This is a genomic window from Halorubrum sp. Hd13, assembly GCF_002252755.1.
GTDB lineage: Archaea > Halobacteriota > Halobacteria > Halobacteriales > Haloferacaceae > Halorubrum.
In genome coordinates this window covers 53,110-110,780 of record NZ_NHOY01000116.1, presented here as the reverse complement: position 1 = coordinate 110,780, position 57,671 = coordinate 53,110, and the positions used below count along the sequence as shown (strand labels likewise).

Below are 57,671 nucleotides of genomic sequence, written 5' to 3'. Positions count from 1 at the left end.
CGCTTCGCTCCGGACCACCGACTCCCTCGCGCGGTGCCGTTCGCGGCCTGCCGGCCGCTCACGGGCACGCGCCACCGCATCCGATTTTATAAGCTATCTTCGCTGCGGCTCGTCGATTTTTAAATACCGCATCGACCTCCGTTTCGAGCGACCTCACGTTCGAAGAGTCGGGTCCCAACGGAGCTACTGAACCGGATCCCACGACGAAACCGTCACACTCGGCGTGGGGTATATACGCGCGAACGGCCTACGTGAACCCGTGACAACCCGGACCATCCGCGCCCGCGACCGGCCGGTGTTCGGCGTCGACGTACACAGCGGCGACGTCCGCGGCGACGATCCCTCCTACGCCCTCGTCATCCTGGACCCCGTCGACGAAGACGACCCGGAGGCGCCCGACGCCGACGGGCCGATGGCGCGGGTGACCCGCGACGTGGTGTCGTTCCGGAAGCTCTGCCGGCTGATAGACGACCGCGAGCCGCTGTACGTCGCCACCGACAACGCCTACGAGCTGGCGGCGAACAAGAACGAGCTGGTGGGCTTCCTCCGGTCGCTGCCCGACGGCACCAGGCTCGTGCAGGTGACCGGCGCGGAGCGCCCGGAGCCGCTCTCGCGAGTCGCCTCTCGCCACGGGATCCCGTACGGGAAAAAGCCGATGAAGGAGGCGGAGGCGTCGGCCCGGCTGGCCGCCGCCAACGTCGGCCACGAGGTGACCGCGTTCACCGACGAGACGCGGGTGAAGGTGTCCCGCGGTCGATCGACCGGGAAGGGCGGCTGGAGCCAGGACCGCTACACCCGGCGGATCCACGGCAACGTCCGGAAGCGGACGCGACAGGTCCAGTCGAAGCTGAAGGAGGCGAACCTCGACTTCGAGCGCGACGTGACCGAGAAGTACGGCGGCTACGCGAACGCGACGTTCGCGGTCGAGGCGCGCCCGGAGGACATCCCCGTGTCGAACTCGCGGGCCGGCGACGTGCGCGTCGAGGTCGAGCGCGAGCGCCGCGACGGGATCGAGTACGAGCCGCTCGTGCGGCGGCGCGACCGGGTGATCGTCGGCATCGATCCGGGGACGACGACCGCGGCGGCCGTCGTCGGGCTCGACGGCACCGTCCACGCGCTGTACTCCTCGCGGACCGCCGACACCGCGGAGGTGACCGAGTGGATCATCGAACAGGGCCGCCCGATCATCGTCGCCGCCGACGTGGAGCCGATGCCCGAGACCGTCGAGAAGTTTCGGCGCTCGTTCGACGCCGCCGGGTGGCGGCCGACGACGGACCTCCCCGTCGACGAGAAGCTCCACCGGACCCGGGAGGCGGGCTACGACAACGACCACGAGCGCGACGCGCTGGCGGCCGCGCTGTACGCCTACGACGACCACGAGGACCAGTTCGACCGGATCGCGGCGAAGACCCCGCCGCGGCTCGACCGCGAGGCGGTGATCGCGGGCGTCGTCGCCGGCGGCGCCTCGGTGGAGTCGGTCATCGCGGACCTCAGCGAGGACGACGGGGGCAGCGGCGGAGACGGCGGGGACGACGCGGACGAGTCGGACCCCACCGAGCCCGAGCGCACCGAGGAAGAGGAGACGATCCGGCGGCTCCGCGAACGCGTCGACCGGCTGGAGTCCCACGCGGAGTCGCTGGAGGACGACCTCAGCGAGCGCGACGAGCGGATCGCTGAACTGGAGGGGGAGCTGGAGGAGGCGAAACGCGAGGAGCGGATCGAGGCGCGCTCCCGGCGCGCCGTCTCCCGGCTCGAACGCGAGACGGACCGGTTGGAACGCGAGCGCGACGAGGCGCGCGAGGCCGTCGAGGAGCTGGAGGGGAAAGTGGAGACGCTGAAGGAGCTGTGGCGGCTCGACCACTCCAACTTCGACGACGTGGCCGCGGACCGGGGGCTCGTCAGCGTGAAGGCGGTCGAGCAGTTCACGCTCGACGCGCTGGAGGCCGCCGACGAGGCGTACGGGCTGGTCGCCGGCGACGTCGTCTACCTCCGCGACGCCTCCGGCGCGGGCCGCCGGACCGCCGAGCGGCTGGCCGAGACGGACCCGCGAGCGGTGATCCGCGACGGGAACCTCTCCGACGTCGCCGATCAGGTCCTCTTCGACCACGGCGTGCCGGTCGTCCCGGCCGACGCGGTGCCCGTCCGCGAGGTCGACGAGCTCGCGGTCGCTGACGAGGCGAAGCTGGAGGCCACGGTCGACGACTGGGAGCGGCGGGCCGAGCGACGGCGGAAGGCGGAGAAACAGGAGCACCTCGACCGGATCATCTCGGAGCACCGAGCGGGGCGGACGCTGCCGGAGACCGAGGAGTAGCACCGGCGAAGACAAGAGGGCCGTTCCGCGGGAATTTTGCCCGTCACGCGCCGGCGCGCTTCCAGAAGTCATATGTCCGACAACCGCACAGTCGTTCGTATGGACGCCTACGAGCGGATCACCCGGAACGCGGCCGAGGTGGTCACCGAGGAGGAGATCGAGGCGCTGGCCGACGACCCCGACGGGAAGCGGGCGTACGTCGGCTACGAGCCCTCGGGCGTCCTCCACATCGGGCACATGCTCACCGCGAACAAGCTCATCGACCTCCAGGAGGCCGGGTTCGAGGTGACGGTGCTGCTCGCGGACGTGCACGCCTACCTCAACGACAAGGGGTCGTTCGAGGAGATCCGCCACACCGCAGAGCGCATGCGCGACCAGTTCATCGCGTACGGGCTCGACGAGTCGAACACGCAGTTCGTGCTCGGCTCCGACTTCCAGCTCGACGACGACTACACGCTCGACCTGCACGCGCTGGAGCTGGAGACGACGCTCGCGCGGGCCGAGCGCGCGATGGCCGAGATCACCTCCGGCGACTCGGTGAAGGTGTCGCAGGCGGTGTACCCCCTGATGCAGGCGCTCGACATCCCGTACCTCGGCGTCGACCTCGCGGTCGGCGGGATGGAGCAGCGCAAGGTCCACATGCTCGCGCGCGACGTGCTCCCGAGCATCGACCGCGAGCCGCCGACGAGCCTCCACACGCCGCTCATCGCCGACCTGGGCACCGGCCGCGGGAAGATGTCCTCCAGCGAGGGCGTCACCATCTCGATGGAGGACTCCCGCGAGGACATCGAGTCGAAGGTGAACGACGCGTACTGCCCGCCGACCGCCGACCCCGAGCCGACCGACGACGGCGAGTCGCGGGAGAACCCCGTCCTGCAGGTGTTCGAGTACCACGTGTTCCCGCGGTTCGAGACGGTCCGCGTCGAGCGACCGGAGGAGTACGGCGGCGACTTGGCGTACGACGCGTACGACGCGCTGGAGGCCGACCTGGAGTCCGGCGAGCTCCACCCCGCCGACGCGAAGGGCGCGCTCTCCGAGTACCTCGACCGGCTCATCGCGCCGGGCCGCGAGCAGCTCGCGGAGTAGCCGGGGTCGCTTCGGCCCGTCTCGCTATTTCTCGCCCGCCGCGTGCCCCGCGTACTCACAGGGCCCGTCGAGGCAGTCGCGACCGGTCGCCGTCTCGAAGACGGGGAGCCCGCAGTCGCACTCGTCGACGACGACGCCAGAGGGGATCGAGAACGTCGTCTCGCAGTCCGGGTAGCTCTCGCAGCCGAGGTAGACGCGGCCCGGCGCGGAGTTGACGGTCAGTTCGCCGTCGCAGTCCGGGCAGTCCCAGACGCGGTCGAACCGGTCGCTGACGGCCGCCTCCATCGGGTCGCACGAGGGATCGAGACAGAGGTGAAACGGCTCGCCACGTTCGACCCGGATCTTCGGGAGCCCGCAGTCGTCGCAGACCCCGTCGGTGACGCTCGCGCCCGCGGGGAGCCCCCACCGCTCCTCGCAGTCGAGACAGACCACGTCGCCGCGCGAGCGCACGAGCGGCCCGCCGTCCGCCGGGCAGGTGCCGACGGGAACGCCGGCCTCCGTGACCGGGAGCGCGCGGCCCGCGGTCGCCTCCTCGGCGACGACCCGGAGCCGTCGAGTCCCGTCGCGAGCCGTGACGGAGAAGCCGTCGCCGTCGCCCTCGACGACGACCGAGTCGGGGCGGGTGAGCCACGCGACCGGCTGGTAGCCGTCGGCGTCGTGGACGAGCGTGGTGTCGTCGGGCTTGATCAGGACGACGACGCGCCCGCGGTGGGTGCGGGAGCGGTCGCCGCGTTCGGTCACGCGACAGTCGCCGGCGAACACGCGGAGTCGTTCGGGCATGCCGCGGGGTTGCCTCGCTTTCCGATTTAAGCGGCGGGCGACGAGGTCGGGCCGGGAGCGACCGGCCCGCGTTCCTCGGACGGGAGAATCGTGTGTTTGACTTAACAAGATCGTTTCTGTAAGGCTACATATGAGCGAGGTCCCTGGAGCGGACTCGTCGGGAACAGCGGAGTCGGCTTCACCGGTCCGGGTCGGCGTGTTGAGCTTCCACAACAGCAAGGAGACCAAAGCGATCCTCAACGCCGTTCGCGCGTTGGGGCACGAGCCGGTCTGGCTCCGCGAGGAGAACACCAGGTCGTGGATCGAGGCCGGAGACCTCCGGTTCGACCCCGACGTGGACGTCGTCGCGAACCGACTACTGATGACGAAGGCCGCTCAGCCGCTCGACGACGTCGGGATCGCGACGGCTACGCCGCTTCGCGTCCCGTGTTGAACCCGCCGGCCGTCGTCGTCCGAGCCCTGCACAAGTACGGCGCCGCGGCGACCCTCACCGCCGCCGGCATCCGAGTTCCGGACGCGTACATCGCGTTCAGCAACCGGACGATCAACGAGGGCAACCGCCTCACGAGCGAGAAGGCGGTCCACAAGTCCGCGATCGGGACGAACGGGGACCGGATGGCGGTCATCGACGCGGGCGACCTCGTCGCGCCGCACATCGCCCGCCGCCGGGCGTTCATCCAGGAGTTCATCGACACCGGCGCCGAGCGGCCGTTCGACGTCCGCGCGTACGTCGTCGGCGACCGCGTCGTCGGCGCCATGAAACGGTACGCGCCGTCGGACGAGTGGCGAACGAACGTCGCCGTCGGCGGCGAGGTCGAAGACTTCACCGGCGACCTCCCGGAGGAGGCGGCGCGGTTCGCGCGCGAGGCGGCCGACGCGCTCGACCTCGACTACGCCGGCGTGGACCTGCTGTGCCGCGACGGCGAGTGGTACGTTCTCGAGGTGAACACGACGGCGGGGTTCAAGGGGCTCTTCGAGGCGACGGGGGTCAGCCCCGCACCGTACATCGCCGCCCTCGCGATCGAGCGGGGCGGCGGCCGCGTCGACCCCGACCGCGTCGCGTCGCTCGCGGCGGTCCTGGACGACTCGGTCCCGGAGTGCAAGCCGTCGCTCGATCCGGAACCGGAGGCGTCGACGACGATCGGCTACACCGAACGCGTGACGGTGAGCGCGGGCCAGAGGGCGATCGAGGTGATCGGCAAGTCGGACACCGGTGCCCGGCGAACGAGCATCGACCTCGACGTCGCCGCGGAGATCGGCGCGGGCCCCATCGTCGACACGGTCCGCGTGAAATCCGGGTCGCGAGCCGGGCGACAGAAGCGGCCGCTGGTCGAGATCGACCTGAAGATCGGGAATCGGTGGCGGACCGTGACGGCGAGCATCGAGAACCGGAACCACATGACCTACCCCGTGCTCCTCGGTCGGGACATCCTCGACGGCTACCACGTGGACGTCACGAGGCGGGAACGCGAGGAGTGACCGTACTTACGCCACCCGGACCGTCCGCGTCGCCCTGACGGGCATCAGCGGCAGGTCCGGGAAGACGACCTCGACGACGAACTCCAGCTCGTCGGCGTCGGGCGGGCCGAAGACGCCGACCGGGACCGTCGTCTCGCCGTCGAGGTACGTCGTCGTCGCCGTCATCTCCACGTCGTTGACGGTGACCCGGATACCGGTCCGAGCGCTCCCCGAGACGGTCGCGACGGCGACCTCGCACATCTCGTTTTCCCCGACGGCGATGTCGCCCGGAAAGTCCCCCCAGTCGACGTCGATCCGCGGGCAGTCGCGCGCGGCGTCGACGATCCGCTCGGCGACGGAGCCGCTCATGCCGGCGTTCTCGAGGGCCGCGGCGCCGGCGTCGACGACGGCCGCGGGCGAGGTGAGCCCGGCGTCGGCGAGCCGCTCGGCGCGGCCGGAGCCGACGCCCTCGATCGCGGTGAGCGCGACCGCCTCCCGCGAGACGCCGTGCTCGACGCGCGCCTCGACGCGACACGCGAGGTTCGCGGCGCGGGGGCCGGCGAATCGGTCGAGGAACTCCGAGAGCGCGGCGAGCAGGCGGAGCGCGTTCTGTCGGATCACCCACGCGTCCGAGCGCAGGTCCGAGGGAACGGAATCGGCCATCCCGGCGAGGAGGATGGCGAACACCTTCCGGTGGCCGTCCTCCAGGTCGGTGTCGTGGCCGTCGAGGATGCGGTCGATCGCGTCCGACTCCGCCGACCGCGCCGACACCGAGTCGAACTCGCCGGCCGACGCGACGGTCTCCAGGATGCGGTCGACCGTCAGGGTCTCGCGGTCGGCGAGCCGCCGGAAGCGGCGAGCCGTGTCCAGACGGAGGTAGTACTTGGAGGCGAGCCGCCCGAGCCCCGTCGGCTCGATCGCGAGCTCGTCGTCGGCCGCGACGAAGCCGTCGTCGACGAGCGAGTCGAGGGTGTCCCGAACGCGGTCGCGGAGGGTGCCGAAGTCGTACGCGTCCGGCTTCGATTCGGCGCGGACGTAGTAGAAGGTCGTCTCTAACCACGCCATCACGTCCTCCAGCCCGCGGATGGTCCCCATCGCGATCTCCGCGTTGAGGTGCGACTCCAGCTCCGCGGCGAGCCGGGACTCGATCTCCTTGCCCTCTCGGAGCAGCGCGCGGTACTTGTCCGCGTCCGCGCGGTCGCAGACCACCCAGCCGTAGCCCACGTCGTCGTAGCCGGGGCGGCCGGCGCGGCCGAGCATCTGGAGCACGTCCAGCGGCGAGATGTCCGTCTCGCCCTCCAGCGGGTCGTGGTACTTCGTGTCGCGGATGACGACGCAGCGCGCCGGGAGGTTCACTCCCCACGCGAGCGTCGACGTCGAGAAGAGCAGCTTGATCTTCCCCTGTTTGAACCACTCCTCGACGCGGTCGCGGTCCGCCTTCCCGAGCCCGGCGTGGTGGAAGCCGACGCCGTCGGTGACCGACTGCCGGAGCGTGTCGTTGGTGAGATCTTTCGCCTCGTTGTGGAAGTCGTAGTCGCCCCGGGAGTCGATCGGGATGTCGCGGTCCGTGATCTCGTCGCGCGCCTTCTTGGCCGCCTGCACCGTGTCCTGCCGCGAGGAGACGAACACGAGCGCCTGCCCGTCCTCGCGGACGTGCGGCTCGGCCAGGTCGAGCGCGCGGTAGAGCCGCCGGTACTTGTCGGCGAAGGCGTTCGACCCGTGCGAGTACGTCTTCACGCCCGTTTCGAGGTCTACCGGGCGGTACTCGTCGCCGAACTCGTAGGTCGTCTCCGCTGGCGCGTCGAGCCACTCGGCGACGTCCTCGACGTTCGGCATGGTCGCGGAGAGCGCGACGACGCGGGGGTCCTGCAGCCGGCGGAGCCGCGAGACGGTCACCTCCAGCACCGCGCCGCGCTTCTCGCTGTCGAGCAGGTGGACCTCGTCGATGACGACGCAGTCGACGTCGGTGACGAACGAGTAGCGCGCGGAGTCGTGCTTCCGGGTCGCGCTGTCGGCCTTCTCGGGCGTCGTCACGAGCACGTCCGCGCGCTCGGCGCGGCGGGGGTTGAGGTCGCGCTCGCCGGAGACGACGTACACGGAGTAGCCGAGCGCTTCGAACCGCTCCCACTCGCTCTCTTTCTCGTTGGTGAGCGCGCGGAGCGGAGCGATGAAGAGGGCAGTGCCGCCCTCCGAGAGGGTCTTGCAGATCGCGAGCTCGGCGAGCGCGGTCTTTCCGGAGGCCGTCGGCGCGGAGGCGACGACGTTGTTGTCGGTCTCTAGGATGCCCGGGAGCGCCTCGCGTTGCATCCGATTGAACTCGTCGAAGCCGAACGCGTCGGCGAACTCCGGCACCGCGTCCGCGACCTTCACGCCGCACCACGCTCGCGGGGGACTCGACGGCGACCGAGCGGTGTTCGCATCACGTCGAGTCGGGGGGCTCCAGCCCAAAGGCGTTTCTCATGTGGGCGGCGGGGGACTGTCGACGCGAACGGACGCGCCCGCCGTCTCGGGCCGCCCCTCGGATCGATCCCCACCGTCGACCCCGGGCGTTTACGTGAGCGGGGGTCGACCGCCCGGTATGATACCGTCGGACCCGATCGTCGTCGGAGCCGCGGCCGTGATCGCCCTGCTCGTCCTGGTGACCGTCGTCCGTCGCCTGCGAGGGCCGTCCGGGGAGGCCCGCGAGTCGAAGCGCGCCCACGAGGCCGCACAGGAGCGCGAGCCGCCGGTCGAGATCGGCGAGACGTACGAGTTCGGCGTGACGGAGCTCACCGACCACCACACGGGCGCGGAGGTCGCCGTCGGCAAGGTCGAGGGATTCGTCGTCTTCGCCGAGGACATCCCGAGCGACCTCTCGACGGGCGACGTGATCCGCGCGAAGGTGCTCTCGTTCAACGAGGGGCGCACCTCGGCCGACGCGACGTTCGTGACGAAGGCGTAACGGGACCGGATCCCGGGGCCGAACGCGACCCGCGCGGTCCACCTCCGCCCCGAGCATGAGGTTCATACGTGATGGCGACGAAGGGGTTTCGTAATGGCTCAGGCCGGGAATCAGGACCTCACGGAGCGGTTCATTCAGTTCTACCGCAACTACTACCGCGAGGAGATCGGCACCCTCGCGCAGCGATACCCGAACGAACAGCGCTCCCTGTACGTCGACTACGACGATCTGTTTCAGTTCGACCGCGACCTCGCCGAGGACTTCCGCACGAAGCCGGACCAGATGCGCGAGTACGCCGAAGAGGCGCTGCGGCTCTACGACCTCCCCGCCGACGTCAGCCTCGGCCGCGCGCACGTCCGGATCGAGAACCTCCCCGAGAGCATCGACATCCGCGGCATCCGCGTTCACGACGACCACATCGGGAAACTCGTCTCCGTCAAGGGGATCGTCCGCAAGGCGACCGACGTCCGCCCGAAAGTCACCGAGGCCGCCTTCGAGTGCCAGCGCTGCGGCACGATGACGTACATCCCCCAGAGCGACGGCGGCTTCCAAGAACCCCACGAGTGTCAGGGCTGCGAGCGACAGGGCCCCTTCCGCGTCAACTTCGACCAGTCGGAGTTCATCGACTCTCAGAAGCTCCGCATCCAGGAGTCGCCCGAGGGGCTCCGCGGCGGCGAGACGCCCCAGTCGCTCGACGTCGACATCGTCGACGACATCACCGGGAAGGTGAGCCCCGGCGACCACGTCACCTGCGTCGGCGTCCTCCACATCGAACAGGTCGAGCAGGGCAACGAGAAGTCCGCCATCTTCGACCTGTACATGGACGGCGTCTCCATCTCCATCGAGGACGAGGAGTTCGAGGACATGGACATCACCGAGGCGGACAAACGCGAGATCATCGAGCTCTCCAACCGCGACGACATCTACGAGGCGATGGTCGGCTCCATCGCGCCCGCCATCTACGGCTACGAGGAGGAGAAGCTCGCGATGATCCTCCAGCTGTTCTCCGGCGTCACCAAACACCTCCCCGACGGCTCGCGGATCCGCGGGGACCTCCACATGCTCCTTATTGGCGACCCTGGAACGGGTAAATCTCAGATGATTTCGTATGTAGAAAACATCGCGCCCCGATCGGTCTACACCTCCGGGAAGGGCAGCAGCGCGGCGGGGCTCACCGCGGCCGCGGTACGCGACGACTTCGGCGACGGCCAGCAGTGGTCGCTCGAGGCCGGCGCGCTCGTGCTCGCCGACAAGGGGATCGCCGCGGTCGACGAGCTGGACAAGATGGACTGCGTGACCGGCGACACGCTGGTCACGCTCGCGGACGGGCGCGTGGAACGTATCGACGAGCTGGCACGGGATGCCGCGGAAGACGGCGAAATCGAGGATCTCTCGAACGGCCGACGAATCCGCGACGTCGATCTCGAGGTCTGGACGATGGACGAGGACGGCCGGCTGGTCGAGCGTCCCGTGTCCGCGGTGCACGAGTACGACGCGCCGTCGGAGCTGACGCGAGTGACGATGGAGACCGGAGAGTCGCTGACCGCGACGGCCGACCACCCGTTCTTCGTCCTCGACGACGGCGAGCGCGTCGAGCGCGAGGCGGCGGCGCTCGACGACGGCGACTGGGTGTACGTCCCCCGCGAGATTCCGGCGAAAGCGACGGACGGTGCGGGAGCGGTGGGGGCTGCAGGCGGTGATGTCGACGCCGAGATCGTCGACGGCGAACTCGTCGATGCCGGCGAGGGAATCGACGCCGCGATGGCGAGCGTCCTCGGATATCTCTCGGGCGACGGGAACGTCTACTACGACCGCGAGGAGGGCGTCTACGGCGTCCGGTTCACCAACACCGACGACGAACTGCTCGCCGACTTCGAGCGGGCGGCACGAGAGGCGTTCGGCGCGGAGCCGACCCGTCCGCCGAGCGAAAAGCGTGAAGGCGGCGTCGAGACGGTCCGCGTCACTGGAAAGGAGTACGCAGACGCCGTCCTCGACGCGGGGATGAACCTCGGTCGGTACGACGAGAAGTGCTTCCCGACCCCTGTTTCGACGGGAAGCCGCGCGGCGAAGGCCGCGTTCGTCCGTGCGCTCGCCGACAGCGAGGGCCACGTCGACGAGTCGGCGGGCAACGTTCGGATAGCGTCGGCGAGCCGGGACCTGCTTCGAGGGGCGCGGAACCTCCTCTTACAGTTCGGCGTGTCGAGCCAGCTCCAACACCGCGAACGAAACGGGGGCAGAGACGTGTACTACCTCACGGTGACGGACGCGGAATCGCTCGCGGCGTTCCGCCGCGCTATCGGATTCACCGCCACCCGAAAGGCGGAGGCGCTCGACCGCGTCGTCGAGGCCGCCGACGGCGACCGTACGATTCTCGACGTGGTTCCGGAGATAGACGGCCTACTCGCGAAATGCCGCGAGTCGCTTCGGCTTCACCAGAGCGAATGCGGGCTCGACGCGGTCACGTATCACGACTTCGAGAGCGGGACCGCGAACGTGTCGCTCCATCGAGCGCGCAGGATACTCGCCGCATTCGAGGACAGACTGGAGGCGGCGGCCGAGGATCGTCGCGCGCTCGACGGAGAGCCGACGTGGAACATCCTCGCTGAGATACGCGAGCGGTACCACGTCTCCCAGTCCGAACTCGCCGAGGGGACACCGCTGTCCCAACAGCGGATTTCCCGCGAGTGGGGCGATAGCGACGACGTTCGTAGAACGGTGGCGAGCCGGCTTCGCGACGTTCTCACTGCGGTCGGCGAGACCGACCTCGATGGTCTTCGAGAGTTCGTCCGGGGTGACGTGAAGTGGCGACGGGTCGAGTCCGTTGAAACGGTAGCGCCGGAGTCGACGGAACACCGTAGCGAGGTACTTCGGCAGCGTCTCGCCGACATCGTCGGCGGGCCAGTCGAAACGGCAGAGCGACGGGCTCGCGAGCTACTCGACCGCGGTCAAGTCGGCGAAGTACGATCGGAACTGGCGGCGACGCTCGACGCGTACGGCGTCAGTCAGGCCGACGTGGCCTCGTCGCTCGACGTGGATCAAGCGACCGTGTCGCGGTGGCTGTCCGGGGGCGTCGAGACCGACAGGCTCGGCGATCTCCGCGAAGCGATCGGAGCCGAAGTCGACGCCGTCAAGGACGAACTGCGCTCGCTCCTGGCTCGGATCGAGGACGGGCGGCAGCCGAAGGTGTACGACCTGACCGTCGACGAGACGCACAACTTCGTCGCGAACGGCCTCGTCGTTCACAACTCCTCCGACCGCTCCGCGATGCACGAGGGGCTCGAACAGCAGAAGATCTCCGTCTCGAAGGCGGGGATCAACGCGACGCTGAAGGCGCGGTGTTCGCTCCTCGGCGCCGCGAACCCGAAGTACGGGCGGTTCGACCAGTACGAGCCGATCGGCGAGCAGATCGACCTCGAACCCGCGCTCATATCGCGGTTCGACCTGATCTTCACGGTGACGGACAGCCCGGACCCCGAACACGACTCCCGGCTAGCGAAACACATCATCAAGACGAACTACGCCGGCGAGCTCAACACGCAGCGCGAGGAGTTGGCGAGCTCCGAGTTCACCTCGGACCAGGTGGCGGAGGTGACTCAGGAGGTCGCGCCGGAGATCGACGCCGAGCTGCTCCGCAAGTACATCGCCCACGCGAAGCGCTCCTGTTACCCGACGATGACGGAGGAGGCGAAGGAGCTGATCGAGGAGTTCTACGTCGACCTGCGCTCGAAGGGCGCCGACGAGGACGCGCCGGTCCCCGTCACCGCCCGGAAGCTGGAGGCGATGGTACGGCTCGCGGAGGCGAGCGCGCGGCTCCGGCTCTCGGACACCGTCGAGCGCGAGGACGCCGATCGGGCGACCGACATCGTGGAGTCCTGTCTCAAGGACATCGGCGTCGACCCCGAGACCGGGCAGTTCGACGCCGACGTGGTCGAGACGGGCACCTCCAAGAGCCAGCGCGACCGCATCAAGAACATTAAGGGCCTCATCGCGGACATCGAGGAGGAGTATCAGGAGGGCGCGCCCGTCGAGGAGGTGCTCGACCGCGCCGGCGAGATCGGGATGGACCCCGGAAAGGCCGAACAGGAGATCGAGAAGCTCCGCACGAAGGGAGAGGTGTACGAGCCGAAGCAGGGACACCTGCGGACGACGTAGATGGACCGGATCTCCGCGATACGGAACGTCGAGGACGCCCTACGCGCGTTCGAGGACGGCGAAGCGGACCTCGCCGACACGGAGCGGCGGGTGGCAGCGGTGCTCCGGACCTACGCCACGGAGTTCGACGGGGAGGACGACGTGTTCCGCGCGGTGGGGGACGATCCGGTCGACGGGCGAGTCGTCGTGGCGCCCTCGGCGCCGGCCGCCCGCGAACGAGCGCTCGCCCTCTCCGGAGTCGACGCGAACGGGTCCGACGATCTGACAGACCCCGAAAACGACGCAGTCACGGAGTTCGAAGTCGAACGAGTAGGCGATCCGGAATAGTTCGGAACCGATAAGTTCGGCCCTCGATCAGCCGCGTCCGTGCTGCTGATCGTGACGTATTCGGAAGCGGCTCGCACCGGACTCCGGAACCTGTGTCGACGCCACGAGGAGCCGGTCGTCCGCCGGTTCGGGCGGGCCGCGTTGCTCGACGCGACGACGTACGCCGCGTTCCTCGCCGTGCGGCTCCGGGAGTCGCACGGCGGCGACGTCCAGATCGAGCGGACGGAGCCGTTCAACGAGTTCGTCGCGCTCGACGAGTCGGTCCGCGAGGCGGCGAGCGCGTACGCGGACCGAGACGCGACGGCGACGCCGTACGCCGCGTTCGCCGCCGGGACGGACCATCCCGACCCGGACCGACTGAAAGGCGAGGAGCTGTGACCGGCGCGCCGGCGTCGGACGAGGCTGAGAAGCGCCCGTCCCCCGCGCCGGAGGCGGTCCTCGACCAGGTGCCGACCGGGACCAGCCTCCGGCGGGAGCTCGCGGCGGCGGCCCGGTCGCGCGGACGCGAGTCGTCGGTGCGCGACGATCTCGGTCGACTCCGGGAGGAGATCGCGGCGATCGGGGTCGAGTCGGTCGACCTCGCCGGGGCCCGTCAGCGAGTTGCGGAAGCGAGCGGCGAGGAGGAGCGGCTGAAAGAGCGCGTCGCGGCGCTCCGCGGCGACGTGCGGGCGCGTCGGGCCGTCGAGGCGGAGACCGACGAGGCGCTCGGCGACCTCGAGTCCGCCGCGGCGGAGCTCTCAAACGCGCAGACCGAGCGGATCGCGGCCGAGCAGGCGCTCGAACGGGCCCGCGAGCGGGCCGCCCGCGCCCGCGATGAGCGGGAGCGACGGCTCGAACTCGAGGACCGGCTGCGAAACCGCCGGCGAGAGGCGCGCCATGAGCTCGCGATAGACGTGTATCCGGCGTTTCGCGCCGCTCTGGCGTCGGTTCCCGGCGTCGATCCGCCGCGGGCCGGGGCGGGGCCGTCGGAGTACGAGGGGCCGCGACTCGCCGCGTCGCTCGCGGCGGTCCAGATCGCCGATCTGGACGCCGCCGTCGCGCTCGGCGTCGAGGCCGCGCGCTGGCTCGCCGAGCGCGGGGAGCGGTCGCCGGAGGCGGTGCTCGACGAGACGGTCGTCCGTCCGGACCGCGCGCCCGACCCGTGATCGGGGTCGGCGTCGGACAGAGATTTATCAGCGATACCGCGTCAGCCGGCGTATGGATCTCTCGTGGACCGTCGACCGGGCGGGCGACGCGTCGCTGGTGCGCTGTCGGGTGCGCAACGAGGAGGCCGTCCCGCGACGGGTGCGGGTCGAGAGTCGGTTCGAGGCGCCGGTGCTGCCGCCGCGACGCGGCGGCGTCCCGGCGGACGGGTGGGACGCGACCGGAGTGACGCTGCGGGTCGACCCGGGCGACCGACGCGGGTTCGGCTTCGCGGTTCCGGCGCCACCCGTCGATCCCCCGGTCGAGATCGTCGACGTCGAGGCGGCCGACCCGGACGAGTCCGCCCGGGCGACCGCCGGTCCCGACGGCATCGACGGAGGTGGCGACGCGACGCCGGCCGACGCGCTCCGCGACCTCGCCGACCACCGGCCGCCGCGGGCGGCCGTCGACGGGGATCGCGAGACCGCCGACCGCCCCGAGAAGACCGCTCCCGGCGTCGAGGCGGGCGGTACCGACGGCGAGGGCGAGGACACCGGAGGCGACGCCGGGGGTCCCGGGCGAGCGGCTTCCGCCTCGGTCGACGACTGGTTCGCTGCGGTCGAGGCCCGGATCGACCGGGCGGAGCGGCTGACAGACGCCGACGTGGCGACGGCGACGGAGGTAGTCGCGGACGCGGGGGGTATCGACGCGCTCGCCGGCGTCGACGACCGGATCGACGGCGACGCTGACCGGCTCCGGGCGGTGAGCGAGCGCGCGGCGTCGCTGGCGGAGCGCGCGGCGGAGACCGATGTCCCGGTCGACGCGCTGGAGCGGCTCGCGTGATCCTCGCCGTCGCCGGGGGGAAGGGCGGAGTCGGGAAGACGACGGTCGCGTACAACGTCGCCGCCGCGCTCGACGCGGTCGTCGTCGACGCGGACCTCGGCATGGCCGACCTCCCCGGCGGTCGGGGTCCGGACCTCCACGACGTGCTCGCCGGGCGCGCCGACCCGACGGAGACGGTGCGAACCGGCCCTGTCGACATCGTTCCCTGCGGACGGACGCTCGCCGGCGCCCGCGCCTGCGACCTGTCGGCGCTGGGAGACGCGGTGGCCGCGATCGAGCGGGACCACGGCGTCGTCGTCCTCGACTGCCCGGCCGGCCGGCGGGCCGACGCCGGCGTTCCGCTCGCGGTCGCGGACGCGTGTCTGCTGGTGGTCTCCCCGCGGGCGTTCGCCTTGGCCGACGCGATCCGCACCCGAGCGCTCGCCCGCGAGCTCGGCGCCGGGCTCGTCGGCTGCGCCGTCAACCGAGTGACCGAGGAGCCGCCGACCGAGGCGATCGCCGACGCCCTGGGCGCGCCCGCGGCGGTGGTGCCGGCGGACCCGCGGGTCGGTCGCTCCGTCGCCGCGGAGCGGCCGGTCGTCGACGCCGCCCCCGAGAGCGACGCCGCGCGGGCGATCGGGGGGTTGGCCGGGCGGGTCCCCCGCTGACTGAGCGCCGAGCGCGCGGAACATCGGGTCGCTTTATTCGGTCCGGGACCGAGGGGGAGCCATGTTCACGGTCGCGTTCCTCGTCGGCGTCGCCGTCGTCGGCTTCCTCGCGGTCGAGGTCGGACCGCTGTACGCCGCCGACCGCTTCCGCGACCTGCGGGAGCCGACTGACGGTGAGCGGAAGCGACTCGCCTCGCTCCGCGAAACCGCCGGGCTCGACATCGAGCGGATCGCGATCGAGACCGACGGCGGGGCGACGGGAGACGAAGAGACTGCCGACGGGGCGGCGACGAACGGGGACGGCGCGGGGATCGGACGTGTCGACATCGCCGTTCGCGGACCGCCCGGCAGGCGGGTCCTGTTCCTCACGGAGAGCGTGCTCGACGGCCTCGACGAGGACGTCGCGATCGGCCTCCTCGCGGCCGAGGCGGGGCGCGTGGAGACGTACTACGGCGAGTTCCGCGCGGTCTCGATCGCGGCGGTGCTCGGAGTGCTGGCGGCGATCGTGACGGTCGCGGTGCCGTTTCAGGCCGGGTTCGCGTCGCTCGTCGCCGTGGCGCTCGTCGCGTTCTGGGTCGGCCGACGGGTGCAGTACGCCGCCGACGACCGCGCCGCGGACGCGGTCGGCGCGGGCCGCGTCGCCGACGCCTTCGAGCGCGTCGCCGCGGTTCGAGGGGTCGAGCCAGCGAGGGGCGACTGGTCGACGTGGTTCGAGGTACAGCCGCCGCTCGGCGATCGGATCGCGGCGCTTCGAGAACGGGCGGGATCGGACGACTGACGCGACGGGAACGGTCGGCGGTCGGTACTCGGCCGTCGTTACTCGGCGGGCCGAGCGACGGCCTCGCCGGCGTCGACTCGGACGTCGTACCCGGCGACGGAAAACGAGAGGGAGAATCCCTCGTCCGAACGGTGCTCGACGAGCGCGTCGAGCGCGTCGGGGTCGACGTGGTCGTACAGGACGATGTCGGCCTCGTCGGCGAGCGCGTCGGGGTCGACCCCGACGAGGTCTGCGACGGCCTCGACGACCGCCTGGCTCGCCGGGCGGTCGTCGGAGCCGTGGGCGACCCGGACCGGTCCGGGGAGCGAACCGGCGTCGGAAGCGTTTGACGGAACACTGCTCATACCCGTCCTGTCGGCGAACCAGTATATAAACGCTCGCCGTCGTTAATCAAATATGATAATTCGGGCGATCCGACGGATGGATCGGCCGGAGACAAACCGTTAACGCCCTGCGCGAGACATCAGGTAACATGTCACTCGGACGCCCCACGGCGGGTATCGCCCGGAGAGCCGACGGCGACGCGTTCGGGTTCTTTTTTAACTAACTGACGCGCGGCGGACCCGCCCCGCGGCCGGGCGGCGAAACCGCGTGGTTCGGCGGACGGGACGGTCGGGCGGGAGCCGAACCGACCCGTGTCGTCCCGCGACGGCGACGTGCCGGAACCGTTACCAACCAGCCACACGCGTATGGATACAACTCGAATGCGACTCCCGGAACGACAGCTCGCGGTCCTCGAGGCCGCGAGCGCGACGGACGAACGGACGATAGACGAGATCGCGGCGGAGACGGGGTTGAAGCCCGAGACCGTCGTCGGCGCCGCCTTCGACCTCCGCGACGAGGGGCTGTGCTCCGTCGCCGAGCGCACCGCCGAGACCCTCGATCTCACCGACGAAGGCCGACGCTACGTCGACGACGGGCTTCCGGAGACGCGGCTCTACCGGGCCGGGCTCGCGCTCGACGCCGGCGAGGCGCCGGTATCGATGGGGCGGGTCATCGGCGAGGCCGACCTCGACGGACCCGAGGTCGACATCGCGCTCTCGAACTTCGCCCGGAAGGGATTCGGGTCGATCGACTCCGGCGAGCTTCGGGTCGACCCCGACGCCGACCCCGACGCCGACCCGGAGGGGGCCGCGCTCGCGGCGCTCGCCGCCGGCGACGACCCCGGGGCCGACGACGCCGTCCTCGAGCGGTTGGACTCCCGCGGGCTCGTCGACCGCGGCGAGTCGGTGACGCGCTCGGTGACGCTCACCGACGACGGCGTCGACGCCCTGATGACGGGCGTCGAGGCGGCCGAGGCCGTCTCGGAGCTCACGCCAGAGCTGCTCGCCAGCGGCGAGTGGCGCGACGTGGAGTTCTCCGAGTACAACGTCAAGGCCGACGCCCCGACGACGCGCGGCGGGCGGAAGCACGTGCTCCGCCGGACGGCCGACCGCGTGAAGGACGTCCTCGTCGGCATGGGGTTCCAGGAGATGGAGGGCCCCCACGCCGACAGCGACTTCTGGATCAACGACTGCCTGTTCATGCCCCAGGACCACCCGGCGCGGACCCACTGGGACCGGTTCGCGCTGGACGTCGACCCGATGGACGAGATCCCGGAGGAGCTGATCGACCGCGTCGAGACGGCCCACCGGGAGGGGTGGGGCGAGGACGGCGACGGCTACCACTCGCCGTGGTCCGAGGAGTTCGCCCGCGAGGTCGCCTTACGCGGCCACACTACCTCGCTGTCGATGCGGTACCTCTCGGGGATCGCCGGCGCGGATCTCGACCCCCCGCAGCGCTACTTCTCCGTGGAGAAGGTGTACCGCAACGACACGCTCGACCCGACGCACCTGCTGGAGTTCTTCCAGATCGAGGGGTGGGTGATGGCCGAGGACCTCTCGGTGCGCGACCTGATGGGCACCTTCGAGGAGTTCTACCGGCAGTTCGGCATCACCGACATCCGGTTCAAGCCGCACTACAACCCGTACACCGAGCCCTCCTTCGAGCTGTTCGGCGAGCATCCGGAGACGGGCGAGGAGATCGAGATCGGGAACTCCGGCGTCTTCCGCGAGGAGGTCACCGGGCCGCTCGGCGTCGACTGCGACGTGATGGCGTGGGGGCTCGCCCTCGAACGGCTCGCCATGCTCACCACGGGCGCGGAGGACATCCGCGACCTCCACGGGACCCTTGCCGACATCGAGTTCCTGCGGGACGCGGAGGTGAGCTACTGATGCCCGTCGTCGACATCGACACGGACGAGCTGCGCGGGCTCACCGGTCGCACCGACGCGAGCGACGACGAGTTCAAAGAGGACCTGTTCGGGCTCGGCTTAGAGTTCGAGGGGGAGACCGACGACGGCCTCCTCCAGTTCGAGTTCGCGCCCGACAGGCTGGACCGCCTCTCCGTGGAGGGCGTGGCGCGCTCGCTGCGCTACCACCACGGCGACGACCGCGGCGTCTACGTCCCCGAGACGAACGACCCCGAGTGGACGATCGAGGTCGACGACTCCGTGCCGGACGAGCGCCCCTACGTGACGGGGGCCGTGATCCGCGGCGTCGACCTCGACGAGGGCGCGCTCGAGTCGCTGATCCAGCTCCAAGAGAAGCTCCACGCGACGATGGGTCGCGGCCGCGCGAAGGGCGCGATCGGGATCCACGACCTCGCGATGCTCAAGGGCGCGCCGCTCCAGGAGGGGTCGGAGCCGTCGATCACCTACCGCGGCGTCGAGCCCGACGGCGACACGTTCGTTCCGCTGGACGCGAACGACGAGCTGACCCCCGCCGCGGTGCTCGACGAGCACGACACGGGACGGACGTACGCCGACCTCGTCGCGGACCTGGAGCGGTACCCCGCGATCTACGACGAGCTCGGCCTCTTCTCGTTCCCGCCCGTCATCAACGGGAAGCGGACCGAGGTGACGACGGGCTCGCGCGAGCTGTTCGTCGAGCTCACCGGCACCGACCAGTGGACGATCGACCGAATGTGTAACATCGTCTGTTACGCGCTCTCCGCCCGCGGCGCGACCATCGAGGAGGTGAAGGTGAACTACGCCGACGGCGCGGCCGCCCCGAGCGAGTACGGCGCCGAGCTCGTCCGTCCGAACCTCGACCTCGACGAGAAGTCCGTCGGCCACGACCGGATCGAGACGCTTCTCGGCGTCGACTTCGAGCCGGAAGAGGTCGTGGACTGCTTCGAGCGCGCCGGCCTCGACGCCTCGTACACGCTCGACGAGGACGTCACCTACGAGGTGGAGATCCCGCCGTACCGCGTCGACGTCCTCCACCCGCTCGACTTAGTCGACGACGTGGGTCGCGCCTACGGCTTCGACGAGCTGGAGCCGCGCTACCCCGACGTGGGGACCGTCGGCGGGCGCCACGAGCGCTCCCGGCTGGAGGACGCGGTCCGGACGAGCCTCGTCGGGCTCGGCTTCGAGGACCTGCTCAACTTCCACATGACGAGCGGGACGGAGAACTACGACCGGATGAACGTGGAGCCGGGGAGCGCCGCCTTCGGCGGCGGCGAGCCCGTCGAGATCACGGAGCCGTACAGCGAGGAGTACACCCAGCTCCGCACGTGGGCGCTCCCCTCGCTCGTGCTGCTGTTGGAGCGGAACACTCACAACGCGTACCCGCAGGACGTCGCGGAGGTGGGCTTCGTCGCCGAGCGCGACGACTCGGAGAACACGAACGTCGCCGAGCGCCGCCACGTCGCCGGCGCGGTCGCCCGGCGCGACGCCTCCTACGAGGCCGCGAAGGGGCGCCTACAGGCGGTGTGCGACGACTTCGGGGCGGAGCTCGCGACGCCCCGCACCGAGCACCCGTCGTTCATCGACGGGCGGACCGCCGCGGTCGAGATCGACGGCGAGCGGGTCGGCGTGATCGGCGAGGTCCATCCCGCGGTCCTCGTCGAGCACGACCTCGAGGTCCCGGTCGCGGCCTTCGAGTTCGACCTCGACGCGCTGCGCTAGCCGAACCGTTCCCCTGCGGAACCGTCTGCCGGCGAAACCGCCCGATCCGACGGTTTCACGATCGTTCGGGATCGTGAGATCAGGAACAGAAAGTATTTGTGTCGGTTGTCGAAGGAACTTCGCATGAACTGTGAGAGGTGCGGCACCGACGCGCCGGTCCGCCATTGCGACGTCGACGGGTTCGCCTACTACCTCTGCGTGACGTGTTCCGAGGAGTGGGGCGCGGTGACGGAGCGTCCGGACACGTCGACGCCCGCGGACTCCGCTGAACGGTCCGTGGTGCAGTAGGGCGACGAGTCGAGTCTGTGGTGCAGTAGCGCGGCGAGTCGAGACCGGGGTTACGGAGAATCAAGGAGAAAGCCTCGCGCTTCAGCGCGGGGATGAATCCGACAGTTCTCTACAGTAACCAGAAACTTCTGGTCGGGTGTTTTAACTGAGTGATTGTCATACTACTAGGTAGCCGAGGCGGTCTACCGCCCACCTAATCGGACAATATCGGGATGCAGTAAGAAGTACCTCTGAATCCCAAGTCGGGATAGGAGTAACGGCTGATTGACACAGCCAGTAGCCGTCACCGGGACAGCTACAAACCGTAAACACCCCAACCCAGCGGTACGGTGCCGTGGGAATCTTCGCCCTTCAGGGCGGAGAGGATGTCAACCCTCGAACCCCTCCTCCCACCGGAACGTCCCGTTCCGCTGGACGACCTCGCCGTCGACCTCCATCCGGGAGCGCTCGCTCACGTCGGTTATCATGTCGACGTGGACCGCGCTGTCGTTGCCCGACTCCCCCTCGGGGAGGCAGGCGCCGTAGGCGCGACCGACCGCCATGTGGACCGTGTCGCCCATCTTCTCGTCGAAGAGGATCGAGTCGGTGAAGCGGTCGATCCCGCGGTTCATCCCGATGCCGAGTTCGCCGAGCCGCCGGGCGCCCGGATCGGTGTCGAGGACGCCCGCGAGCGCGTCCTCGCCGGTCTCGGCCGCGAAGTCGACGACCTCGCCGCCCTCGAAGACGAGGTGCACGTCCCGGACGCGGGTCGCGTCGATCGTCATCGGCACGTCGAAGAACGCCTCGCCCGCGGTGTCGAACGGGGCGGTGAACACCTCGCCGCTCGGCAGATTGTGCGAGTCGTACGCCACGGAGGCGGCCGAGTTGACCGCGGTGCGGCCGGCGATCGACATCGTCACGTCGGTGTCGGGCGCGCCGTCGCGCTCGGTGACGAGTCGGACCTCCTCGCCGGCGTCGAGGACCCCCTTCATCCGGGCCATCTCGGCGGCGAGCGCCTCCCAGTCGCGGAGGACCGCGTCGTAGACGAAGTCGCGGTACTCCTCGTAGGCCATCCCGGCCTGCTGGGCGAGGCTCCGGGTCGGGTGGACCGTCGACACCCAGTCGGTGTCCATCCGGGCCTCGCGGACGCCCGTTCGCGCCTTGGCGTACGCCTGCCGGGTCTCGCTCGCCACGTCCGCGGTCGCGGTGGTGTTGCGACCGCCCCCGATCCGGAGGTAGGCGTCGGCGGCCTCGAAGATCGCGCGGTCGACCGCCGGGTCGTCGTCGAAGTCGGGGACCGCGTCGCCGTCGCCGTCGGCGCCGTCGCCGTCGGCACCCGCCTCGGCGCCCTTCAGGTACGCCCGGGAGAGCTCGTCGGAGCCGTACAGCGTCGTGACGGTCGCCCCGCGCTCGCCGAGCGCCTCGACGACGGCGACGCCCAGCTCGTGGGCGTCCTCGGCGACGCTGACGACGACGTCGTCCCCGGGCTCGACCCGCGCGCTCCAGTCGACGAGCACCTCGGCGTGCTCGCGTACGCGTTCGTCCATTACTCCGTGTGTGTTCGGGGAAGCGTAAATCGGTGCCGGGACGGTGATTATTTATCATCGGTCGACGACACGGCGGCGGACTCCGACGACGCGTCGGTCGCTTATTCATAAATAACTCCTCGGAATCGGTGAAGAACGTCGCCAAAGCCCCAGTCGCGCTCGGCTCCCGCGGCTCGCTGTGCTCCTCAGTCGTTCGCTTCGCTCACTCCTTGCGGTGCTTGCGTCGCCGAGGTTCGCCGAGCGCGACTGCCCCTTTGAGTCCCGCCCCCTCCGCACAGCGCCTCACGCCTCCCCAGCCTCGTCGCTGGCACCCTCCGCTTCGCTCCGGGAGCCAGCGACTCCCTCGCGCGTGCTGCTCGGCCACGAAGCGGCCTCGCAGGCACGCGCCACCGCAGTTCTGTTTATAAAAGAGAGCGTCAGTCAGATTGCCGCCGCCGGACTACTCCAAGTCGAGCAGCGCGGCGATCTCGTCGAGGTAGTCGTCGTAGATCCCGACGGCGGACTCGATCGGGTCCGGCGAGGCCATGTCGATGCCCGCGAGTTCGACGACGTTCAGCGGGTAGTCGGAGCCGCCCGCGGCGAGCATCTCGCGGTAGTCGGCGGCGGCGGACTCGCCCTCGTCGAGGACGCGCTCGACGATCGCGGCGGCCGCGGAGATGCCGGTCGCGTACTGGTAGACGTAGAAGTTGTAGTAAAAGTGCGGAATCCGCTCCCACTCGCGTTCGATGCCGCCGGTCAGCTCGGCGGGCGCGTAGTAGTCGCCCTTCAGGTCGGCGTAGATCTCGTCGAAGGCGTCGGGCGTGAGCGCGTCGCCGGCCTCGACGCGATCGTGGATCTCCTGTTCGAAGCTCGCGAACATCGTCTGTCGGAAGAGCGTCGAGCGGAACCGTTCGAGGTACTCGTCGAGCACGTGCGTCCGGAGCTCGTCGTCCTCGACGGTGTCGAGCAGGTGGTGGGTGAGCAGCGTCTCGTTGACCGTGGAGGCGATCTCCGCGACGAAGATCTCGTAGCTCGCGTCGTGCCACGGCTGGGCGTCCCCGGCCAGTTCGGAGTGCATCGAGTGGCCGAGCTCGTGAGCCAACGTGAACATCGAGGCGATGTCGTCCTGGTAGTTCATCATGATGTACGGCTGGGTGTCGTAGGTGCCCGACGAGAACGCGCCGGAGCGCTTCCCGCGGTTCTCGTACACGTCGACCCACCGCGAGTCGAGCCCCTCCGCCATCCGCTCTTGGTACGCCTCGCCCAGCGGCGCGACCGCCTCGATCACCCACTCGCGGGCCTGGTCGTACTCGACGTCCGGACCCTGGTCGCCCGTCAGCGACATGTAGAGGTCGTGGCTCTCCAGCCGATCGACGCCGAGGGCACGTTCCTTCAGCCCCGCGTGCCGGTGGAGCACGTCGAGGTTGTCGTCGACCGTCTCGACGAGGGTGTCGTACACCTCGACCGGGACGTTCGAGCCGTCGAGCGCGGCCGCGCGGGCGCTGTCGTAGCCGCGGATCTCGGCGCTCGTCGCGTGCTCGCGGACCGCCTTTTCGAGGGCGGTGCCGACCGTGTTACGCACGTCGCCCCACTGCTCGTAGAACGTCTCGTGGACGCGTCGGCGGAACTCGCGGTCCGGGTTCGTCTGGAGCTTCGTGAAGTTCGCCTGCGTGATCTCCACCTCCTCGCCGTCGGGGTCCTCGACGACGCCGTACGTCATGTCGGCGTTCGTCAGCATCGAGTAGATCTCGCTCGGGGCGTCGGTGACCTCCGAGAGGTCGGCGAGCACCTCCTCCACCTCCGCCGAGCGCGTGTGTTCTTTCATGCGCAACACGTCGTCGAGGTAGTGCTCGTACGTCTCCAGCGCGGGTTCGCTTTCGAGGAACTCCGCGACCGCCCCCTCGGTGAGCGACTGCAGCTCGGGCTCGAGATACGAGACCGCGCTCGACGCCTCGGAGCTCAGCGAGGACGCCTTCGCCGACATCGCCTGGTACTCCTGGTTGCGCGTGTCCTCGGCGCTGCGCAGGCGGGCGTACGTCGTCACCTGCTGGAGCTCCCGGAAGACCTCCTCGCGGAGCTCGAGCAGCTCCAGCAGGGTCGCGGCGTCCTCGGTGACGCGCCCCTCGTAGTCCCGCAGCTCGTCGACTCGGTCGGCGACCGTCTCGTAGGCGGCCTCCCACGCCACGTCGTCCGCGTAGATGCTCTGGAGGTCCCACTTGTACGCCTCGTCGATCTCCGCTCGTTCGGGAACCGAACTCATACCGTCCGGTTCGCGCCCCGGGCACTAAGGGTTGTCAAAAGCGGAAGCACGCGGGCGGCGAGGGGCCGACGAACCGCGATCGCGCCGGCGCTCACACGCCCGTCGCCCACTCGGCGAGGTCGACGACGAGCACGATCGCGTCCTCGCCGTCCCGGTAGTAGTTCGAGACGCGGCGGACCGGCTCGAACCCCTCGTCCCCGTACAGCGACCGGGCGACCGCGTTGCTCTCGCGGACCTCCAGGCGCACGACCGCGACGCCGACGCCACGGAGCCGCGCGAGCGCCGAGCGGAGCAGCCCGCGGCCGAGCCCCTCGCCCCGCGCGTCCGGGTGGACCGCGAGGTCCTTGACGTGGCCGATGTCGCGGCCGTGGTTCGGCGTGGCGTCCGCGACGACGTAGCCGACGACCCCGCCGTCGCGCTCGGCGACGAGGAACGCGGGCTCGTCGAGCAGGCGCTCGAAGGCGTCGTACGGCCACGGGTCCGCGAAGCACGCGCGCTCGATCCGCACCACCGCGAGCAAGTCCGCGCGCTCGATCCGGCGGATCGTGGCGTCGACGGGAGTCACGGTTCAGATTGGTAGTCGGGAGGAATAAACGCGACGGGACGGGATCGGGACCCGCCGACCGCCGTCGAACGGCCTCGTCGGTTCACCCGTCGATCCACGGCTCCGTCGCCGCGACCGCGTCGGGGGCGGGGGCCTCGACGACGAAGCAGGCGCCGTCCGGCCGCGGGACCTGAGCCGGCAGGGAGGGCTCCGCGTCCGGGCGGAGCTCGATCGACCAGCCGTGTGACTCGACGACCTCGCGGACGATGTCGAGACCGTACCCCGTCCCGTCGGCGCTGGTCGTGAATCCGGGTTCGAAGGCGTCCCGGCGGTGTTCGGGATCGATCCCGGGGCCGTCGTCGGCGACGACGATCCCCTCGTCGGTCGCGCTCACGACGACCGTGACGTCGGCGTCGGCGTCGGCCTCACGGGCGTGTTCGACCGCGTTCCGGAAGAGGTTCTCCAGCGCCTGCCGCAGGCGTCCGCGGTCGCCGCAGACCCGGGCGTCGGCGCCGACGACGAGGGTCGCGCCGTCGCTCCCGGCGGTCGCCCACGCCTCGCGGACGGCCCCCGCGAGGTCGAACTCGGTCGGCTCGTCGATCCCCGACCCCTGCCGAGCGAGCGTCAGCAGCTCGGAGACGAGCTGGTCGATCCGGTCGACGGCGCGCTCGCCCCGCTCCAGCGGTTCGGTGTCCTCCTTCAGCCGCGCCATCTCCATCGACGCGCGGATCACGGACAGCGGGTTCCGGAGGTCGTGCGAGACGATGCTCGCGAACCGGTCGAGCCGCTCGTTGCGGTCGGTGAGCCGGCGCTCGCGCGCCTTTCGCTCGCTCACGTCGCGGGAGTTGATGAGGAGCCGACCGACCGCGACGTCGTCGGGCAGAGAGCGCGTCCGCGACTCCAGCCAGACCCAGTCGCCGTCGGCGGTGCCGTACCGGTACTCCATCGTGGGCGCCGCCTCGGGGTCGTCGAGGGCGCGGTAGAACCGCTCCGTCACGCGCTCGCGGTCGTCCGGGTGGACGTACCCGAGCGGCGACCGGCCGACGGTCGACCCCTGCTCGTAGCCGAGCACCTCCTCGATCGACGGGCTCTCGTACCTGACCAACCCGTCGTCGTCGACGACGGTGACGAGGTCGGTCCCGTACTCGAGGAACTGGCGGAACCGCTCCGGGAAGGCGCGGTCGATGTCGACGCGGCGCGCGGTGACGACGCGCCCGCCGAACTCCGGAGCGAGCTCCTCGTCGACGACGGACTCGACCCAGACGAAGCCGCCGCTCGCGTGTCGGAGTCGGTGGGTGACGGTGCGGTCGGCCGCGACTGCGGAGAGCGCGTCGGAGACGGGGTCGCGGTCGTTCGGGTGGACGTGCTCGAGCAGGTTGTCGCCGAGCAGCGCCTCGCGTTCGACGCCGAGCACCGCGGGCACCGACGGGCCCGCGAACAGCACCTCGCCGTCGACGGCGACCGCCGCGACGAAGCGGTCAGATCCGCCGTCGCCCGCGGTCGTCGGGTCCGTCGTCTCGCGGTCGCCGGCGCCGGCCCGCTCGGGGCTCACCCTCTCGTCGACGGTGGAGCGTCGTCGATCCGTCGGCGGCCGTCCCTCGTCGTCGCGAGAAGAATCGCCCCGCGGGGCAGACGGCCTGTCGCTGGGACGCAGAGTCACAGTTGTTCTATCCGCTCTACGAGAGAGCGGGTATAAACGTGCGTGCCATGGATATCAGATGTGATAATCAGCGGTTCGATCCGAGGACTGCGGCGCGACGAGCGGAGGCGAGCGGGCTCCCTCGGGCGACGGTAACGTCCCGAGTCAGAAGCGTTAAACGCGCGCCGCGGATATCCGGTCGTGAGGGCGCGTAGCTCAGCGGACAGAGCACTTGGTTCCGGACCAAGATGCCGCGGGTTCAAATCCCGTCGCGCCCGTCACGTTTTCTGACGGGGCAAATTGACAGGACGGCGGCCGGGTGTATATAAGGCGAACCCCCAGTGACGAATTTGAGTTCGTCACACAGCATGACGGGGGTCGTCGCCTTCGTGCGGTTCGTGAAATACACGTGACGGAGTCGAGGTAAAGTCCTTTGGGTGGTTGGCGGCTTCTCCATGATCGGGTCGGCCTAGGTAGGGAGAGCTCCACGAAAGACGACCGTCGTCGTGAGGGGTTCGTAGACCAGAGAATCCCACGATAACCGAACCGCGGATCAGCGTTGATGGTGACTGTGGAACCCGGGGCAAAAGCAATCATGAGAGGAGGCGGATGACCCATCCGGAGATCCTGGTTAAAAGAAATCCGGCAAATGAGAGAATTGGCAATCCCCGAATTGCTGCCCGAGGTGATTCGGATCCCCTCGAGGTTGGCGATCCCCGATTATATACCCGGTTCCGTTCTATCCGCCAGTAATGGAACGAGACGTGGAGCTCCGCCGTAACGGCCATCTGTACGAGATCGCGTCGGTAAACGACGAGGTGCTCGGCTCCCGTCAGGGGTTCCCGGCATCGGAGGCCGGCTATCGGAAGACGCTCGATAGCGTACTCGATATTGCGGGACCGGATCTGATGGACGAGGTGGCGGCCTCGATCAAGGACCACATCCGGACACACGAAGAACGTCCCGCCAACCAAGCTGTCCGGAAGGACGCACGAAAGCTCGTCTCGAAGGCCGGGTATCCCCCCGATGACTACCTCAACGCGGCGTAGGTCTGGGAGGAGCCACGCATCGAATCAGAGATAGTCCCGGAGGCCCGGATCTCACGCTCCTTCGCCCCTCTCTTTCTTTGAGTTGATATCTCATACTGAAAATATATTTGCCCGGTGTCTGATACTCAAGTAATGTATCGGTTCACCCCGGACGAAATCGATCACGAGCGAGCCCACCACCAAGCGGTCATTCAGGGAGCCGACGACCTGGACGTCAAGCGGATCGGTAACCTCGGCGAGCTCGCGTTCGAGCAGTTCTGTCGCGAGTACCTCCCCGTTGAGATGTGGGAGTGGGAAAACGAGGAGGCAATCCGGCGGTGTAACCCCGAGAGCTTCTCCGGACACGACTTCGAGGTGTTCGGCTACACAGTCGACGTGAAGTCCTCACGGGACGTCTCTGCCTTTCTTCCCGGATCCTTGGTTGAGCGGGACCCCGACGACGACATCGTGGTGATGGTCTGGCACCGGGACAACGAGGACAGTCTGATGCTGCTCGGATGGGAGCGTCTCGAGACCCTAAAGTCGAAGGTCGAAACGGAGGCGGCCTTCTCTGGGGACTCTCCGGAAAAACTCGACCACCTCGCGGCTCGGCCGATGAACGAGCTGCTCGACCTCGGCCCCAACACCGCCCACATGAATCAGAAGCCGGAGAACCCGTTCTCACCGGGGGATCGCGTGGTGAAAGCCAGCGATGCGGAGCCGTCGGTGGGAATCGTCGTCGAGGTGTTGCCGCCGGAGCAGAACACTGGGGCGTTCGGACACGAAATGGACGGGGAAGCGGTGCGGGTCGCCTTCCCGAGTTCGCTCGATGAAGGGCCAGGTGAGTGGCGTGACTACCACCCCGCGATCCTCGCATCGTACTGTGACGACCAGGACGTCAAGCTCTGGACGTACAAACACGAGAATCTCGAATTTGCGAAAAATCCGTTTGTACCCGGTGATCTGGTGGTCAAAACTAGTCACAACGACCCAGATACGGCAGTCGTGGCCGAGAGTCCAGATGGTAGTGATGATGTGATGGTTGCGTTTCTGGATGATTCTGAGGAGATGGATGTGTTGCCGAGCGAGTTGGTTGACTACTGTGAGAAAAACGGGATCAAGCGCTATACGTATGCGTACTCGGAAGTTGAGTTCAGCAGAAAGAATTAGTCAATTTGATTGGATCTCATCTCAGCACACTCGAAAGAACTTGTTCAAGATCTTCATCCAGGTTATTCGCTTGTAAAATTGTAATTGGTTCATCGACCTGCTCTGCAACTGACGGAGTGTCTTGGTCGAGGTCCTGTACGACTAAGAGACCGTTCCATCCGCTGCCAAAGTAATTACTTTCGTCTTCGGTATGATTCCCGAAGACGTACTCTTCGTTAACGCGGAGAAAAGCGAGGTACTCTAGCGTTTCTTTGATCCCAGTTCGGATAGTCTCTTCTCGGGTGCTATGTTTGACCTCGGCGATGAGGTATTCGTATTGGAGCGGTTCGTCTGTTTTGACTTCTAGGACGATAACGTCAGGGCGGCCGGTGTGGTTCCGGAACTCTTTGTTGAAGTAGTTGCTGGCGACTGAGCGAGCGGTCTTCTGGACTTGCTCTGCTCGCGTGAGTTCACGGTCATCAGGATCCGACTCTGTGTGGAAAGAGAGCTTACGGTCGCTTGCAGACTTGTCATGATACACGACAATTTCTTGCTCACCGTCGATACGAGCAATTTCCTGTCTACCACTTTTGATCGTCTGGAAGATGGGTTGGGTATCTTGGAGTTTTTCGAGTGTAGAAATAAACCGAAAAAGGACGTACAGTTCGAAAAGTCTCGCTTGGTCATCAGGGGTGATCGCGGTTTCATCGAGGAGGTCACGTAGTTCGTCGGGATGGCCGTCATGGAGTCGCTGTCGAGTGCGTAATAACGCGGCGGCATCTCGATAGACTACCTGCCGCGAGTGCTCCGCAGTGGTGAGCATGCGTTCAGTAGGTTCGTACGATTCAGGGTCGCGAATACGGCGGACGTGGACGTTACGGTCGACAATTCTTTGAAGATCATCTATGAGTTCTCCGTTTTGTTGCCAGCGATCAGAGACCCATTCGTAGTTGGTTTTGAGGTACTCGTCAGCGTCTCGAAGAGTGGCATAAATAACAGAAAGAAGCTTTTTGAGGACGAGATTCTCGGGGATGTCGTAGTCCTCTGATCGGTTTTCTGTGACGAACAGGGACCGATCCTGGGGATTAGTCGCGTACCGAGTTTTCACGGTGGATCCCCAGTTGATGTGTCCATCGATTCCGCCTCGTTGTGTCTTGGCAACAGTCTTCGTTTCAGTACGGATATTTCGTAACCGTTGGGACAACTTTTCGACGAACTCGACGACCTCTGGTTTGAGGATGAAGTGTAAGTCGAGGAGGATTTCATAGTCCTCGAATCGTTCATCGAGTGCCTCGTACTTTAGTGAGTCTGCAAGCTCCCGCTGTGGAAACCCTCCATTCATCACGTATGCCAGGATATCCTCGGTGAGACCTTCTATGAGATCCTCACGATTCATGACTCAGTCTCAAGCGTGACTTGGAGCATGTCACGTGCTGCTGTCTCAATCATATCCCGGTCAATTTCATCGACATCGGCGATGTGTGAGACGATCTGCGTGCGCTCAGGGACCCCCTCTAACTGAGGGAAAATGTAACTGATGGCAGCGTTTGTGACGCGACTTTTGAGATTGCCGTTTTGGGCGTCGTGATGGTTGGTTATGTAGCCAAGCATGTCCTTGACGATCGCGGGGCCGATCGCCCGATCCTCTACTGCCTGGTTGGTATGCTTCCAAACGAGTCCGACAGCGCGGAGTTCCTCGGGTGTCGGATTGATCTCCTCCCAAGCGTCAATGTACTGCTGCATGCCCTCGTCGAGCGTATCTAGTGCTTCTTCGTCATCCCCCTCAGGAAGGTTAGGTGCAGGGATGCGGATGAACGCAAAGCGACGCATGAACGCGTAGCTCATTTCGTACAGTGACGTCTTATCGTATGAGTTCATCGTCGCAAAGATATGCCACGAATCAGGGACAACGTACTGGTGATCTGCCGGGACAGTTTCGGCATGATCTGTCGGGAGGAGCTCTATCTCCTGCTCGTCTTTCGTGTACGGAAGCTTGACAGGCTGTCCAGATAGGAGTGTGAACAGCTGTCCAAATCCTTTGTCGATGTCAGCTCTGTTTAGTTCGTCGATGATGATCGGCTCATTCGATTGTACGCCAGTCTGTGGATCTTTGAGCCGGTTCAAGACAATTCCCGGAGTGAATGCGAGGTCCCCGTTTGAGTCGTCACCAGCGGACTCTGTCGGCATGTAGCCCCCAACAGTGTCGAAAGTTGACCAATCAGCCGTCGCAGTCGTGACTTGGTATCCGCTGTAGAGATTTGGGTGGTTCTTCACGAGATCAGCCGTGACGTGCTGGGCGATTTCTGTCTTCCCAGTTCCAGGAGGTCCGGTGAAGATTATGTGGTCGCCAGCGCGAACGGCAGCAGTGATTTGCTCGGAAATTTCCGTAGCGGTCGGGAGGTCGTACGCCTCCGGAAACACGATCTCGTCGAACGCGTCTGGGTCAACCGTACCAGTGAATTCGCCTGTGGTTGCGACTGGGGATACACTGGTGGTTGAGTTTACGAGTCGGTCGGCAATTATCTCTCCACGGCCGTACTTGGTGTCATCATCGAGTGCGATGAGAAAGTGGTTTACTGGGAAGTCGCTGTCAGTTGCATCCTGACACCAGTCGTTGACAGTGTTGGTCGAGACTGCACCCTTGCGGAGTTGCGTCGCACCATCAGTCACAGTCAAATTAGACGCATTCGCTGCTCCGGACGTGAGAAACAGACGATCGAATGCGATCCGGTAGGGATATTGATCGTCATGCGCATAGTTATCATTCCACCAATTTTTGTTGCTCTCGAACCGCTCTCCTACGACAGCGATCCCGAACATGAACCCATCGTCGTACTCAGGGTCGGAGTATCTCGTCTCGGCGTTCGCGTGGAACGCAATTACGTCCCCCGGGTTCAACTCGGCCCATAGACCGTAGTCGGACTCACCGATTCCGCAGGCACGATGTTGGAGTACCGGTATCCAGTAATCGATTGGGGCACTCTGTCTGTAAACAGTAGTCTCGTCCTTCCTTACCTGCTGGATGATCGGGTGCGTCGGGTTCTCGAAGTATCGGTAAGCACCACGAAGTATCGCGTTGAGTTTGGGCTGGCTCGCATTCGGTTGTATATCAAGAACATGACTCTCAATTAGCGACTTCTGACGATCCCGCAGAAGTGCGAGAAAAACGACCTCTGTGGGGTTCATGTTGTCCAGACCTGTTATCGGGATTTCCGATGCGATCCTATCGAAGTGCTCTCTGTTCGTCTCGAGATACGCTTTGAGGTCCTGAAATTCGATCTCTTCTTCGGGTGTGACAAAATATCCGGGGTTGAATCCGCGCAGTGCGAGAGTCCAGCGCTCGATGCGGTCACCAGAGACCTCTCGGAGGGGATTCGTATACTCGGTCTCGGCGAGACGTTCAACAACGAGTGATGTCGCTTCGGAGATTGAGTCAACGGCCTCTCGAGCCTTGGATTTCTCTTCATCCTCGTCGTTGCCCGATTGCACGTCGCGGTTCGAGGTGTTGGTCGCGAGATGAGGAATCGATTCGCCTACCTTCTGGTGAGCCGTATCGTTGATGAGCTCGACCAGGGCTGGAGGGGATCTCGTAAGATATGCCCCCTGGTTGAGATTCAGATTTTTACTGTAGACGACCGTGTGATCTTCCCGAAGCTTGTGTAGCACCTCCTTGTTCTCTTCGTCAAGAACAGCGTCTACATCGAGAGGAGCGGCCAATTCCCGATAATCTTTGAGTGGAACACGGTAGGCCGGGCGCCCTCCTGAATTATATTCCATTTCGGAAACGCCCTTCCGATCCCATTCGGTGTCTTCAAGACACGTAGTTTCCTCATAATCATCTGCGGCTATCGATGCACCGGTGAATGCTCGCTGATCCTGGTCGAGGTGGATAATGACGTCGCCTTTCTTGACACCCGTCGCGTTCTCGTAGTAGATTGAGCCTCCACCGTCTGTCCGTGTTTGGGGACACCACAACGCGTCTCCAAGTCCCCACCCCGGCTCTTCGCGGTCCTCACGATTGTGGTAGCTCTTTTCGATCCAGACCGTGGTTTGTTTCTCTTCTTCCCGTGACTGAGCAACACTGGTAGCGTACTCCTCTAGCTCAGTGAATTTTCCGTGAAGTCCACGACTAGAGATGATCTGTTCTCGTAAGGTGGGATATTCATCGAGTTCGTCGAATGTCCATTGACTGAACGCAATCTCAGGTGTGAAGGGCCCACCAAGTTGTTCATCGAAATTGATCACCCACCGGACGCTACGATGGTGCTCGTTCATTTTATTGGTCGCGTCTATCGGGAGTTCCCCGTAATAGTCGCGAGCATCTGCGTGGGTGTATTCACCATCGATGACGCCTATCGCACGGATATTTCCGTTGCCACCCCACTCATCATCTGAATGATATCGTAATCCATCTTTGAGAACGATGATGTCACCGATCTCCGCTTCGTGGGCGAACTTTCGAAGTTGGACAGCCGGATTTCGAGGATGCACTGATTCACTTGCATCAGTTGCGTCGACGATTGACTCGTGAGATTGTAGTTTAGAAATATCCTTCTCTACTTGGGGCCATCCCATACTGGCGCTATCCGAACTGAGGAATAGATCCATCCACGTCTCGTTGTTAAATCCGATATGCCAAGCACGAGGAACAGAATCTTTATCCTGGCCAACAGTAGGAGACCCCTGAGTCATGGAACTTCGATTACTGCTCCGCTATCATATAACACCGGGTATAGAAGTGGGAATTTCGTTTGACGAGACCAGAGCTGCCTATGAGCATCTCTTTTCGATTTTGTCCTTTGATGAAAGCTGTAGCAGGGATCTGTACCACGTCTAAACAAGGCCAACAGATTTTATTATCCACTCTGTTCTCGAAGAACCGTTGCGACATCTCCGAGGCGCTCCGATTCCTTCGGGAGATTCTCGAGCGCCGTATCAAGGTCGACCGCCAGCGAATACTGGTTTTCGTCTCCACGACCCCGACCCTGTCGCTTATTGAGCACGTTCGTGTCAGCGAGATCGTTGAGCCGGTCACGGAATCGCCGGTTCGAAAGCACGTTCACGTCCACGTACTCACAGAGGGTCTTGTACTGGGTGTAGATGGGCGTCGTCGTCACAGGTGTGTCGCCGTGTATCCCGTGATACGTGACCGCCATGAGCGCGAGCATTCGCTGGTTCGGGAGCGTCTGAATCCCCGACTCGATGGCCTTTGTCTCAAGGAAATCCCGTGCTTCACGCACGTGCTCCTCTGTGACGGTGCTCTCTCCCCTATCATCGGCAAACCGGGTCGCACGGAACAGCAGGCGGATCGCCTCACGAGCGTCCCCCGTATCCTGTGCGCCTAGCGCCGCGGCAAGCGGGATCGTGTCGTCACTCAGAATCTCGCTTCGAAGATGTTGGTAGTCCTCGACGTCGTCCTCGAAATACGTGTCTCGGAGGGCACCGACGGCACGCCGTGCGAGGATATTGCGGAGCTGATCAGCATCGTACGGCTCGAAACGGACCTCGTCCTCGCCGAGGCTCGACCGGACGTCGGCATCAAGGTTCTCGCGGAACTGGAGGTCGTTCGTGATCCCGATGAGCGAGAGGCGGACCCCGTCCGGATTCGACCGTGGGAGTTCGTAGAGTATGTAGTCGTCGTCACCGATGGCATCGATCTCGTCGAGAACAACGATGACCGTCCCACCGACCTTCTCCAGGTTCTCGATCACCATGTTGAGGAGAGTCTTCCGCTGGTGACCGCTCGGGAGCTCCTCACCAGGGCCGAATCGCTTCTCACGGAGTCGCTTGACGAGGTGGGTCAGGACGTGGTAGGAACCATCCATGCCCTTACAACGGATGTGAACCACCGTGAGGTCCATCTCGGAGTCGTCAGCGTACTCCTGAAGCTGGTCGGTCTTGAGGCGGATTCCGACGGTCTTCCCCTGCCCAGATTGACCGTATACGATCAGGTTGAGCGGCGTCGAGCCCATCGTCGCTGGACGGAGTGCGGAGTGGATCTGATCGAGTTCGACCTCGCGCTCCGGCAGCGACTCGGGCTGATACGTCTGCTCGTTAGGGTTGAGGACGTCCATATCCTCGAAGATCGTGTCCTCGTCGCCGAACGCCTTCATACGCTCCCGTTTTCAGGTATTACGTATAAAACCCCCGTGTCCTACATGTCTTCCTGACTAGCAGACGGGATAGCGTCCTGAATGCCTTCTTTAGTTCTCTTGTGGTTCTACTGCACTTTGTCTGGACGACGGGGACAGAGGGGGGTGCGTCCAGCAAACTATCGAGATATTCGCCTCCGAATCCAATCCCGTGACAAAGAGACACGATCCCAGAACCGCCTCTGCATCTGGAACAGAGGTCATATTCTTCGGCTCCGGACCAATCTTCCCCGGGGCAGGGGGGTGCGTCCGGCAACGAAGCTTAACGGATTACGCTCCAAGAGCATACAGCTCACAACATTTTATCAAAACCCCCGAGGAAGCGTGTATATGGATCGTAACGTCTCGCGAATCCAAGAGCACGACCTCCGCTCGGTGTGGGAGAACGAAGAGCGGGATTTCACGAGATGGTTGACAGAGAACATCGACCTGCTCGCGTCTGAGTTGGGGATAGAAATCGAGGACGCGCGAGCGGAGGAAGCCGTCGGCGACTTCTCGGCCGACATCGTCGCACGAGAGATGAACACGGGGGAGACCGTTGTCATCGAGAACCAATACAATCGAACGGACCACGATCACTTGGGGAAGCTCCTGACGTACTCGTCGGGAAAGAACGCCGGGTTCACGATGTGGCTCGCCGAGGAGTTCCGGCCGGAACACCGGAGCGTCCTCGAATGGTTGAACGAAACCGGACCGAAAGGCGCGAAGTTCTTCGCGATCAGACCCCGCGTCGTGAGTATCGAAGGCTCCGAGGAGCGCGGGTTCGAGTTCGAAATTGTCGTTGAGCCTAACGAATGGGAGCGAGAGGTGAGTAACGAGTCGCTTTCCGACTCCGAACATAGCTACCGTCAGTTCTTCGCCGAGATGGTTGAGGCGTACTCGCAGCGACGTCCGAACTGGTACAAGCTCAAGCCCGGACCTCGGAACTATCTGACCTTCAGTGCCGGCATCTCAGGAGTCAGATTTGGATGGGTGTTCCATCAGGGGCCAGAATTCTCCGTCGAGCTCTACATCTCCACGTCGGATAAGGAACGCAACGAGGAGATATTCGAGGCGTTGAAACGCGAGCGAACAGATATTGAGACGAGTTTGGGCGTTGAGTTAGAGTGGGAACGTTTGCCCGAGAAACAGGCCTCCCGGATCAAGCAGCCAGAAGATCTTGACGGAACGATTACTGAGCTGACTGCTGACCAACGGAACTATCTGATCGAGTGGGGGGTAGATGCGATGGACGAATTCCAGGAGGAATTCGAGCCGCGTCTTTCCGCTCTTGGGTCCAACTGATCGCTGCTTCTACTGTTGTAACGAACTCACTGTGTAGGTTCCGTTCATTCTAAACGACTTGTCGGACGCACCCCCCTCCCCCAGGTTCTATTTTGAATTACACCAGTTTCTGCCGTTCAACCTGAACCTCTCCCTCTGAAACGGTCACTAACCACGTGGAGGGGTTATTCTCCTGTGTCGCTGTGCTAATCTCTGCGGTCGGGCCCGTAACGACTAGGGGAATCTCGTAGCCCGCTATCGAAGCGCGACTCCCAACGTGTAGATGGCCCGAAACGATCAGGTCCAGCCACTCATCGGCCGAGTTGAGGAACTCCCTGAGGTCCAGATGATTCGGATCAGCTCGGTGGATCGGAGCTCGATTCTCGTCAACCGCCGGGTACGGCGTGTCATGTAGGACTAGGAACGACACGGATAGCCCATCGTCGCCGGGCCCTTCTGGCGGCCGACTCGAAAACTCCCCCGCCCCGTAATCGAGTCCCGAAAGCCGCACGACATCGTCCCCGAACACTGCGGTCTCACCACCGATATGGATTCCCGGACCCCCACGTAACGTCCTGTTACCCGCTTCGTTGTCGTGGTTTCCGTGGATGTAGTATACAGGAATCCCCACGTCATGGGTTCGCTGGATCTCTTCGCGAACGTGGTCCCTGTCTTCCGAAGTTATCCCGTGGTCAAACACATCCCCCGCGTGGACGACGGCATCCACATCGAGGTCCCGAGCACGAGCGAAGCTTCGACTGAACGTCCGCCTGTTGTCGACCTCCTGGGCCCACGGCGGTTTCGTATTCGATGCCCGATGTCGATATCCAACGTGCGTATCCCCAAGGATGAGGAGACGTAACGGGTCCGAATCAGGGGTAACCCGCTCAACAGCAAAATCCGCGTTACTGTGGATACGCAGTTCCGGACCCGAAGCGTCGATGTATCGTTTGGCTCGGCCACCCCGGATCGCATACGTGGCACCGACCTCCCACTCAACCGTTACGTCGTGTTTCTCCCAGGTAACGACCTGTAGCTCCACCCCATCAGCATCGGTTGCGATGAGTTCCACATCTCGAGGAGGTACTGGATTGGTATCGATGTCGCGGATCGCCACTTCCAGCGGACCCGTTACAGACTGGTTGTGCCGGAGGCCGCTAGTGGTCTCCACGGATCATGCCACTCCGGATATCTTGTTAGTTCTGCTGATAGTGGCGACCAGACCGTGTTTGGGTATTCCCCCGAGCTAGTGGGCGTCCAGAACGAACTGATCGAGCCGACTCGTCACTGTCGCGCGAGAACTTTCCCGCTACGAATATCCCGATATTGATGCTTTTCTCATGAGGGGACGAACCTCTTTCTGGAATATCAAACACCAATATCGACGTGCAGTATGGCGATTTGACGAGATAGATCGCTCGTCGATATGAGTTGGTAGATAACCTGTGATCTCGCCTCTGTAGTTGGTAACCAGACGCAAATACAGAATCATAATTGGTGGCGGAATAACTCATTCGGTCAGTTCTATAACGAAAATACAGCCTACTTTGGCAGGAATTGGTGAATATAGGTCGCCTAACCACCAATTCTGCGCCACCTATATCAGTAAGTTCAGTCTGCGAACTGACGTGACCAATCGCACTGAGTCGGTCGCCGCTCGTATCGAATCGGACTCGAAGACCAAGCTCACCCGCGCTGCCGAGGAGTGTAACCTCACCGTCTCGGCATACCTCGAGAGCGTTATCGAGGAACACATCGACCGGAATCCCCGCGATCTTCGAGCACTCGAATCGTCTCTTTCCCGAAATCCCGACCAGGCGACGACCACTACATCCGAGGAATCACCGGATGGATTCGTCGAGGAAATGCTCGAGGGGTTAGAGTAACCGTGTCCAACGAGCTTCCCTCCATCACCGAGCCGGACAGCCTAGAGAATCGTCTCGAGGAGCTGCTCGAACAGACGACCGAATCCCTCGAACCGACCGCTCCGGAGCGAGCCCTCGAACTCTACCTCAACGACAAGGCCCGCGACTGCCAGGAGGCGACCGTCGATGCCCATCGCTCTCGGCTCGGCTTCTTCGTCGACTGGTGTGACGACCAAGGCATCGATACACTCGACCAACTCTCCGCTCGCGACCTCCACGAGTTCCGTGTGTGGCGGCGCGAAGACCTCAACGTCGTCAGCGAGAAGACACAGATGGACTCGCTGCGCGTGTTCATCGAGTGGTGCGAGACTATCGACGCCGTTGAGTCGGGACTGTACCGCAAGGTCGACTCGCCAAACTTGGACAACGGCGAGAACGCGCGAGACACCGTGCTCAACGCGGAACGCGCCCAAGAGGTCCTGGCCTACCTCGAACGGTACGAGTACGCTACGACGGAGCACGTCTGTTGGGTCGTCCTTACGGAGACGGGCGTACGCCTTGGGGGAGCCCGCGCCCTCGACGTCCGAGACTACCAAGCCGACGCAGAGACGCCTCACATCGAGATCCACCACCGGCCGGACTCGGACACACCGATCAAGAACAAGGAGCCAGGTGAGCGCCGTGTCGCGATAAGCGAAGCGGCGTGTGACGTGATCGACGACTACCTCGAACAGCGCCGTCCGGACATCGTCGACGACCACGGCCGGAAACCACTCCTCGCGACCCAGCGCGGTCGCGTGGGGACATCGACCATCCGAACCTACGTCTACCGATGGTCACGACCGTGTGCTATCGGCCGAGAGTGTCCGCACGACCGCGACCCCGACGACTGCGAAGCCGCCAACAACGAGGCACGAGCCGCACGCTGCCCGTCGAGTGTGACGCCCCACCCGATCCGGCGGGGCTACATCACACAGTTGCTCCGGGCAGGTGTTCCGGTCGAAATTGTCAGCGACCGGTGTAACGTCTCGCCGACGATCATCGACCAGCATTACGACGTTCGGTCGAAGGAGGACAAAATGAAGCAGCGGCAGGAAGCCCTCAACGACGTCGACGGTCGTGGCTCGTCATACACCTGAGATCCGTTCCCTATTCTCGAAGGCGACTTACAAGGTCGTCGACATCAACGCCATTATCTTCCGTCGTATCAGTGCACGTCTCGCTTTCCTCAGCAGGGACCTCAACCGAAGGGTCGACAGTCGGTGTCTGACCCTCTCGGTCATGTAGGACCCGCTCTGCATCCCCGATCGTTCCTGGCATGGATTCGCCGATGTTGTGACTGCCGCCGCTTCGATGCCTCCAGCCGTTTGCGTCCGTGTTGTCGTGATTCATGATCTGTATATCAACGGTCGTTTCAGGCCCGTAGAGCCGAGCAGTTCTAGTGAGAAGGTCATTCTGAGCTACTCTACTGGTCTCGCCGCCAGAACTCGTTCGCCCAGGATTTCGTGACCAGTTTCAGCTGGACCTCCTCGCGTTTCTCGTAGGTGTCATCGATGCCACCGAAGTAGTAGCCGACACCCTCCTCCAGCTCGATATCATCTGTCCAGACCGTGCAGATAACACCTTCTTGCGTCGAATCGTCACCGAGATGTACGCGCTGCTGCGGCTGGTGCGAAGCGACGTCCTCGATCCAGTTGACGAACCCCGATGTCCGGACCCAACCGTGCGTCCCGTCTAGATCGCCTAGCTCCACTTTGGGTGGTCCACTCATCGCTGTGCACCCCCGGTGACAAGGGTGACTCCCCCTGTCGTCTGACGGTTGGGGAGTACAGCATCACACCACGGACAGTTACCCTCTGCTCGAAGCGGGTCAATAAGCTCCTCACAGGACGGACAGGTTGAGAGGCCTTCTGTGTCGATGCGACCGTCGTTGTTCAGCTCTGTCCGCAAGATCCCGTCACGTACGACGAACAGCACGTTGTACGGGGCATACAGCCGAGTGAACGTCGCGTTACACTCGGGAGCATGGACCGGAATGGCCGCTCGCCAGCCTTCTTCAAGCGATATCTCTGCAGGCGTGCGTGCTTCCCACTGCTCGTAGGCGTGAGGCTCGTTAATTGGCGGGACGTACGACTCGTCGTGGGTGTAGTGTCCGAACATTATTTTCTGTGATTCCCCGTCGAAGCCTCTGCTCAACCGATTATCGCGGCATAATTGGACAGCGTCGCCACTGGGCGCAGAAAGCAACTTCCGGAGCTACTGCTACTGAAAAGTGAGTAGCGAGGCTAAGAGCTGATGGCGACTAATCGTGAGGTCGGTACTGAGCAAAGGGATTCGACGACTTCGGGTTACATCGCGCGGGAATCAAGCGCGCGTCGTTAAACAACGGTACAACGTCGACCCCCCATAGGCCGTGGTCTTTCGGGGGGTCATCGCGCGAGCGTTCAAACCCCGAAGGGCCTTATTTAGCCCTTTCAAGAATTAAATAGCGGCATACCGAAGGCCGATAAGCTTCGAAGGGGGATTAATCGGCCGCGATAACGGGCCGACCAATCGGCCCCCTTACGGGGGACCTCTCGGACGGACCTCCTCAACCCGCATATTGTCGCAAGTAACACTTAAAGGAAGATGAAATTGAGCGATCGAGAGGTGAAACGGCAACAATCGCGGAGGATGATGGCTAGGGTTCGGATTACCGCAACGGCCGGTCTTCCCGCTCAAAGTAACCGATCTGCCTCAGTTCGCGCTTAACGAGCCGTGTGATAGTGTTTCGGTCCGTCTTCGGGAGGTCGTGCTGTTCACAGAGTGAATCGTACTGTGAATCCTCCTCAAGCTTCGTCGGAAATTGGTCCGCATCAACGGTGGTGAGGTCAAGATCAGCAGGATCCTTCCCATTCAGAAAATATTGTTCTCTATCCCGGTCAACGACGACTCTGATCGTACAGAGAGCGACTTTCTCGATCCGTTTCTGTTGCCCGAAGCGGTCGAGATTCATACTTCCCATCGCGGAGATTGCCTGTTGTTGCTGATACTGTGTCACTTCAATCGACGAACAAAGAGACTGCGTGATCCGCTTTTTGTCGCGTGCGGCCTCCCGTGTGCTGTGGTTTCCCTCGGAATGATGTCGTCCTTCGTTGTGTCGAATGAGGCGTTCGATGTTGCCGTCCGCAGTTCCAATCCCGACTCGGGTTTCGCCGAATGGGTCATAGCCAGTTGGATAGGCATCCGGCTGGTGGTCACGCTGTCGCTTTATTGATGGTTTCGCGTCAGGCTGGTCGTCGACCGTCTGTTCGTTATCTTGTTGCTCGGTGCCTTTGTCGGTTCGTGTTCGTTCGATTGTCACCCACCACCGGATATCGCCTGTTACCAAGCAGAATGGAGCGTGGTGATTTAATCATTTTCCTGATATTCTGTAATGAAAATACGATTCCAAGATAATAACAGCACTATCATAAAATCGGCTGTGTGGTCACTGTTTCGCAGTCGGGAAAAAGCAACATTCAGTATCCACATAGGTATATCAAGAAGGATCTGTACCCATTCTTGGGGTTAATATTCGAAATCCTTTGGTATGCAAAGGATCTGTTATGCTATCTATTTATAATTTATATACAGATGGTGATTGTACTTATATTGAGTATCGCTGTGTCGGGGAGGTCAGCAACAAAAGTTTGGAGTGCCTTTAGATGTCGTCGAGGTATCCCCTCCGTTGTTCCATCTTCTCTTTCTGCGAGCGCTGGTCGTAGTGCTGGTCGATGACGTCGGACGTCACGTTCGCCCGGTCGCCGACCACCGTCTCCGGTACATCGCTCTGTAGGTAGTGTGTGATTGCGCCACGACGGAACGGATGCGGACTAACACTAGAAGGGCACTTCGATGCCCCGCCCGTCTCTAGGGCTTCACAGTCGGCTGTGTCGCGGTCGTGCGGACACTCTTGGCCGTACTCACACGGACGGGTCATCTGGTAGCAGTACGTTCGGAGGGTAGTCTTCGCAACCCGTCCGTTTCTTGTCGTAAGAAGGGGGTTTCGACCGTGGTCGTCCGTAACTTCAGGTCGTTGTTCGCGGATCCAGTCGTCGAGGACGAGACAGACCTCGCCTGAGACGGCGATGATTCGCTCGCCTTCTTGCTTGTTCTTGAGTGGCGTGTCGGTACTAGGTCGATGCCGGAGCCGGAGTGACTGCTCCTCTGGATCGTAGTCCTCGACGTCGAGCGCTCGTACAGAGCCCATCCGGAGCATCGTGTGCCACAGGAGCGTCGCAGTCACGTGGTTGATTGAGGCGTACTCGTATCGCTCGAGGTAGGCTAGCATCGCTTCGGCGTCGTCAGTTTCGAGCATCACGTCGCGACTATTCTCTTGAGACGTGATATCCGGCGAGAGGACATTCTTATGGAGATTCTGTTCAACAGCGTCGATTGACTCTAGCCACTTCACGAAGACGCGTAGCGTGTCCATCTGGGTCTTCTCGCTCACCTTCGTGAGGTCGCCGACGTTGCGCCGCCAGAGTCGAAACTCCTGAAGTCTCCGCCCGGTCAGTTCATTCAGGTTCTCTATCTCGCGCTCCTCACACCATCTGAGCAGGAAACTCAGACGTGACTTGTGAGAGACGACCGTCGCGTCCGCAACCGAGGTCTCTTTTTCCGCGATATACAGCTCGAGCGCCGTTTCGGGGTCGATTGGTTCGAGTTCCATGGTTCGATCGATCTCGAACCACACGAAGGCACGGCCTTCGACACCCGTTCAGCGAATTACCAACTTTCTCATGCTGCGACCGCTATCCCGTCGCGCCCGTCACGTTTTTTATCGGAGCAAACGTGACGGCGGCCGGGTGTATATAAACTGAACCCCCAGTGGCGGGTTTGAGTTCGTCACGCGACGTGAGGGATCGTCGCCTTCGCGCGGTTCAGGAGTTGCGGTGAGCGCCACTTCCACTTTCACCGTCCGTCCATGGCTCACCCCTTTTAGACGCCTCGTCGTCTCCACCACTATGCACACCCGTTCCCGACGACCGACCGCCGACCTCCCGGAACTCGCACCCGAGGTCACGCTCGTCGACGTCGACGACGAGCTCGGTGTCACGCCCGTCCAGGCGCTTCTCCTCGACCGAGTGCTCGGCGGCGACGACCCGGCGTTCTGGGTCGACGGCGCGAACAGCGCGAACACGACGCGCCTCCGCGAGCTCGCACCGGCCGATCGCGTGCTCGACCGCATCGAGGTGGCACGCGGGTTCACGGCCCATCAGCACACCGCTCTCCTCGACCGGCTGGCCGGTCGGCTGGCCGCCCGAGAGACGCCGTCGGTCGTCGTCGCGACCGGACTCGACGGGATGTATCGCGCCGCCGACGTCGACGGCGAACTCGCGGAGCGGATGTTCGTCCGTGCGATCGCGTCGGTCGCGCGCGTCGCTCGCGTCCACGACGTACCGGTCGTCGTGACGCGGCGTCGCGAGGACGACTTCTCGCGGCCGCTACGCCGCGCCGCGGCGACGTGCCTCCAGTGCCGAGCGACGCCGTTCGGGCCCCGCTTCGAGGACGCGGAGGGCGACGCTGAGACGCTCGTGTACCACACGGACGACGGGTGGCTCCAGACGACGCTCACCTACTGGCGGGAGGTCCTCGAACACCGCGCCCGGATGCACGAGGCGTCGGCGCTCGAACGCACGCCGGTCACATCCGGACTCCGGTAATGGGTCGGACGAATCCGACGTACCGAGACCGGTTAGGCGCGATCGAAGACGAGTGGGGGGCGTTCCGGCGGGCGCTCCGGCGAGCGGATCAGCACCGATTCGACGACCTGTTCGTGTACGCCCGCGATCACGCCGACGCCGCGGGGACTCTCAACCACCCGGATCCGCTGGCACCCGTCTGGATGGCGATCCTACTTGAACAGGAACGGCGGATCGACGAGCTCGAGACGCGGGTCGAAGCGCTCACCGACGGGGAAGCGTGACCCTCACGGTGGATTTCCTCGGTGACGGTCGCGTCGCCGAGTGGACGCTCGCGTCGGACGGTGTCGCTCGCCGCGTCCGCGAGAGCTACCGGCCGACGCTCTTCGTCGGCGACTCGGCGGACGACCTCTACGGGCGACGGGGCGGCTCCGATCCGACGCCGCCCGCTCGCGACGGGCTCTCGCACGCGCTGAGCGAACTCCGGTCGTTTCTCGCCGGACAGGAGGCGGTCGCCGGGCTCGGCGTCGAGGAACACCGCCAGACGTTTCGGACGACAGCCCGCCCGCTCCTCCGCATCGACGCGACGTCGATCGAGGCGGTCCGAACGGTCGCGAAACGGGTCCGCCGGTTCGACCGTCCGGACGCGTACACCTGCTACAACGTCGACCTCACGCGACAGCTGCGATACTGCCTCGAAACGGACACGCCGGCTGGCCCCGACCGATCGGTTCGCGACCTCCGGACGGTACGCCTGGATTTCCCCGGCCACGAATCGGGCGTCGAGTCGCTGCCGCGGCTCTCCGTCGGCGGTGACCGAATCGATTCGTCACCGCGAGGGGTCGTGGAAGGCGTTCGGGCGGCGCTCGATGAGCGCGACCCCGATGTGCTAGTCGTGTCGACGGCCGACCTCGTTCCGTTGCTGTTCGAGGCGGCCGACGCGTACGACGTCGACCTCGAACTCGGACGGAGACCGGGGTACACGAAACTCGCCGGCGAGTCGACGTACACGTCCTACGGGAACGTGGGGCACTCGCCGGCGCGGTACGCGGTCCCCGGACGCGTCATCGTCGACGAGTCCAACTCGTTCTTCTATCACGAGTCGGGGCTCGAGGGGTGTCTCGACCTCGTCAAGCGCTCCGGGTTGCCCTTACAAGAGCTCGGGTGGGCCTCCATCGGACGCGTGTTGACGGCGATGCAGATCCGGGAGGCCCGGAACCGTGACGTGCTCGTTCCGTGGCGGGCGTGGCGGCCGGAACTGTTCAAACCGGCGTCGACGCTCGATGACGCCGACCGCGGTGGAACGACGTTCGCTCCTGATACCGGTGTCCACGAGAACGTTCACGAACTCGACTTCGCGTCGCTGTATCCCAACATCATCCGGACGCGCAACATCTCGCCCGAGACCGTTCGGTGCGGGTGCTGTGACACCGACGATGTGCCGGGACTGGGGTACTCAATCTGCGAGCGCGACGGTTACCTCCCCGACGTGCTCGGGCCGCTGATCGACGCTCGGCGCGCGATCAAGGCGCAGATTCCCGACGCCGACGACGACGAGCGCGAGCGGCTGGAAGCCGCCTCGTCGGCAATCAAGTGGATCCTCGTGTCTTGCTTCGGGTATCAGGGATTCAGCAACGCCAAGTTCGGGCGCATCGAGTGTCACGAAGCGATCAACGCGTACGCTCGCGAGCTCCTCCTCGACGCGAAGGCCGCCCTGGAGGATGCCGGATGGCGCGTCGTCCACGGGATCGTCGACTCCGTCTGGGTGACGCCCGCCGAGGGCCGCGAACAGCGTCCGCTGACGGCGGTCGCCGACGAGATAAGCCGTGACGCCGGCATCGAACTGGAGTACGAGTGCGCGTTCGACTGGGTGGCGTTCTGCCCGATGCGAAGCTCGGAGTCGGGAGCGCTGACCCGGTACTTCGGGAAGCGACGGGGCGAGGAGTACCCCGAGACGGGGCTCGGTGACGCGGTCAAGACCCGCGGCATCGAGGGGCGACAGCGCTCGACGCCGGAGTGGGTCGAGGGCGTGCAAGCCGAGGCGCTCCGCGCGTTCGACGAGACGCGGTCGCCGGAGGCGGTGTGTGACGTGCTTCGGCGCCGGCTTCGTGAGCTCCGTGACGGCGCGGTCGATCCCACCGGGCTCGTCGTCGACAACCGCGTGTCGAGGGACGTCGACGACTACTCGGCGGAGACGCTCACCGTGGCCGCCCTGAAACGGGCACGGATCGAGGGGGCCGGGGTGGCAGCGGGACAGCCCGTGCGATACGTCGTCGTCGACGCGAACGCGCGCGGCGCTGCGCGCGTCCGCCTGGAGTTCGAGGAGGTCGACCGATACGATACCGAGTGGTACGAGGACGCCGCCGTGCGCGCCGTGGAGAGCGTGCTCGCTCCGGTAGGGTGGCGCGACGGAGCGATCAGGCGGTACCTCGCCGGAACGAGGGACGAGACGCTAGCGGGATACTGAGGTCGCGGTCCGGTTGAGACCCCGCTTGTCAGACGATCTCCGTCCGAGTCAGTCGATTGCGGCGCACGGAGAGTGCGGCGTGGGGCGGAGATCGGGACCGCCGCTCAAGCGATTCCGGCGCCGCCGAGGATCAGCCGGACGCCGATGACCGTCAACAGCCCGAGGACGGTCCCGCGTCGGAGCCGCTCGCTCACGCGCTCGCGGAGGCGCTTTCCGACCGCGACGCCGGCGACGGCGGGGACCGCGGCGGCGACCGACGCGAGGGCGAGCCCGAGGTCCGGGTAGAGTCCGAGCGCGCCCGCCGCGACGACGCGCAGGCCGTTGATCCCGACGAACACGAGCGCGACGACGCCGACGAACAGCCCGTGCGAGAGGTCGAAGCTCCGCACGAACGCGACGAGCTGCACCCCCACGTTCGTCGCGCCGAACAGGACGCCGGAGACGGCGCCGACGGCGCCCATGACGAGCGGCGTGTCGGCGACCGCCCGGTCGCTGACGACGGGCGGGGGAGGCAACGGGACGGCGCGCTGGGCGCTCGCCACGAACGCGAGCGAGACGAGTCCGAGCAGCGCGCGCACCGGCGCCTCGGGGAGCCGATCGAGCAGGGCCATCCCGAGGATCGTGCCGACCAGCGCGGCGACGAGCAGCGGTGCGAACCGAGTTCCGCACGTGCGGAGCTCCTCGCGGGTGAGGTCGCCGACCAGCGCGACGTTCACGGCGAACATCGGGAGGATCATGAACGCGACGGCGGTCGCGGGGTCGAGCGTCGTGGCCAGTACCATCGTCCCGACGACGGCGAAGCCGAACCCCGCGACCCCGTTGACGGCGCCCGCGACCGCGACGACGAGGGCTATCGCCGCCGCCAGTTCGACGGAGAGCGCGAGGGTCATACGTTCGAGACGTGATCCCTATTTATAAACGACCGTTGCCTGTGCGGCGGCGGGGCACGGGCGCGCGAAGCCGAGTTTCCGGAGCATCCGCCTTGGGCTCGGCCGCGTAACGGTGTGTGCGATCACACCGCACGATCGGCCGAGGCTCATACCGCTCGGCCGTCGTGTTTCACGCATGCTTCAGACCGGACAGACGGCGCCGACGTTCGAGCTCCCCGGGGCGGGGGGCGGGCGGATCGACACGCACGGGCTGGCCGAGTACGTCGACAGCGGGTGGGCGGTCGTGGTGGTGTTCTACCCGTTCGACTTCCACCCGGTGTGTACCAGCCAGATGTGTACGCTGCGGGACAGCGAGGCGCTGTCCCTCCTGGAGAACACCGTGGTGCTCGGGATCTCCACCGACGGCGTCTACAGCCACCGCGCGTTCGCGGAGGAACACCGGATCGACTTCCCGCTGCTCTCGGACAGCGACGGTCGCGTCGCCGAGGCGTACGGCGTGCGCGCCGACGAGATGGACGACCACCGCGGGGTCGCGCGGTCGGCCCTCTTCGTGGTCGACCCCGACCGCACCGTCCGGTACGCGTGGCGGAGCGAGGAGCCGGCCGACGAGCCGGACCTTACGGCCGTCGAACACGCAGCGCGGTGTCACGGCGACGAGTGCGACCTGCCGGACGGGAAGTCGTACCTGTGAGCGCCGGCGGCGACGCGCCCCGCTCTTCCCCCACGCCGTCGCGCGATACCGCTACTCCGACGGCCGAGAGACGCCGAGCGGCTTCCGGCAGTTCTTACAGAGGAACAGGTCGTGGTTCTCGTAGAGTTGGAACGACCCGTCGTCCGCCGGTTCGAGTTCCGTCACCTCGTCCTCCGTTTCGAGGTCGTCGGTCGAATCGATGCTCGCCTCGCACTCCGGGCATTCAAGTGTGTCAGACATACGCAACCATACAATTTATTAACAGATAAACATAGTCGGGCAGTGCGGCGGCGATACACACGCGGCCCCGGGAGGGGGTATCGGGGCGTCAGAGACGGCGTATCGGGGGGACAAAAACGGCGGACCGGGATATCGCGGCGCCCCGCTAGTCGAAAACGGGCGAGTCGCGGTGGTGGTCGACGGCCCGGTCGATCCACTCGTCGACCGGTTCGCTCGGCTCGTCGAGGAACTCGAAGGGGTCGCCGGTTCCGTACCCGTCGAGGTCGACCGTCCGATCCAAGGCGCCTTCGAAGACGCCGAGCGACGGGGCTGTCCGGTACCCGTGGGTCGTCGAGGCCGAGGACGGCGTTAGGACCCCTATGCGGGCGCCCGTTCGAAGAGCGACCCTCACTCGTCGCCCGCTGCGGGCGCGGCGGGGCCGATCACTCGACGTCGCCGTCCGCCTCCTCGAGCCCGTGCGAGCGGAGGAGGGTCTCCTCGCCGTAGTCGCGTAACATCCCGACGCTCTCGTCGGCTTTGATCGAAGTGATCACGAACTTCGAGCTCGTCCGTTGGATACCGTCTACGGCCTCGAACTCCTCGACGAGGGTTTCGACCATGTCGCGGGACGGGAGCCGCGAGACGACGATGAAGTCGGTGTCGCCCATCATGAAGTAGACCTCGTTCACGCCTTCGATATCGGCCAACTCCCGCCCGACCTTCTCCTGGTACCCCTCTCCGAACTCGGCGAGAACCTCGGTGATGACCGTGAGACCCAGTCCGGCCTTCTCGAAGTCGATCTCGAACAGATCGTTTTTGATCACCCCTCGTTCCTTCATGTTCTTGATCCGATAATGAACGGTCGACTTCGGGATACCCGTCTCCTCTTGGATGCGTTCGGGGCTGGTGGAGTCGTTCTCGGCGATCGAGCGCAGGATGCGAACGTCCCGGGCGTCGAGGCTCATCTGTCCCGCACCTCTGAGCGGGTCCGACCGCGCGCCGACCGAGTGTCAGTCATACTCGTACCGTGTCGGTAGCTGAGTAAATAGACTTGCCTCCGCGGACCCGCTCGGGAGTCGAGGATTCGGTCCGGAGCTCCGGTGGTATCCGGACGGCCTCGCGACGGTACGGACGGCCGGAGGCGTCGGTTCGTCCCCCGCTCGCCGCGGCCCCTCGTTCTTGCTATATATCGATCAGTATCAGTAATAATCGATATAATACGATGCCGGTCGCACGGGATCAGAAAATACCATTGTATTAACCTATTATAAACCAGTTTAAGGGATTTGTGCCTGCATTCAGTCGATGTCACGCGATTCGGGACGACAGGCGGACGCGGTATCACGCCGAAAATACCTGCTCACGTCGGCCGCTATCGGGGCGGCCGGCCTCGCGGGGTGCAGCGGCAACAGCGACGACGGCAGCGACGGCGGCGACGGGGGCGACGGGGGGAGCGAGAGCGAGAGCGATGACAGCGGCAACACGATGGAGTCCGGGTCGTCGGGGCCGGCGACGGTGACGGCCGAGGGGTCGTCGACGGTCTACCCCATCTCGAACAAGGGGAGCTCCTACTGGAACTCGAACTCGCCGGCGAGCGACGGCGAGTACTGGGGGTCCAACGACGAGTCGTCGGTCGCCGGGTGGGGCCAGATCGAGACCGACCAGAACATCGCCGACTACTTCGCCGGTCTCTACGGCTTCGAGCCGACCGGCGAGCGGTCGAACCCGCCGTTCGCGACCCGCGTCGCGCTGAGTCACTCGGGGACCGGCTGCGAGGCGGTTCGAGACGGCCTCGTCGACATCGGGAACTCCTCCGGGCCGATCACGGCCGAGCTCGACATCAGCGAGGAGCAGCGCGACGAGAACTACGTCGACCACGTCGTCGGCCGGGACGGCCAGCCGGTGTTCGTCAGTCAGGCGATCTACGACGCCGGCGTCGAACAGCTCACCGGCGAGCAGATCCGCGGCATCTACCAGGGCGACGTCACCAACTGGAGCGAGGTCGGCGGCCCCGACAAAGAGATCTACGTGGTCGGCCGCGCCGAGGGCTCCGGAACCGACACGTCGTTCCGCCTGAACATGCTCGGTGACGCCGACGCACCGATGGACGTCGACACCCGTCTCGGGCAGAACCAGCAGGTCCAACAGGTCCTCCAAGACAACGACAACGCCATCGGCTACATGGCGCTGGCGTTCTCCGGATCGGGGATCCAGGCGATCGCGATCGACTTCGAGGGCACGGTCTACCGCCCGGACCCCGACGCCGAGAACACCATCTTCGACTCGGAGTACCCGCTGAACCGGGACCTGCACATGTACACTCGGATCACGGAGGAGACGCCCGAGGGCACGGACATGCGCGAGGCCGCGTTCCTCAACATGTTCCTGACCGAGTTCGGCCAGAAGACGTTCGTCGAGGACGTCAACTACATCACGCTGCCCACGTCCGACATCGAGGCCGAGCGCGAGAAGCTCCCCGAGCAGGCCTGAGTCCGGCTCCTCGGTCCCGCGGACACCCGTCTCGCGGTCCGACCTCATTATATGTCACTCACTACCTCCCGAACCGATTGGCGCGCTGGCATCGAGCGACGGCTGACCAGAACGCGGGAGTTCGTCGACGACGCGGACCCGGAGGCGCTGGCGGTGGTCATCGCCTCGATGGGGTCGCTCTTGACCGCCTTCGTCGGGTTCCTGTTGGCGTCGCCGTGGACGGCCGTCCCGCTCGGAGCGTTCCTGATCGCCACCGGCTACGGCTGGGTACGCCATCAGGCGCTCGTCGCCCGCGCGGTCACCTTCGCGATGACGACGGTGACGCTCGTCACGCTCGGGCTCATCGTCGTGTTCATCTTCGCCGAATCGATCCCGGCGTTCCGGTACGAGGCGGCGAGCGTCTTCGGCGTCTCCGTTCCGGGACTCGGGATGTTCGCGCAGACCCGCTGGGACGCCGTCTCGGATCCCGTCCGGTACTCGCTGCTGCCGATGATCCACGGGACGGTGATGGTGACCGCCATCGCGACGCTGGTGGCGGGGCCGCTCGGCGTCGCCGCGGCGCTGTTCATCGCCGAGATCGCGCCGCCGCGGGTCCGCGAGCTCGTGAAGCCGGGGATCGAGATACTGGCGGGGATCCCCTCGATCGTGTACGGCTTCATCGGGTTCACCGTCATCAACCCGTGGGCGAGCGACGCGTTCGCCCTCAACGGCGGCTCGACGTACCTGTTCGTCGGGATGGTCGTCGGGCTGATGGCGCTGCCGACGGTCGTCTCCGTGGCCGAGGACGCGCTGACGAGCGTGCCGGACGTGATGAAGAACGGGTCGCTCGCGCTCGGGGCGACCGACTGGCAGTCGATGACCTCGATCACGCTGCCCGCGGCCTTCTCCGGCGTCTCGGCGGCCGTGCTCCTCGGGGTCGGGCGGGCGATCGGCGAGACGATGGCCGCGACGGTGATGCTGGCCGGAATTCCGCGGATCAGCGACCCGCTCGTGAACGTCTTCTACGGCTACGAGACGCTCACGTCTCTCATCGCGCGGGGGTACGGCAGCGCGAACGGGGTTCACGAGAGCGCGCTGTTCGCCGCCGGCGTCGTCCTCTTCGTCACCGTGTTGTGTCTGAGCCTCGGCTCGCAGTACATCGAGGCGCGGATGCGTCGCCGCCTGGGGGGCGCCGAATGAGCCGCGCCACGCAGACCGCGCTCGTCCGGGACGACCGCACGACGTACGAGGCGGCCGCCGGGGCCGCGGTCGGGCTCTCCGGCGTCGCCTTCGTCGTCGGCCTGGCGGCGCTGGTAGGCGCCGTCGAGATCGGCGACCCCGTCGCCGGCGTCGAGCTGTCGGTGGCGTTGGGTGCGGTGCTGCTCGCGTTGGGACTGGCGGTCGTCGGCTTCGGCGTCGCCTCGCGGCTGGGGTTCGTCGACGCGGCCCCCCAGCCCAGCGCGGGGGTCGTCGCCGCGGTCGCGTTCACCGCGATCTGGTTCGCGGCGGGGGTGACGGCGGCCGGAGCGGCCGGGATCGGGACGGTCGGCCGGCTCGGCGTCGGGACGGTCCTCGGCGGGGGCGCGTTCGCGGTGACCGCGCTCCCGCGCGAAGACGTCGGATCGACGGTGCCGGCGGGGGCGGTCGCCGTTCTCTGCGGGCTGGCGCTCGTCACCGGCGTCGTCGGTCCCGGCTGGGAGCGGGCGCTCGCCGGATACAACGCGACGCTGTTCGGCGACACCGTCGTTCCCGCCGTCGTGCTGTTCGCCTCGCTGGCGACCGGCTGGAGCGCCGCGAAGGCGTACGGCGGGTTCGGCGCTCGCGGGCGGAACGTCGGCGCGTACGTGCTCATCTACCTCGTCGTCGGCTCGATACTGGCGGTGCTCGTCGGGCTCGTCGCCTTCGTCACGGCGAAGGGACTCCCCGGGCTGTTGAACGGGGTCGGCGTCGGCGGGGAGACCCTCGTCCGGTGGCCGTTCCTGACCAACGGCGCCGGGCTGTTGGCCGACGTCGCGGGCGTGTTCCCCGCCCTCGTGGGGACGGTGTGGCTGGTCATCGGCGCCGTCCTCTTCGCCGTGCCGACCGGCGTCGGCGCCGCCGTGTTCCTCAGCGAGTACGCCGAACAGGGCCGGTTCACCGGCGCCGTCGAGGTGGCGACCAACGGCCTCTGGAGCACGCCGAGCATCGTGTTCGGGCTGTTCGGCGCCGCGTTCCTGATCCCCAGATTCGGCAATCAGAAGTCGCTGATCGCCGGCATGCTGACGCTCGGGTTCATGCTGTTGCCGCTGGTGCTGATCACGAGCCGGGAGGCGATACTCGCGGTGCCCGACGAGTACCGCGACGCCAGCGCGGCGCTCGGCGTCTCCAAGTGGCAGACGATCCGCAGCGTCGTCCTCCCCGCGGCGATCCCGGGCGTCACGACCGGCGTCATCCTCGGTGTCGGACGGATCGCCGGCGAGACCGCCCCGATCCTGCTGACCATGGGCGGCGGCGTCCTCCCGGCGAAGTCGGCCGCTCCGAACGTGTTGAGCGGCTTCCGACTGAGCGCGTCCCCGCCGTTCGTCAGCAACCCCGCGCTGTTGGAGGCGACGAGCGCGCTGCCGTATCAGCTGTACGCGCTCATCACCGCGGGACTGAGCGGGAACATCCGGAACCCGCAGGAGTACGCGTGGGGACTGGCGCTGACGCTGCTGCTCGTCGTGTTGGCCTTCTACGCGGTCGGTATCGCGACGCGCTACTACTTCAGACGGAAACTCCACCAATGAGTCAGACAGAGAACGCAGACGCCGAAGACGCCACGGACGCCACAGCGGTCACGGCGAATCGCACCGACGGCCGGCGGGCCTCCACGACCGCCGGCGAGACCGTCGAGGAGACGCGGCCGGAGTGGACGAGCTACGAGGCGAGCGGCGAGACGAAGGTCGCCGTCGAGGACCTCGACGTCCACTACGGCGACGACCACGCGCTGAAGGGCGTCTCGATGGACATTCCCGAAGAGAGCGTGACGGCGCTCATCGGTCCGTCCGGCTGCGGGAAGTCGACGTACCTCCGGTGTCTCAACCGGATGAACGACCGCATCCGCGCCGCCAGCGTCGACGGGACGGTCGAGCTCGACGGCGAGGACGTCTACCAGGACGGCGTCGACCTCGTCGAGCTTCGAAAGCGGGTCGGGATGGTGTTCCAGAGCCCCAACCCCTTCCCCAAATCGATCCGCGAGAACGTCTCCTACGGACCGCGGAAACACGGCGACATCGAGACGGGCCTCCTCGCGCGGTTGACCGGCCGCGCGGAGCCCGAACGCGAGGCGCGGCTCGTCGAGCGATCGCTCGAGCGGGCCGCGCTGTGGGAGGAGGTGAACGACCGGTTGGACGACAACGCGCTCGGACTGTCCGGCGGCCAGCAACAGCGGCTCTGTATCGCCCGGTGTCTCGCCGTGGACCCGGAAGTCATCCTCATGGACGAGCCGGCGTCGGCGCTCGACCCGATCGCCACGGCGAAGATCGAGGACCTCATCGAGGACCTCGCGCAGGACTACACGGTCGTCGTCGTCACCCACAGCATGCAGCAGGCGGCCCGCGTCTCCGACCAGACCGCGGTCTTCCTGACCGGCGGCGAACTCGTCGAGTACGACGACACGGAGAAGATCTTCGAGAATCCCGAGAGCCAGCGCGTCGAGGATTACGTTAGCGGGAAGTTCGGGTGATCGCCGTGTCCCGCGAAGCGTACCGCGAGTCGCTGGACGAGTTGCGGGCCGACGTAGAGTCGATGGCGGACGGCGTGCTGTGGCAGCTCCGGCGAGCACTCGACGCGCTCGAAGGCGGCGACCGCGGGCTGGCCCGCGAGGTGATCGAGGGCGACGAACGCGTCAACCGGCGGTACCTCGACCTCGAGGGCGACTGCGTCGAGCTGATCGCGCTCCAGCAGCCCGTCGCCGCGGACCTCCGCTTCGTGGTCGCGTCGTTCAAGATACTCACGGATCTGGAGCGGGTCGGTGACCTCGCGACGAACCTCGCCCGGTACGCCCTCGCCGGGAGCGCGGACGTCGTCTCCGACGTCCGGGTCGGGGGGATCGGCGAGACCGTCACCGGTCAGCTCCGGGCGGCCGTCGACGCGTACGCCGACGCCGATTCCGAGGCGTGTCGAGCGATCGCCGACCGCGACGACGCGCTCGACGCGGCGTGTCAGAACGCCAGCGACGCGGTCGTTCGCGAGCTGATCGCCAGTGATCCCGATCGCTGGGAGATCGAGCGGCTGCTCGACGACGTGTCGCGGCTGCTGCTCACGATACGCGACCTGGAACGAATCGGCGATCACGCCGTCAACGTCGCCGCGCGCACGCTGTACATGAACGACGGTGACCTCGAACTAGTCTACTGACCATGGAGACCAGAAAGCTGCAGGAGGTCGGCGGCGGCACGTTCACCGTCTCGATTCCGAAGGGGTGGGCGAAGAGCCACGGCTTCGAGGTGGGGATGGAACTGCGGCTGTACACCCACCGTGACGGCTCGATCCTCGTCCGGTCCTCGGCCGCCGACGTCGACCGCCTCGGCGAGGCGACGATCGACATCGGCGACGACGCCGACACCGACGCCGGCGGCGGTCCCGAGGCCGTTCGACGCGCGGTTCGGACGGCTCACGCGGTCGGCTTCGAGACGATAACGCTGCGTCGGGCGGAGGCGTTCTCCGACGCGGAGCGCAGCGCCGCGCGGTCCGCGGTTCGCGGGTTGGTCGGGACGAACGTGCTCAGCGAGTCGGACTCGGAGATCACGATCAGACACCTCTTGGACACCGCCTCCGTCTCGGTCCGTCAGTCGGTCGTACAGCTCCGATACGCGGTCGTCTCGCTCCTCCGCGACGCGACCGAGGCCTTCGTTGACGCCGCGGACGCGCGGTCGAGGATCCGCGACCGCGCCGACGAGGCGCGCCGCTCCGCGGAGATGGTCACGCGGCACTTCTCTCGGTCACTGGTGTCACACGCCGAGCTCGACGCGCTCGGTGTCTCCCGGCCCGACCTGTTCGCCTACTACGCGGCCGCTCGCCGTCTCGAGGCAGTCGCCGACCAGGCCGTCCGGATAGCGGGGATCGGCGAGAAGCTGTCTGAGCCGCTCGCCGACGAGGCGGCCGCGGACGTGCGCCCCGTGGCCGACGACGTCGCCCTCGCCGTCGACGACGCGGTGACGGCCGTCCTCGACGGCGACGGAGCGGCGGCCCGGCGGGCGAGGGAGCGGTGCGACGACGCCGCGGCGGGAATCGAGTCGATCGACGGGCGGCTGTACGGCGGCGCGGTCCCGGGGCCGGTCTCCGCGGCGGTCGCGCTGTCGGACGCGCTCGCGCGTCTAGAACGGGCGGCCGACTGCGCTCGGTCGGTGACGGAGACCGCCGCCGCCGCCGCGATCCGCGACGAGAACACGCGGAACTGACCGCTCGGACGGCGCGGTCGTCCGGCGTAGGACAATGCGGCCGGCCCGACGCGGGCGGCGGGCGCGGCGTCGACGCTCGACGCTTCTCCGGCATCCACGCGACTGCCGGGAGACGCGCTTATCCGTCGATCGCGGGGCGATACTCCTCGACGACGGCCTCGACCTCGGCCCACGGGACCGGCGGCTCCATCGAGTCGAGCGCCTCGTCGAGCGCGGCCAGTCGGTCGCCGAACCGCGCGGTCCACTCGGGCTCGGCGCGCGCGGCGAGCCGCTCGCCGGCGGTCTCGTGACGGGCGCGGACCTCGTCGAGTCGCGGCCCGATCCCCGACGGCGGGGCGTCGCCCTCGCGCTCGGCCCACGTTCGGAGCGCCGCCAGCTCGGCCCGGACGTCCGCGATCAGCAGCGACGCGACGCGGTGTCGAACCGTCGCCGCGGCCCATCTGGCCGCCGCGCCGCGCTCGCTCCCGGCGGCCTCCCCGTCGGCGTCGAGCGATTCGACGGCGGCGTCGAGCTCGTCCACCGACGCCGCGAGCGCGTCGACGTCGGCGTCGAGTTCCTCGACGCGCCGGTCGGAGTCGGCGAGCCATCCCTCGAAGGAATCGATCTCGAACTGGAGGTCGTCGGCGGCGCGCTGGACCTCGGTCGCGGCGGTCGTCACCCGCTTGACCCGTCGCGCGATCTCGTAGAGATCGCCGTCTCCCTTCATGTCGAGCACCTCCTGAACGGCGTCACCGAGGTCGTCCGCGCGGCTCTCGACGTCGGCGAGACGCGCGTCGAAGTCGTCGAGGCGCCCGGACACGGGAGCCAGGTCCGCGACCGGAGCGGCCGCCTCCCGCGCGCCGTCCAGCTTCCCGGCCGCGAACTCCGTCCGCGTCTCGGCGGTCGTCACCACGAGCGACGCGTTCGCGACCGCGTCGTCGACGGCCGCCCGGCGGACGACCCCGTCCCGGGCGACGATCGCGAGCGTCTCTCGCGTCTCGCCGGCGCCTCCCCCGTCGTCGACGACGGCCGCCGCTCGTTCGACGGACGCGCCGTCGAGATCCGCCGGCTCGCCGTCGGGCGTCTCAGTCATCCGCGTCACCCCGCGGACGGCGTCTCCGACAGCAGTTCGTCGAACAGCGCGTCGACCCGCTCGGCGATCTCGTCGCGGATCTCGCGCACCTCCGCGAGCGGGCGACCGTGCGGGTCGTCGAGCCCCCAATCGCGGTTCTCGCCGTTCCACGCCGCCGGGCAGACGTTCGACGCCGAACAGCCCATCGTGACGACCAGGTCAACCGCCCGCAGCTCGTCCGGCGTTACCTCCCGCGGCGTCCGGTCGCCGAGCTCGACGTCCAGTTCGCGCATCGCCTCGACGACGACGTCGTGGACGCGATCGGCGGGGCGCGTCCCGCCGGTGACTATCTCGATCCGATCGGTCGCCTCGCGGCGGTCGCGCTCGCGACGGGCGAACGCGGCCGCCATCTGGCTCCGTCCCGCGTTCTGGACGCAGACGAACGCGATCCGGTGGTCCGGTCGATCGCTGTGATGGCTCACGACACGGTATGCGCGGGGCATCAGTAAAATCGTTACTCGGGACCGATACGGAGGGCTATAGAGCGATATAGCGATCCGTGAGCGTCGGAACCCTCCTTCAGGGTCGTCACGTTCCGGACCGTCGCGACGGCGTCTCAGGCACCGGATCGACAGAGGCGTCGTCGAGGCGGTCCGGGGGGGCCAGGGGACGCGTCGCGCTACTCGACTCGCTCGCCGGACGCCTCGCTGT

The 57,671-nt window shown here is 66.0% G+C and carries 50 protein-coding genes, 1 tRNA gene and 1 pseudogene (1 of these 52 running past the window's edge); 30 read left to right on the top strand and 22 right to left on the bottom strand.

The window, feature by feature from the left end; all coding sequences use genetic code 11:
* Positions 1–259 precede the first annotated feature (259 nt).
* Together DJ81_RS16380 and DJ81_RS16375 are read left to right on the top strand one after the other, a co-directional pair.
* The gene (locus DJ81_RS16380; RefSeq protein WP_094590610.1) at positions 260–2,311 is read left to right on the top strand and encodes a DUF460 domain-containing protein; all 2,052 of its coding nucleotides are present in this window, start codon (positions 260–262) and stop codon (positions 2,309–2,311) included.
* A gap of 99 nt (positions 2,312–2,410) precedes the next feature.
* Complete coding sequence (locus tag DJ81_RS16375) at positions 2,411–3,397, top strand: tyrosine--tRNA ligase (RefSeq protein ID WP_094526916.1); 987 nt, start codon at positions 2,411–2,413, stop codon at positions 3,395–3,397.
* A 24-nt stretch (positions 3,398–3,421) separates the two neighbouring features.
* Here DJ81_RS16375 and DJ81_RS16370 read toward each other — a convergent pair whose 3' ends face one another.
* Positions 3,422–4,177, bottom strand: a complete 756-nt coding sequence (locus DJ81_RS16370) for a topoisomerase DNA-binding C4 zinc finger domain-containing protein (protein WP_170938351.1) — start codon at positions 4,175–4,177, stop codon at positions 3,422–3,424.
* Between the two features lie 130 nt (positions 4,178–4,307).
* On the opposite strand from DJ81_RS16370, the pseudogene DJ81_RS16365 reads away from it, so the two are divergent.
* Positions 4,308–5,656: pseudogene (locus tag DJ81_RS16365) on the top strand (RimK/LysX family protein).
* Between the two features lie 6 nt (positions 5,657–5,662).
* Here DJ81_RS16365 and DJ81_RS16360 read toward each other — a convergent pair.
* The gene (locus DJ81_RS16360; protein ID WP_094590608.1) at positions 5,663–8,005 is read right to left on the bottom strand and encodes a DEAD/DEAH box helicase; all 2,343 of its coding nucleotides are present in this window, start codon (positions 8,003–8,005) and stop codon (positions 5,663–5,665) included.
* A gap of 208 nt (positions 8,006–8,213) precedes the next feature.
* Here DJ81_RS16360 and DJ81_RS16355 point away from each other — a divergent pair, with 208 nt between their 5' ends.
* The 8 genes from DJ81_RS16355 (at position 8,214) to DJ81_RS16320 (ending at position 16,445) form a co-directional block, all read left to right on the top strand.
* A complete protein-coding gene (locus DJ81_RS16355; RefSeq protein ID WP_094525201.1) occupies positions 8,214–8,576 on the top strand; it encodes a TRAM domain-containing protein in 363 nt (120 codons plus the stop codon).
* Between the two features lie 93 nt (positions 8,577–8,669).
* Positions 8,670–12,728: an LAGLIDADG family homing endonuclease gene (locus DJ81_RS16350; protein WP_094590606.1), complete on the top strand. Its 4,059-nt coding sequence runs from the start codon at positions 8,670–8,672 to the stop codon at positions 12,726–12,728.
* Positions 12,729–13,055, top strand: a complete 327-nt coding sequence (locus DJ81_RS16345) for a hypothetical protein (RefSeq protein ID WP_094557203.1) — start codon at positions 12,729–12,731, stop codon at positions 13,053–13,055.
* A gap of 39 nt (positions 13,056–13,094) precedes the next feature.
* A complete protein-coding gene (locus DJ81_RS16340) occupies positions 13,095–13,433 on the top strand; it encodes a hypothetical protein (RefSeq protein WP_094557202.1) in 339 nt (112 codons plus the stop codon).
* The gene (locus DJ81_RS16335; protein WP_212589846.1) at positions 13,430–14,200 is read left to right on the top strand and encodes a hypothetical protein; all 771 of its coding nucleotides are present in this window, start codon (positions 13,430–13,432) and stop codon (positions 14,198–14,200) included. The genes DJ81_RS16340 and DJ81_RS16335 overlap by 4 nt, the downstream gene beginning before the upstream one ends.
* Positions 14,201–14,252: 52 nt before the next feature.
* Complete coding sequence (locus tag DJ81_RS16330) at positions 14,253–15,020, top strand: hypothetical protein (protein ID WP_094590604.1); 768 nt, start codon at positions 14,253–14,255, stop codon at positions 15,018–15,020.
* Complete coding sequence (locus DJ81_RS16325) at positions 15,017–15,667, top strand: P-loop NTPase (RefSeq protein WP_094590602.1); 651 nt, start codon at positions 15,017–15,019, stop codon at positions 15,665–15,667. The genes DJ81_RS16330 and DJ81_RS16325 overlap by 4 nt, the downstream gene beginning before the upstream one ends.
* A gap of 61 nt (positions 15,668–15,728) precedes the next feature.
* Entirely contained in the window at positions 15,729–16,445 is a 717-nt protein-coding gene (locus DJ81_RS16320) for a peptidase (RefSeq protein ID WP_094590600.1), read from the top strand.
* A 38-nt stretch (positions 16,446–16,483) separates the two neighbouring features.
* Here the strand turns inward: DJ81_RS16320 and DJ81_RS16315 are convergent, their stop codons facing one another.
* Positions 16,484–16,789: a HalOD1 output domain-containing protein gene (locus DJ81_RS16315; protein ID WP_094525194.1), complete on the bottom strand. Its 306-nt coding sequence runs from the start codon at positions 16,787–16,789 to the stop codon at positions 16,484–16,486.
* A gap of 360 nt (positions 16,790–17,149) precedes the next feature.
* Between DJ81_RS16315 and DJ81_RS16310 the strand changes: the two genes are divergently transcribed.
* From DJ81_RS16310 to DJ81_RS19385, 3 genes are all read left to right on the top strand, one after another.
* Positions 17,150–18,658 (top strand): phenylalanine--tRNA ligase subunit alpha, encoded by a 1,509-nt coding sequence (locus DJ81_RS16310; protein ID WP_094590598.1) that lies wholly within the window; start codon positions 17,150–17,152, stop codon positions 18,656–18,658.
* Positions 18,658–20,394 carry a phenylalanine--tRNA ligase subunit beta gene (gene pheT / locus DJ81_RS16305; RefSeq protein WP_094590596.1) on the top strand — a complete coding sequence of 579 codons (1,737 nt, stop codon included), beginning with the start codon at positions 18,658–18,660 and terminating at the stop codon, positions 20,392–20,394. Before DJ81_RS16310 ends, pheT begins: the two co-directional genes overlap by 1 nt.
* Before the next feature lie 123 nt (positions 20,395–20,517).
* Positions 20,518–20,682 (top strand): hypothetical protein, encoded by a 165-nt coding sequence (locus DJ81_RS19385; RefSeq protein ID WP_158217301.1) that lies wholly within the window; start codon positions 20,518–20,520, stop codon positions 20,680–20,682.
* A 368-nt stretch (positions 20,683–21,050) separates the two neighbouring features.
* On the opposite strand, the gene DJ81_RS16300 is transcribed toward DJ81_RS19385, so the two are convergent.
* The 4 genes from DJ81_RS16300 to DJ81_RS16285 all read right to left on the bottom strand — a co-directional run bounded on the left by DJ81_RS16300 (position 21,051) and on the right by DJ81_RS16285 (position 26,651).
* Positions 21,051–22,208, bottom strand: coding sequence for an aminopeptidase (locus DJ81_RS16300; protein ID WP_094590594.1), 1,158 nt, complete (start codon positions 22,206–22,208; stop codon positions 21,051–21,053).
* Between the two features lie 439 nt (positions 22,209–22,647).
* Entirely contained in the window at positions 22,648–24,447 is a 1,800-nt protein-coding gene (pepF, locus tag DJ81_RS16295; RefSeq protein WP_094590592.1) for an oligoendopeptidase F, read from the bottom strand.
* Positions 24,448–24,538: 91 nt separating this feature from the next.
* Positions 24,539–25,012 carry a ribosomal protein S18-alanine N-acetyltransferase gene (rimI, locus tag DJ81_RS16290; protein ID WP_094525189.1) on the bottom strand — a complete coding sequence of 158 codons (474 nt, stop codon included), beginning with the start codon at positions 25,010–25,012 and terminating at the stop codon, positions 24,539–24,541.
* 82 nt (positions 25,013–25,094) lie between these two features.
* Positions 25,095–26,651, bottom strand: coding sequence for a PAS domain S-box protein (locus DJ81_RS16285; protein ID WP_094590590.1), 1,557 nt, complete (start codon positions 26,649–26,651; stop codon positions 25,095–25,097).
* Between the two features lie 184 nt (positions 26,652–26,835).
* Between DJ81_RS16285 and DJ81_RS16280 the strand changes: the two genes are divergently transcribed.
* The 3 genes from DJ81_RS16280 (at position 26,836) to DJ81_RS16270 (ending at position 28,828) form a co-directional block, all read left to right on the top strand.
* A tRNA-Arg gene (locus DJ81_RS16280) sits at positions 26,836–26,908 on the top strand.
* 474 nt (positions 26,909–27,382) lie between these two features.
* Complete coding sequence (locus DJ81_RS16275; protein ID WP_094590588.1) at positions 27,383–27,679, top strand: hypothetical protein; 297 nt, start codon at positions 27,383–27,385, stop codon at positions 27,677–27,679.
* A gap of 132 nt (positions 27,680–27,811) precedes the next feature.
* Complete coding sequence (locus DJ81_RS16270) at positions 27,812–28,828, top strand: hypothetical protein (protein ID WP_094590586.1); 1,017 nt, start codon at positions 27,812–27,814, stop codon at positions 28,826–28,828.
* A 16-nt stretch (positions 28,829–28,844) separates the two neighbouring features.
* On the opposite strand, the gene DJ81_RS16265 is transcribed toward DJ81_RS16270, so the two are convergent.
* From DJ81_RS16265 to DJ81_RS16255, 3 genes are all read right to left on the bottom strand, one after another.
* Positions 28,845–30,203: a hypothetical protein gene (locus tag DJ81_RS16265; RefSeq protein ID WP_094590584.1), complete on the bottom strand. Its 1,359-nt coding sequence runs from the start codon at positions 30,201–30,203 to the stop codon at positions 28,845–28,847.
* On the bottom strand, positions 30,200–33,382 hold the full coding sequence (locus DJ81_RS16260) for an AAA family ATPase (RefSeq protein WP_170938350.1): 3,183 nt from the start codon (positions 33,380–33,382) through the stop codon (positions 30,200–30,202). Before DJ81_RS16260 ends, DJ81_RS16265 begins: the two co-directional genes overlap by 4 nt.
* Positions 33,383–33,663: 281 nt before the next feature.
* The gene (locus tag DJ81_RS16255) at positions 33,664–34,920 is read right to left on the bottom strand and encodes a Cdc6/Cdc18 family protein (RefSeq protein ID WP_094590580.1); all 1,257 of its coding nucleotides are present in this window, start codon (positions 34,918–34,920) and stop codon (positions 33,664–33,666) included.
* Between the two features lie 369 nt (positions 34,921–35,289).
* Between DJ81_RS16255 and DJ81_RS16250 the strand changes: the two genes are divergently transcribed.
* Positions 35,290–36,243, top strand: coding sequence for a DUF4268 domain-containing protein (locus DJ81_RS16250; protein ID WP_094590578.1), 954 nt, complete (start codon positions 35,290–35,292; stop codon positions 36,241–36,243).
* A 97-nt stretch (positions 36,244–36,340) separates the two neighbouring features.
* Here DJ81_RS16250 and DJ81_RS16245 read toward each other — a convergent pair whose 3' ends face one another.
* Positions 36,341–37,393 carry a metallophosphoesterase gene (locus tag DJ81_RS16245; RefSeq protein ID WP_249269146.1) on the bottom strand — a complete coding sequence of 351 codons (1,053 nt, stop codon included), beginning with the start codon at positions 37,391–37,393 and terminating at the stop codon, positions 36,341–36,343.
* Positions 37,394–37,850: 457 nt separating this feature from the next.
* Between DJ81_RS16245 and DJ81_RS16240 the strand changes: the two genes are divergently transcribed.
* Positions 37,851–38,108, top strand: a complete 258-nt coding sequence (locus DJ81_RS16240; protein WP_094590576.1) for a hypothetical protein — start codon at positions 37,851–37,853, stop codon at positions 38,106–38,108.
* Between the two features lie 2 nt (positions 38,109–38,110).
* Entirely contained in the window at positions 38,111–39,226 is a 1,116-nt protein-coding gene (locus tag DJ81_RS16235; protein ID WP_094590574.1) for a site-specific integrase, read from the top strand.
* Positions 39,227–39,552: 326 nt separating this feature from the next.
* On the opposite strand, the gene DJ81_RS16230 is transcribed toward DJ81_RS16235, so the two are convergent.
* The 4 genes from DJ81_RS16230 to DJ81_RS16220 all read right to left on the bottom strand — a co-directional run bounded on the left by DJ81_RS16230 (position 39,553) and on the right by DJ81_RS16220 (position 42,780).
* Positions 39,553–39,858 carry a hypothetical protein gene (locus DJ81_RS16230; RefSeq protein ID WP_094590572.1) on the bottom strand — a complete coding sequence of 102 codons (306 nt, stop codon included), beginning with the start codon at positions 39,856–39,858 and terminating at the stop codon, positions 39,553–39,555.
* Entirely contained in the window at positions 39,855–40,247 is a 393-nt protein-coding gene (locus DJ81_RS18905) for a hypothetical protein (protein ID WP_141212601.1), read from the bottom strand. Before DJ81_RS18905 ends, DJ81_RS16230 begins: the two co-directional genes overlap by 4 nt.
* 532 nt (positions 40,248–40,779) lie before the next feature.
* A complete protein-coding gene (locus tag DJ81_RS16225; protein WP_212589845.1) occupies positions 40,780–41,457 on the bottom strand; it encodes a hypothetical protein in 678 nt (225 codons plus the stop codon).
* A gap of 312 nt (positions 41,458–41,769) precedes the next feature.
* A complete protein-coding gene (locus DJ81_RS16220) occupies positions 41,770–42,780 on the bottom strand; it encodes a site-specific integrase (RefSeq protein ID WP_094590568.1) in 1,011 nt (336 codons plus the stop codon).
* Between the two features lie 295 nt (positions 42,781–43,075).
* Here DJ81_RS16220 and DJ81_RS16215 point away from each other — a divergent pair, with 295 nt between their 5' ends.
* Genes DJ81_RS16215 through DJ81_RS16205 form a run of 3 tightly spaced genes read left to right on the top strand, consistent with a single transcriptional unit; the run spans position 43,076 to position 46,220 of the window.
* Positions 43,076–43,774, top strand: coding sequence for a hypothetical protein (locus DJ81_RS16215; protein ID WP_094525184.1), 699 nt, complete (start codon positions 43,076–43,078; stop codon positions 43,772–43,774).
* Positions 43,774–44,037 carry a hypothetical protein gene (locus DJ81_RS16210; protein ID WP_094526899.1) on the top strand — a complete coding sequence of 88 codons (264 nt, stop codon included), beginning with the start codon at positions 43,774–43,776 and terminating at the stop codon, positions 44,035–44,037. Before DJ81_RS16215 ends, DJ81_RS16210 begins: the two co-directional genes overlap by 1 nt.
* Positions 44,034–46,220, top strand: a complete 2,187-nt coding sequence (locus DJ81_RS16205; RefSeq protein ID WP_094590566.1) for a type B DNA-directed DNA polymerase — start codon at positions 44,034–44,036, stop codon at positions 46,218–46,220. Before DJ81_RS16210 ends, DJ81_RS16205 begins: the two co-directional genes overlap by 4 nt.
* Positions 46,221–46,324: 104 nt before the next feature.
* On the opposite strand, the gene DJ81_RS16200 is transcribed toward DJ81_RS16205, so the two are convergent.
* Complete coding sequence (locus tag DJ81_RS16200) at positions 46,325–47,110, bottom strand: TSUP family transporter (RefSeq protein WP_094525181.1); 786 nt, start codon at positions 47,108–47,110, stop codon at positions 46,325–46,327.
* Between the two features lie 175 nt (positions 47,111–47,285).
* On the opposite strand from DJ81_RS16200, the gene DJ81_RS16195 reads away from it, so the two are divergent.
* Positions 47,286–47,801: a redoxin domain-containing protein gene (locus tag DJ81_RS16195; RefSeq protein ID WP_094525180.1), complete on the top strand. Its 516-nt coding sequence runs from the start codon at positions 47,286–47,288 to the stop codon at positions 47,799–47,801.
* 51 nt (positions 47,802–47,852) lie between these two features.
* On the opposite strand, the gene DJ81_RS16190 is transcribed toward DJ81_RS16195, so the two are convergent.
* The 3 genes from DJ81_RS16190 to DJ81_RS16180 form a co-directional block, all read right to left on the bottom strand.
* Complete coding sequence (locus DJ81_RS16190; protein WP_094590564.1) at positions 47,853–48,041, bottom strand: hypothetical protein; 189 nt, start codon at positions 48,039–48,041, stop codon at positions 47,853–47,855.
* A gap of 145 nt (positions 48,042–48,186) precedes the next feature.
* Positions 48,187–48,321, bottom strand: a complete 135-nt coding sequence (locus DJ81_RS19830; protein WP_254921650.1) for a hypothetical protein — start codon at positions 48,319–48,321, stop codon at positions 48,187–48,189.
* 142 nt (positions 48,322–48,463) lie between these two features.
* A complete protein-coding gene (locus DJ81_RS16180; RefSeq protein ID WP_094525178.1) occupies positions 48,464–48,985 on the bottom strand; it encodes an Lrp/AsnC family transcriptional regulator in 522 nt (173 codons plus the stop codon).
* Between the two features lie 340 nt (positions 48,986–49,325).
* Here DJ81_RS16180 and DJ81_RS16175 point away from each other — a divergent pair, with 340 nt between their 5' ends.
* Genes DJ81_RS16175 through DJ81_RS16150 form a run of 6 tightly spaced genes read left to right on the top strand, consistent with a single transcriptional unit; the run spans position 49,326 to position 55,909 of the window.
* Positions 49,326–50,510: a substrate-binding domain-containing protein gene (locus DJ81_RS16175; RefSeq protein ID WP_094590562.1), complete on the top strand. Its 1,185-nt coding sequence runs from the start codon at positions 49,326–49,328 to the stop codon at positions 50,508–50,510.
* Positions 50,511–50,561: 51 nt separating this feature from the next.
* Entirely contained in the window at positions 50,562–51,689 is a 1,128-nt protein-coding gene (gene pstC / locus DJ81_RS16170; RefSeq protein WP_094526897.1) for a phosphate ABC transporter permease subunit PstC, read from the top strand.
* On the top strand, positions 51,686–53,254 hold the full coding sequence (gene pstA / locus DJ81_RS16165) for a phosphate ABC transporter permease PstA (RefSeq protein ID WP_094590560.1): 1,569 nt from the start codon (positions 51,686–51,688) through the stop codon (positions 53,252–53,254). Before pstC ends, pstA begins: the two co-directional genes overlap by 4 nt.
* Complete coding sequence (pstB, locus tag DJ81_RS16160; protein WP_094526895.1) at positions 53,251–54,192, top strand: phosphate ABC transporter ATP-binding protein PstB; 942 nt, start codon at positions 53,251–53,253, stop codon at positions 54,190–54,192. Before pstA ends, pstB begins: the two co-directional genes overlap by 4 nt.
* Positions 54,193–54,197: 5 nt before the next feature.
* Positions 54,198–54,866 carry a phosphate signaling complex protein PhoU gene (gene phoU, locus DJ81_RS16155; RefSeq protein ID WP_094590620.1) on the top strand — a complete coding sequence of 223 codons (669 nt, stop codon included), beginning with the start codon at positions 54,198–54,200 and terminating at the stop codon, positions 54,864–54,866.
* A gap of 2 nt (positions 54,867–54,868) precedes the next feature.
* Positions 54,869–55,909 carry an AbrB/MazE/SpoVT family DNA-binding domain-containing protein gene (locus DJ81_RS16150; RefSeq protein WP_094558148.1) on the top strand — a complete coding sequence of 347 codons (1,041 nt, stop codon included), beginning with the start codon at positions 54,869–54,871 and terminating at the stop codon, positions 55,907–55,909.
* A 118-nt stretch (positions 55,910–56,027) separates the two neighbouring features.
* On the opposite strand, the gene DJ81_RS16145 is transcribed toward DJ81_RS16150, so the two are convergent.
* The 3 genes from DJ81_RS16145 to gvpM form a co-directional block, all read right to left on the bottom strand.
* Entirely contained in the window at positions 56,028–56,981 is a 954-nt protein-coding gene (locus DJ81_RS16145; protein WP_094590618.1) for a halo transducer protein, read from the bottom strand.
* Between the two features lie 5 nt (positions 56,982–56,986).
* On the bottom strand, positions 56,987–57,370 hold the full coding sequence (locus tag DJ81_RS16140; protein WP_249269148.1) for a low molecular weight phosphatase family protein: 384 nt from the start codon (positions 57,368–57,370) through the stop codon (positions 56,987–56,989).
* A 269-nt stretch (positions 57,371–57,639) separates the two neighbouring features.
* Positions 57,640–57,671 carry the end of a gas vesicle protein GvpM gene (gene gvpM, locus DJ81_RS16135; RefSeq protein WP_094590558.1) on the bottom strand. It continues 208 nt past the right edge of the window, so the window shows 32 of its 240 coding nt (coding positions 209–240); the start codon falls outside the window, past its right edge; the stop codon is at positions 57,640–57,642.

Coding starts and splice junctions, on each gene's coding strand:
- DJ81_RS16375 (WP_094526916.1), top strand. CDS start 2,411: ATGGACGCCTACGAGCGGATCACCCGGAACGCGGCCGAGGTGGTCACC.
- DJ81_RS16370 (WP_170938351.1), bottom strand. CDS start 4,177: ATGCCCGAACGACTCCGCGTGTTCGCCGGCGACTGTCGCGTGACCGAA.
- DJ81_RS16355 (WP_094525201.1), top strand. CDS start 8,214: ATGATACCGTCGGACCCGATCGTCGTCGGAGCCGCGGCCGTGATCGCC.
- DJ81_RS16350 (WP_094590606.1), top strand. CDS start 8,670: ATGGCTCAGGCCGGGAATCAGGACCTCACGGAGCGGTTCATTCAGTTC.
- DJ81_RS16345 (WP_094557203.1), top strand. CDS start 12,729: ATGGACCGGATCTCCGCGATACGGAACGTCGAGGACGCCCTACGCGCG.
- DJ81_RS16330 (WP_094590604.1), top strand. CDS start 14,253: ATGGATCTCTCGTGGACCGTCGACCGGGCGGGCGACGCGTCGCTGGTG.
- DJ81_RS16320 (WP_094590600.1), top strand. CDS start 15,729: ATGTTCACGGTCGCGTTCCTCGTCGGCGTCGCCGTCGTCGGCTTCCTC.
- DJ81_RS16315 (WP_094525194.1), bottom strand. CDS start 16,789: ATGAGCAGTGTTCCGTCAAACGCTTCCGACGCCGGTTCGCTCCCCGGA.
- DJ81_RS16310 (WP_094590598.1), top strand. CDS start 17,150: ATGCGACTCCCGGAACGACAGCTCGCGGTCCTCGAGGCCGCGAGCGCG.
- pheT (WP_094590596.1), top strand. CDS start 18,658: ATGCCCGTCGTCGACATCGACACGGACGAGCTGCGCGGGCTCACCGGT.
- DJ81_RS19385 (WP_158217301.1), top strand. CDS start 20,518: ATGAACTGTGAGAGGTGCGGCACCGACGCGCCGGTCCGCCATTGCGAC.
- DJ81_RS16300 (WP_094590594.1), bottom strand. CDS start 22,208: ATGGACGAACGCGTACGCGAGCACGCCGAGGTGCTCGTCGACTGGAGC.
- pepF (WP_094590592.1), bottom strand. CDS start 24,447: ATGAGTTCGGTTCCCGAACGAGCGGAGATCGACGAGGCGTACAAGTGG.
- DJ81_RS16275 (WP_094590588.1), top strand. CDS start 27,383: ATGGAACGAGACGTGGAGCTCCGCCGTAACGGCCATCTGTACGAGATC.
- DJ81_RS16270 (WP_094590586.1), top strand. CDS start 27,812: ATGTATCGGTTCACCCCGGACGAAATCGATCACGAGCGAGCCCACCAC.
- DJ81_RS16265 (WP_094590584.1), bottom strand. CDS start 30,203: ATGAATCGTGAGGATCTCATAGAAGGTCTCACCGAGGATATCCTGGCA.
- DJ81_RS16260 (WP_170938350.1), bottom strand. CDS start 33,382: ATGGGATGGCCCCAAGTAGAGAAGGATATTTCTAAACTACAATCTCAC.
- DJ81_RS16255 (WP_094590580.1), bottom strand. CDS start 34,920: ATGAAGGCGTTCGGCGACGAGGACACGATCTTCGAGGATATGGACGTC.
- DJ81_RS16250 (WP_094590578.1), top strand. CDS start 35,290: ATGGATCGTAACGTCTCGCGAATCCAAGAGCACGACCTCCGCTCGGTG.
- DJ81_RS16230 (WP_094590572.1), bottom strand. CDS start 39,858: ATGAGTGGACCACCCAAAGTGGAGCTAGGCGATCTAGACGGGACGCAC.
- DJ81_RS18905 (WP_141212601.1), bottom strand. CDS start 40,247: ATGTTCGGACACTACACCCACGACGAGTCGTACGTCCCGCCAATTAAC.
- DJ81_RS16220 (WP_094590568.1), bottom strand. CDS start 42,780: ATGGAACTCGAACCAATCGACCCCGAAACGGCGCTCGAGCTGTATATC.
- DJ81_RS16215 (WP_094525184.1), top strand. CDS start 43,076: ATGCACACCCGTTCCCGACGACCGACCGCCGACCTCCCGGAACTCGCA.
- DJ81_RS16210 (WP_094526899.1), top strand. CDS start 43,774: ATGGGTCGGACGAATCCGACGTACCGAGACCGGTTAGGCGCGATCGAA.
- DJ81_RS16200 (WP_094525181.1), bottom strand. CDS start 47,110: ATGACCCTCGCGCTCTCCGTCGAACTGGCGGCGGCGATAGCCCTCGTC.
- DJ81_RS16195 (WP_094525180.1), top strand. CDS start 47,286: ATGCTTCAGACCGGACAGACGGCGCCGACGTTCGAGCTCCCCGGGGCG.
- DJ81_RS16190 (WP_094590564.1), bottom strand. CDS start 48,041: ATGTCTGACACACTTGAATGCCCGGAGTGCGAGGCGAGCATCGATTCG.
- DJ81_RS16180 (WP_094525178.1), bottom strand. CDS start 48,985: ATGAGCCTCGACGCCCGGGACGTTCGCATCCTGCGCTCGATCGCCGAG.
- DJ81_RS16175 (WP_094590562.1), top strand. CDS start 49,326: ATGTCACGCGATTCGGGACGACAGGCGGACGCGGTATCACGCCGAAAA.
- pstC (WP_094526897.1), top strand. CDS start 50,562: ATGTCACTCACTACCTCCCGAACCGATTGGCGCGCTGGCATCGAGCGA.
- pstA (WP_094590560.1), top strand. CDS start 51,686: ATGAGCCGCGCCACGCAGACCGCGCTCGTCCGGGACGACCGCACGACG.
- pstB (WP_094526895.1), top strand. CDS start 53,251: ATGAGTCAGACAGAGAACGCAGACGCCGAAGACGCCACGGACGCCACA.
- DJ81_RS16150 (WP_094558148.1), top strand. CDS start 54,869: ATGGAGACCAGAAAGCTGCAGGAGGTCGGCGGCGGCACGTTCACCGTC.
- DJ81_RS16145 (WP_094590618.1), bottom strand. CDS start 56,981: ATGACTGAGACGCCCGACGGCGAGCCGGCGGATCTCGACGGCGCGTCC.
- DJ81_RS16140 (WP_249269148.1), bottom strand. CDS start 57,370: ATGGCGGCCGCGTTCGCCCGTCGCGAGCGCGACCGCCGCGAGGCGACC.